Annotated in this window: 53 protein-coding genes (1 of these 53 cut by a window edge); 37 read left to right on the top strand and 16 right to left on the bottom strand. The window is 63.5% G+C overall.

Going from position 1 to position 57169, the window contains the following annotated elements:
* From WD767_19150 to WD767_19135, 4 genes are all read right to left on the bottom strand, one after another.
* Positions 1-811: the 5' portion of a F0F1 ATP synthase subunit gamma gene (locus tag WD767_19150; GenBank protein ID MEX2618211.1), read on the bottom strand. It extends 86 nt beyond the left edge of the window; 811 of the gene's 897 nt are visible here — the first part of the coding sequence; it begins with the start codon at positions 809-811; its stop codon lies off the left edge, out of view.
* A gap of 47 nt (positions 812-858) precedes the next feature.
* The gene (atpA, locus tag WD767_19145) at positions 859-2388 is read right to left on the bottom strand and encodes a F0F1 ATP synthase subunit alpha (GenBank protein ID MEX2618210.1); all 1530 of its coding nucleotides are present in this window, start codon (positions 2386-2388) and stop codon (positions 859-861) included.
* A complete protein-coding gene (locus WD767_19140; GenBank protein MEX2618209.1) occupies positions 2388-2936 on the bottom strand; it encodes a F0F1 ATP synthase subunit delta in 549 nt (182 codons plus the stop codon). Before WD767_19140 ends, atpA begins: the two co-directional genes overlap by 1 nt.
* 193 nt (positions 2937-3129) lie before the next feature.
* Positions 3130-5343, bottom strand: a complete 2214-nt coding sequence (locus WD767_19135; GenBank protein MEX2618208.1) for a primosomal protein N' — start codon at positions 5341-5343, stop codon at positions 3130-3132.
* A 132-nt stretch (positions 5344-5475) separates the two neighbouring features.
* Here WD767_19135 and fsa point away from each other — a divergent pair, with 132 nt between their 5' ends.
* The 7 genes from fsa to phnA all read left to right on the top strand — a co-directional run bounded on the left by fsa (position 5476) and on the right by phnA (position 11656).
* The gene (gene fsa, locus WD767_19130; protein ID MEX2618207.1) at positions 5476-6132 is read left to right on the top strand and encodes a fructose-6-phosphate aldolase; all 657 of its coding nucleotides are present in this window, start codon (positions 5476-5478) and stop codon (positions 6130-6132) included.
* A gap of 30 nt (positions 6133-6162) precedes the next feature.
* On the top strand, positions 6163-6873 hold the full coding sequence (locus WD767_19125) for a DUF484 family protein (GenBank protein MEX2618206.1): 711 nt from the start codon (positions 6163-6165) through the stop codon (positions 6871-6873).
* A 26-nt stretch (positions 6874-6899) separates the two neighbouring features.
* Entirely contained in the window at positions 6900-7814 is a 915-nt protein-coding gene (locus WD767_19120) for a tyrosine recombinase XerC (protein MEX2618205.1), read from the top strand.
* Between the two features lie 19 nt (positions 7815-7833).
* Positions 7834-8169: a DUF1491 family protein gene (locus WD767_19115; GenBank protein ID MEX2618204.1), complete on the top strand. Its 336-nt coding sequence runs from the start codon at positions 7834-7836 to the stop codon at positions 8167-8169.
* Between the two features lie 108 nt (positions 8170-8277).
* Positions 8278-9204: an NAD(P)-dependent oxidoreductase gene (locus tag WD767_19110; protein MEX2618203.1), complete on the top strand. Its 927-nt coding sequence runs from the start codon at positions 8278-8280 to the stop codon at positions 9202-9204.
* 67 nt (positions 9205-9271) lie between these two features.
* Positions 9272-10402 (top strand): 2-aminoethylphosphonate--pyruvate transaminase, encoded by a 1131-nt coding sequence (locus tag WD767_19105; protein MEX2618202.1) that lies wholly within the window; start codon positions 9272-9274, stop codon positions 10400-10402.
* A gap of 9 nt (positions 10403-10411) precedes the next feature.
* The gene (phnA, locus tag WD767_19100; GenBank protein ID MEX2618201.1) at positions 10412-11656 is read left to right on the top strand and encodes a phosphonoacetate hydrolase; all 1245 of its coding nucleotides are present in this window, start codon (positions 10412-10414) and stop codon (positions 11654-11656) included.
* 6 nt (positions 11657-11662) lie between these two features.
* Here phnA and ugpQ read toward each other — a convergent pair whose 3' ends face one another.
* Positions 11663-12394, bottom strand: coding sequence for a glycerophosphodiester phosphodiesterase (gene ugpQ / locus WD767_19095; GenBank protein MEX2618200.1), 732 nt, complete (start codon positions 12392-12394; stop codon positions 11663-11665).
* A gap of 46 nt (positions 12395-12440) precedes the next feature.
* On the bottom strand, positions 12441-13394 hold the full coding sequence (locus WD767_19090; GenBank protein MEX2618199.1) for a calcium/sodium antiporter: 954 nt from the start codon (positions 13392-13394) through the stop codon (positions 12441-12443).
* 210 nt (positions 13395-13604) lie between these two features.
* Here WD767_19090 and WD767_19085 point away from each other — a divergent pair, with 210 nt between their 5' ends.
* From WD767_19085 to WD767_19060, 6 genes are all read left to right on the top strand, one after another.
* A complete protein-coding gene (locus WD767_19085) occupies positions 13605-14123 on the top strand; it encodes a hypothetical protein (GenBank protein ID MEX2618198.1) in 519 nt (172 codons plus the stop codon).
* A 26-nt stretch (positions 14124-14149) separates the two neighbouring features.
* Entirely contained in the window at positions 14150-14665 is a 516-nt protein-coding gene (locus WD767_19080) for a hypothetical protein (GenBank protein ID MEX2618197.1), read from the top strand.
* A 90-nt stretch (positions 14666-14755) separates the two neighbouring features.
* Positions 14756-15247 (top strand): GNAT family N-acetyltransferase, encoded by a 492-nt coding sequence (locus WD767_19075; protein MEX2618196.1) that lies wholly within the window; start codon positions 14756-14758, stop codon positions 15245-15247.
* Between the two features lie 217 nt (positions 15248-15464).
* A complete protein-coding gene (locus WD767_19070; GenBank protein MEX2618195.1) occupies positions 15465-16769 on the top strand; it encodes an FAD-dependent oxidoreductase in 1305 nt (434 codons plus the stop codon).
* A gap of 21 nt (positions 16770-16790) precedes the next feature.
* A complete protein-coding gene (locus WD767_19065) occupies positions 16791-17969 on the top strand; it encodes an MFS transporter (protein MEX2618194.1) in 1179 nt (392 codons plus the stop codon).
* Between the two features lie 81 nt (positions 17970-18050).
* Positions 18051-18374, top strand: coding sequence for a hypothetical protein (locus tag WD767_19060; GenBank protein MEX2618193.1), 324 nt, complete (start codon positions 18051-18053; stop codon positions 18372-18374).
* A gap of 43 nt (positions 18375-18417) precedes the next feature.
* On the opposite strand, the gene WD767_19055 is transcribed toward WD767_19060, so the two are convergent.
* On the bottom strand, positions 18418-19287 hold the full coding sequence (locus WD767_19055) for an alpha/beta hydrolase (GenBank protein MEX2618192.1): 870 nt from the start codon (positions 19285-19287) through the stop codon (positions 18418-18420).
* Between the two features lie 240 nt (positions 19288-19527).
* Here WD767_19055 and WD767_19050 point away from each other — a divergent pair, with 240 nt between their 5' ends.
* The 6 genes from WD767_19050 (at position 19528) to WD767_19025 (ending at position 24378) form a co-directional block, all read left to right on the top strand.
* The gene (locus tag WD767_19050) at positions 19528-19812 is read left to right on the top strand and encodes a hypothetical protein (GenBank protein ID MEX2618191.1); all 285 of its coding nucleotides are present in this window, start codon (positions 19528-19530) and stop codon (positions 19810-19812) included.
* A gap of 77 nt (positions 19813-19889) precedes the next feature.
* Positions 19890-20183 carry a type II toxin-antitoxin system ParD family antitoxin gene (locus WD767_19045; GenBank protein MEX2618190.1) on the top strand — a complete coding sequence of 98 codons (294 nt, stop codon included), beginning with the start codon at positions 19890-19892 and terminating at the stop codon, positions 20181-20183.
* Between the two features lie 248 nt (positions 20184-20431).
* A complete protein-coding gene (locus tag WD767_19040; GenBank protein MEX2618189.1) occupies positions 20432-20980 on the top strand; it encodes a hypothetical protein in 549 nt (182 codons plus the stop codon).
* A gap of 125 nt (positions 20981-21105) precedes the next feature.
* Positions 21106-21789, top strand: a complete 684-nt coding sequence (locus tag WD767_19035) for a transposase (GenBank protein MEX2618188.1) — start codon at positions 21106-21108, stop codon at positions 21787-21789.
* Positions 21790-22045: 256 nt separating this feature from the next.
* Entirely contained in the window at positions 22046-23056 is a 1011-nt protein-coding gene (locus WD767_19030; GenBank protein ID MEX2618187.1) for a Fic family protein, read from the top strand.
* A gap of 11 nt (positions 23057-23067) precedes the next feature.
* The gene (locus tag WD767_19025) at positions 23068-24378 is read left to right on the top strand and encodes a mandelate racemase/muconate lactonizing enzyme family protein (protein MEX2618186.1); all 1311 of its coding nucleotides are present in this window, start codon (positions 23068-23070) and stop codon (positions 24376-24378) included.
* 12 nt (positions 24379-24390) lie between these two features.
* Here WD767_19025 and WD767_19020 read toward each other — a convergent pair whose 3' ends face one another.
* Both WD767_19020 and WD767_19015 read right to left on the bottom strand, forming a co-directional pair.
* Complete coding sequence (locus WD767_19020) at positions 24391-25083, bottom strand: GntR family transcriptional regulator (protein ID MEX2618185.1); 693 nt, start codon at positions 25081-25083, stop codon at positions 24391-24393.
* Positions 25080-28007 carry an FAD-linked oxidase C-terminal domain-containing protein gene (locus tag WD767_19015; protein ID MEX2618184.1) on the bottom strand — a complete coding sequence of 976 codons (2928 nt, stop codon included), beginning with the start codon at positions 28005-28007 and terminating at the stop codon, positions 25080-25082. The genes WD767_19020 and WD767_19015 overlap by 4 nt, the downstream gene beginning before the upstream one ends.
* An 89-nt stretch (positions 28008-28096) precedes the next feature.
* Between WD767_19015 and WD767_19010 the strand changes: the two genes are divergently transcribed.
* Positions 28097-29278 carry an aminotransferase class V-fold PLP-dependent enzyme gene (locus tag WD767_19010; GenBank protein MEX2618183.1) on the top strand — a complete coding sequence of 394 codons (1182 nt, stop codon included), beginning with the start codon at positions 28097-28099 and terminating at the stop codon, positions 29276-29278.
* A gap of 17 nt (positions 29279-29295) precedes the next feature.
* On the opposite strand, the gene WD767_19005 is transcribed toward WD767_19010, so the two are convergent.
* Entirely contained in the window at positions 29296-30465 is a 1170-nt protein-coding gene (locus WD767_19005) for an enolase C-terminal domain-like protein (protein MEX2618182.1), read from the bottom strand.
* Between the two features lie 35 nt (positions 30466-30500).
* Complete coding sequence (locus tag WD767_19000; GenBank protein MEX2618181.1) at positions 30501-31964, bottom strand: D-aminoacylase; 1464 nt, start codon at positions 31962-31964, stop codon at positions 30501-30503.
* Between the two features lie 181 nt (positions 31965-32145).
* Between WD767_19000 and WD767_18995 the strand changes: the two genes are divergently transcribed.
* Genes WD767_18995 through WD767_18985 form a run of 3 tightly spaced genes read left to right on the top strand, consistent with a single transcriptional unit; the run spans position 32146 to position 36667 of the window.
* Entirely contained in the window at positions 32146-34509 is a 2364-nt protein-coding gene (locus WD767_18995) for a type I secretion system permease/ATPase (protein ID MEX2618180.1), read from the top strand.
* A gap of 4 nt (positions 34510-34513) precedes the next feature.
* Positions 34514-35833, top strand: coding sequence for an HlyD family type I secretion periplasmic adaptor subunit (locus WD767_18990; GenBank protein ID MEX2618179.1), 1320 nt, complete (start codon positions 34514-34516; stop codon positions 35831-35833).
* Positions 35834-35860: 27 nt separating this feature from the next.
* Positions 35861-36667 (top strand): creatininase family protein, encoded by an 807-nt coding sequence (locus tag WD767_18985; GenBank protein MEX2618178.1) that lies wholly within the window; start codon positions 35861-35863, stop codon positions 36665-36667.
* On the opposite strand, the gene WD767_18980 is transcribed toward WD767_18985, so the two are convergent.
* Positions 36651-37166, bottom strand: a complete 516-nt coding sequence (locus WD767_18980) for an adenine phosphoribosyltransferase (protein ID MEX2618177.1) — start codon at positions 37164-37166, stop codon at positions 36651-36653. The two genes, WD767_18985 and WD767_18980, sit on opposite strands and share 17 nt — an antisense overlap.
* Positions 37167-37200: 34 nt before the next feature.
* Between WD767_18980 and WD767_18975 the strand changes: the two genes are divergently transcribed.
* The 13 genes from WD767_18975 to WD767_18915 all read left to right on the top strand — a co-directional run bounded on the left by WD767_18975 (position 37201) and on the right by WD767_18915 (position 52905).
* Entirely contained in the window at positions 37201-38478 is a 1278-nt protein-coding gene (locus WD767_18975) for an MlaE family lipid ABC transporter permease subunit (protein MEX2618176.1), read from the top strand.
* Positions 38479-38483: 5 nt separating this feature from the next.
* Entirely contained in the window at positions 38484-39245 is a 762-nt protein-coding gene (locus WD767_18970) for an ABC transporter ATP-binding protein (GenBank protein MEX2618175.1), read from the top strand.
* Positions 39246-39248: 3 nt separating this feature from the next.
* A complete protein-coding gene (locus tag WD767_18965; protein MEX2618174.1) occupies positions 39249-40298 on the top strand; it encodes an MlaD family protein in 1050 nt (349 codons plus the stop codon).
* A complete protein-coding gene (locus WD767_18960; GenBank protein ID MEX2618173.1) occupies positions 40295-41011 on the top strand; it encodes an ABC-type transport auxiliary lipoprotein family protein in 717 nt (238 codons plus the stop codon). Before WD767_18965 ends, WD767_18960 begins: the two co-directional genes overlap by 4 nt.
* Before the next feature lie 27 nt (positions 41012-41038).
* Complete coding sequence (locus tag WD767_18955; GenBank protein ID MEX2618172.1) at positions 41039-42370, top strand: aspartate aminotransferase family protein; 1332 nt, start codon at positions 41039-41041, stop codon at positions 42368-42370.
* Between the two features lie 324 nt (positions 42371-42694).
* Positions 42695-43666: a TAXI family TRAP transporter solute-binding subunit gene (locus WD767_18950; GenBank protein MEX2618171.1), complete on the top strand. Its 972-nt coding sequence runs from the start codon at positions 42695-42697 to the stop codon at positions 43664-43666.
* A gap of 107 nt (positions 43667-43773) precedes the next feature.
* On the top strand, positions 43774-46581 hold the full coding sequence (locus tag WD767_18945) for a TRAP transporter permease (GenBank protein MEX2618170.1): 2808 nt from the start codon (positions 43774-43776) through the stop codon (positions 46579-46581).
* A 29-nt stretch (positions 46582-46610) separates the two neighbouring features.
* On the top strand, positions 46611-47039 hold the full coding sequence (locus WD767_18940) for a universal stress protein (protein ID MEX2618169.1): 429 nt from the start codon (positions 46611-46613) through the stop codon (positions 47037-47039).
* Positions 47040-47171: 132 nt separating this feature from the next.
* A complete protein-coding gene (locus tag WD767_18935; protein ID MEX2618168.1) occupies positions 47172-47909 on the top strand; it encodes a hypothetical protein in 738 nt (245 codons plus the stop codon).
* Positions 47910-47999: 90 nt separating this feature from the next.
* Positions 48000-49679, top strand: a complete 1680-nt coding sequence (locus tag WD767_18930; protein MEX2618167.1) for an acyl-CoA dehydrogenase family protein — start codon at positions 48000-48002, stop codon at positions 49677-49679.
* 106 nt (positions 49680-49785) lie between these two features.
* On the top strand, positions 49786-51852 hold the full coding sequence (locus WD767_18925) for a M3 family metallopeptidase (protein ID MEX2618166.1): 2067 nt from the start codon (positions 49786-49788) through the stop codon (positions 51850-51852).
* A 53-nt stretch (positions 51853-51905) separates the two neighbouring features.
* Positions 51906-52319, top strand: a complete 414-nt coding sequence (locus tag WD767_18920) for a hypothetical protein (protein ID MEX2618165.1) — start codon at positions 51906-51908, stop codon at positions 52317-52319.
* Positions 52320-52485: 166 nt separating this feature from the next.
* Complete coding sequence (locus WD767_18915; protein MEX2618164.1) at positions 52486-52905, top strand: PaaI family thioesterase; 420 nt, start codon at positions 52486-52488, stop codon at positions 52903-52905.
* 3 nt (positions 52906-52908) lie between these two features.
* On the opposite strand, the gene WD767_18910 is transcribed toward WD767_18915, so the two are convergent.
* The 4 genes from WD767_18910 to WD767_18895 are packed head-to-tail and all read right to left on the bottom strand — an operon-like array spanning position 52909 to position 54637.
* Positions 52909-53316 (bottom strand): DUF2155 domain-containing protein, encoded by a 408-nt coding sequence (locus WD767_18910; protein ID MEX2618163.1) that lies wholly within the window; start codon positions 53314-53316, stop codon positions 52909-52911.
* Positions 53306-53755, bottom strand: a complete 450-nt coding sequence (gene mlaD / locus WD767_18905; protein MEX2618162.1) for an outer membrane lipid asymmetry maintenance protein MlaD — start codon at positions 53753-53755, stop codon at positions 53306-53308. The genes WD767_18910 and mlaD overlap by 11 nt, the downstream gene beginning before the upstream one ends.
* Complete coding sequence (locus WD767_18900) at positions 53752-54237, bottom strand: MlaD family protein (protein MEX2618161.1); 486 nt, start codon at positions 54235-54237, stop codon at positions 53752-53754. Before WD767_18900 ends, mlaD begins: the two co-directional genes overlap by 4 nt.
* A gap of 40 nt (positions 54238-54277) precedes the next feature.
* Entirely contained in the window at positions 54278-54637 is a 360-nt protein-coding gene (locus WD767_18895; GenBank protein ID MEX2618160.1) for an NADH:ubiquinone oxidoreductase subunit NDUFA12, read from the bottom strand.
* A 376-nt stretch (positions 54638-55013) separates the two neighbouring features.
* On the opposite strand from WD767_18895, the gene WD767_18890 reads away from it, so the two are divergent.
* A partial coding sequence (locus WD767_18890) for an adenosylcobalamin-dependent ribonucleoside-diphosphate reductase (protein ID MEX2618159.1) occupies positions 55014-57169 on the top strand: 2156 nt, incomplete at its 3' end.

Below are 57169 nucleotides of genomic sequence, written 5' to 3'. Positions count from 1 at the left end.
TTTCGATCATGTCGCCCGCATTGCGGGTCGCATTGTCCATTGCCGTCATGCGCGCCGCCTGTTCGGAGGCGAAAGATTCCAGCATCGCACGATAGACCTGGACGGAAAGGTTGCGTGGCAGCAGCGCCGCCAGGATCTCTTCTTCATCGGGCTCGAATTCGTAGCTCGCCCTGCTTTCAGGGTTCGCGTCTTCGTCGGTCTTCGCCGGCAGCGCTGCCGTCTTGAAGGGGATCAGTTGCAGCGGCGTCACTTCCTGGGTCAGCGCCGAAACGAACTTGTTGTAAATGATCGTGCAGACGTCGAATTCGCCGGCCTCGAACATGCCGGTGATTTTTTCCGATACCGTCTGGGCCTGGCTGAAGGCCGGCGCCGGCTTGGCAAGATCCTCGAATTTTTCGACGATGCGGCGGCTCATATCGCGGCGCAAAGCGGTCAGACCCTTGCGGCCGACGATAATGATCTTGACGGTTTTTCCGTCCCGTTCAAGCTGCGCGATCCGTTCGCGGGTAAAGCGGATCAGATAGGCGTTGAACCCCCCGCAAAGACCGCGATCCGATGAAATCAGCACCAGAAGATGGGTGCTGTCGTCCCGCACCGCCAGCATCGGCGGCGCGCTTTCCGGGCTGGCCGCGGCGCTGGCCGCGAGCGACGACAGCATGCGCTCCATCCGTTCCGCATAGGGACGCGCGGATTCGGCCATGTCCTGTGCGCGGCGCAGCTTGGCGGCCGCGACCATCTTCATCGCCGATGTGATGCGGCGAGTCGATGTGACGCTGCTGATCTTGTTTCGGAGGTCTTTGAGATTCGCCATCGCGGCCCGAGTCCCCTACGCCTTTACTGCCGTCTTCCCGTCGGGGCCTAGACGAACCCTTTGGTGAATGCGCCGATTATGTCCGTCAGCTTCTGTCGCGTGTCATCGCTGATTTCGCCTTCGGTTCGGATTGCCGTCAGGACGTCCACATGATCGGTGTGGAAATGTTCCAGCAGGGCGGTCTCGTACCGGTTGATGGCGCTGACAGCCAGCGTGTCGAGGAAGCCGTTCACGCCCGCGAAAATCGAAACAACCTGTTCCTCGACCGCCAGCGGGCTGTACTGGGCCTGTTTCAGCAGTTCGGTCAGTCGCGCACCGCGCGCCAGCAGGCGCTGGGTGACCGGATCGAGATCCGACGCGAACTGTGAGAAGGCTTCCATTTCACGATACTGGGCGAGCTCGAGCTTGATCGAACCGGCGACCTGCTTCATTGCCTTGATCTGGGCGGAAGAGCCGACGCGGGACACCGACAGGCCGACGTTGATCGCCGGACGGACGCCTTTATAGAAGAGTTCCGTTTCCAGGAAGATCTGGCCGTCGGTAATCGAAATCACGTTGGTCGGGATATAGGCCGACACGTCACTGGCCTGGGTCTCAATGACCGGCAGTGCGGTCAGCGAACCAAGGCCGTGGTCCTCGTTCAGCTTCGCCGCGCGCTCCAGCAGACGCGAATGCAGATAGAAGACGTCGCCGGGATAGGCTTCACGGCCCGGCGGGCGGCGCAGCAGCAGCGACATCTGGCGATAGGCGACAGCCTGTTTCGACAGATCGTCATAGATGATGACGGCATGCATGCCATTGTCCCGGAAGTATTCGCCCATGGCGCAGCCCGTATAGGGCGCCAGGAACTGAAGCGGCGCCGGGTCGGACGCCGTGGCGGCGACGACGATGGTGTATTCCAGCGCGCCTTTTTCTTCGAGAATCTTGACAACCTGGGCGACGGTCGAACGTTTCTGGCCGATTGCGACATAGACGCAATACAGCTTCTTCGATTCGTCGTCGCCGGCGTTGATCGTTTTCTGGTTGATGATGGTATCGATTGCCACGGCGGTCTTGCCGGTCTGGCGGTCGCCGATGATCAGTTCACGTTGTCCCCGACCGACGGGCACCAGCGCATCCAGCGCCTTCAGGCCGGTCTGCACGGGTTCGTGCACCGATTTGCGCGGGATGATGCCGGGGGCCTTGACCTCGACGCGGCGGCGTTCTTCGGAAACGATCGGTCCCTTGCCGTCAATCGGGTTGCCGAGACCGTCGACAACGCGCCCGAGCAGACCCTTGCCCGCGGGAACGTCGACGATGGAGCCGGTCCGTTTGACGATGTCGCCTTCACCGATATCCCGGTCACTGCCGAAAATAACGACGCCGACATTGTCGGTTTCCAGGTTCAGCGCCATGCCGCTGATGCCACCGGGAAACTCGACCATCTCACCGGCCTGGACGTTGTCAAGGCCGTAGACCCGGGCCACCCCGTCGCCGACGGAGATGACCTGGCCGACTTCGGCGACATCTGCCTCGACGCCGAATCCGGCGATCTGATCCTTGATGATTGAGGAAATTTCGGCCGCGCGGATATCCATCAGCTCGTACCCTTCATCGCAAGTTGCAATTTGTTCAGCTGCGTGCGCAGCGACGTATCTATCATCTGACTGCCGACCCTGACGATCAGGCCGCCAATCAAACCCGGATCGACCTGCGGCGCAACCGTTACCTTGCCGCCAAGCGATTTCTGCAGGGTTTCCTGCAATGCGCTGACCTGCGCGTCGCTCAACGGTCTTGCAGCAGTGACCTCCGCGGAGATTTCACCGCGGCGGCGCGCCAGTTCCGCCAGAAAACCTTCTATCATCTCGGTCAGCGCAAACAATCGGCGGTTCTTTGCGATCAGGCCGACGAATTTACGCGTCAGATCGGAAACTTCCATCTTTTCAAGGATCGCCGCAATTGCCTTGCCCTGATCGTTGCGATCCAGGACGGGGCTGCGCAGGACGCGCTGCAGGTCCGTACTTTCTTCCACGGCGGCTGTGAGCCGCGCCAGATCGCCGGCAACTGTGTCCAGCAATCCCTGATCATCCGCCAAATCAAACAGCGCGGCAGCGTACCGGCTGGCGATCTCGGAGACAGGCGTCATTGAAGCCAAATGTAAACCCCCTGAAATTCCGGGAAAATCGGGCAAAAATGCCGCAAGAAGTTAAACAGGTCGCGTCCCCGCGAAGCTGCCCCCGCGCGAAATCGAGCGGTGTGTACCATATGCCCCATGGGCTTTCAAGCGATCCACCAGTGCCATTTTGCCGCGCTTGCGAAATGAACGGGCCGGAAAGCGATTACATGAAGCTGTAAGGATCCACGTCGACCTGGATACGCACCGCGTTCGGCGCTTTGATCTGTTTCAACCAGTGGCGCAACCGGTCCTGAACCGGCACGTTTCTGGCCGCTTTCAGCAGCAGTCGCCAGCGATGCCGTCCACGCAGCAGCGCCATGGGGGCAGGGGCCGGACCCAGCATGCGAATCCCGTTCCCGCCTGGCGCCGTACGGGCGAGGTCGCGGGCGACGCGCTCCACCAACCCGGCGTCGCGGCCTGAAACGATCAGCGCCGCAAGCCGGCCGAACGGCGGCCAGCCGCCGGTTTCGCGCATATCGGCTTCCGCCGCCAGAAATCCATCCCGGTCACCGGCGGCGAGCGCCTGCAGAACCGGGCTTTCCGGATTATAGGTCTGCAGCAGCACATGCCCGGCCAATTCAGCCCGCCCGGCCCGGCCGGCGACCTGGTGCAGCATCTGGTATGTCCGTTCGGCGGCGCGCAGGTCGCCGCCGGCAAGACCGAGATCCGCGTCAACGACCCCGACCAGCGTCAGCTTCGGAAAATGATGCCCCTTGGCGACAATCTGCGTGCCTATGACGATATCCACTTCATGGTCCATCACCTGTCGGACGAACGCGTCGGCGTCGGACGGGCGATGGATCGAATCGCTCGTCACGACAATGAATCGCGCGTCCGGCAGGAAATGCATGACTTCCTCGGCAAGCCTTTCCACTCCGGGGCCGCAGGCGACAAAGCTGTCCGCCGCGCCGCAATCGCTGCATTCCCCGGGCCGGGGGCCGGAGAAACCGCAATGGTGGCATTGCAGGCGTCCCGAAAACCGGTGCTCCACCAGCCACGCGGTGCAGTTCGGGCATTCCAGCCGGTGGCCGCATTTTCGGCACAGGGTCAGCGGCGCATAGCCGCGGCGGTTCAGAAACAGAAGCGCCTGCTCCCCGGCGGCGAGGTTTTCCGCAAGGGCGCGGCGCAGGGGCTGCGAAATCCAGCTCTGGCGTTCCGGCGGGTCGCGCCGCAGATCGACAAGAGATATGGCGGGAAGTCTTGCGCCGCCATGCCGATCGGGAAGATGAAGCCGACGGTAGCGGCCGGCCTCAACATTCGTGACAGTTTCAAGCGACGGTGTTGCCGACGCCAGGATAATCGGGATGCCACCGATCTGCGCCCGGACGACCGCCATGTCGCGTGCGTGATAACAGACGCCGTCTTCCTGCTTGAACGCCGGTTCATGTTCCTCATCGACGATGATCAGCCCTAGATTGGTGAAGGGCAGAAACAGCGCCGAACGGGCGCCGACGACAACCTGCGCCTGCCCATTGGCTACGGCGCGCCAGGTTTCCCGGCGCCTTGCCTGGGTCAGGTCGGAATGCCAGCCGGTGGGCGGGGCGCCGAATCGGGTTTCGAACCGCGCAAGCCATTGCGCGCCGAGGGCGATTTCCGGCAGCAGCACCAGCGCCTGTTTTCCCTGCCGAAGCGTGTCGGCAATTGCCTCGAAATAGACTTCCGTCTTGCCGGACCCGGTCACGCCGTCCAGCAGGGTCACCGAAAATACGTTGCCCGATTCGCGCAGCGCCGATACCGCGCCCGCCTGGGCGGGCGACAGCGCCGGGCCAGGTGTTTCCGGATCCGGAGCCCGCTCGGCCGCTGTCGCGGACAATGGCACCGGTACGATCGCCCCGGCCTTGTGCAGTCCGGTGACGACGCCGGGGCTAACTCCGGTTTCATGGACGATATCGGCGCTGCTGCGCGGCGGCCCCGTTCCGAGGAGGGACAGGACCCGTTGCCGCGCCGGGGTCATGCGGAAAACCGGCGGTTTCGGCGCCGCGATAAAGGCGATTCGCGGCTTCGGTGGTTCCAGCGCCTCCGGGACGCTCATTGCCATGCGCAATACGGCGCCGCGCGGCGCGACCGTATAGCCGGCGACCCAGTCGACGAGGCGCCGGTTCTCCGCTGGCATCGGGGGGGCGTTCAGGCGCCTTGCGACATCCTTAAGGCGGCTTTCCGAGATGGCGGGATCCGCGCCCTCTTCGACAATGCTCCAGACAACGCCGATGGCGCGGCGCGCGCCGAGCGGCACTTCGACGAAATCCCCCGGAACGAGCGAGAGTTGTTCCGGTACGCCGTAATCATAGGCATCCGCCAGGGGTAATGGTAAAAGTACCTTGACCCTTGGCTTTGCCGTGGGGGATATCAGGTCGGAAGTCGGTTGGGGATTCGCCATCGTATTTCTTTAACACAATAGCGGTCCGGAGTTGTCCAGCGCATCGGACAGAAAGACCGATTTGTGATACAGAACGATTCCAGCGCACCCCGACGGTGTCGTTGCAATCGCGCCATTCGCCGGAGATGAAGTATGAAATTTTTTGTAGATACCGCCAATATCGACGAGATCCGTGAACTGGCGGATACGGGGCTGCTGGACGGCGTGACGACGAACCCTTCGCTGATCGCGAAGACCGGCCGGAATTTCCTGGATGTCGTCGCGGAAATCTGTGAGGTCGTCAAGGGGCCTGTCAGCGCCGAAGTGGCGGCGACGGATTTTGAGACGATGCTGGCGGAAGGCCGCAAGCTGGCGGGAATCGCCGAAAACATCGCGGTAAAGGTTCCCTTGACACGCGATGGCCTCAAAACCTGCAAGGTGCTCTCCGAAAGCGGCACGATGGTGAATGTGACCCTGTGCTTTTCGGCAAACCAGGCGATCCTTGCGGCAAAGGCGGGCGCGACCTTCATTTCCCCTTTCGTCGGGCGGCTGGACGATCTGGCCACGGACGGCATGGGGCTGATCGACGATATCTGCCGGATTTACGACAATTATCCGGATTTCACGACGGAGGTGCTGGTCGCGTCCGTCCGTTCGCCGATGCATATCGTCGACGCCGCCAAGATCGGCGCGCATGTCGCGACACTTCCGCCCGCCGTATTGTGGTCCCTGTTCAATCATCCGCTGACGGACAAGGGGCTTGCGGCATTTCTCGCCGATTGGGAAAAGACCGGGCAATCGATCCTCTGACACGGATTCATTCAAGATGACGCAGCCAGCATGACGCAGAAATCCACCAAATCGAAAGGCGACGGGCTGAGCGACGCTCGCGTCACGGCCTATCTCCGGGATAACCCTGACTTTCTGGCCCGTAACCCCGACGTATTGCGACTGCTGGCGGCGCCGGATCGCGAACTCGGCGACGGCATTTTCGACATGCAGACGGCGATGATCGGGCAGTTGCGCAGCGAAGTGACGCGGCTGAAGGCGCGGCAGGACGACATCGTTCTGACCACCCGCGCCAATCTCAGCACGCAGGCGCGGGTGCATGAATGTGTCCTGGCGATTCTTGCTGCGAAATCCTTCGAACAGGCGATCCAGATTATCACGACCGATTTCGCCGTGACGCTCGATCTCGACATCGTCACGCTTTGCGTCGAGACCGAAGCCGATGCGGCCGTCCCGGTGAAGACACCCGGCCTGCGCGTCCTGTCGCCCGGTACCGTTGAGGCGACGGTTGGCGAGAACCGCAAGGTCCTGCTGCATGCGGATACGACCGGTGACCCGGAAATCTTCGGCGGCGGTGCGTCGCTGGTTCAGTCCGCCGCCTTTATCCGGCTCGATATCGCCGAGTCGACGCCGCCGGCGCTGGTTGCGTTCGGCGCGCGGCGTCCCGGCAAGTTCCACGCCGAACAGGGCACGGAACTGCTCCAGTTCCTGGGCCGGGTCGTCGAGCGCAGTATCCGAATCTGGCTCGGGGTGCCCTTCTGAGCGCGGCGGAAAATACCATCATCCGCATGGCGCCGGATCTCGCCGCCGTGACGGCGGCGTGGCGGGGCTGGCTGGCCCATGAAAGACGCGTATCGCCGCATACCCAGAAGGCCTATGAAAACGACCTTGATGCGTTTTTCAGGTTCCTCGCCGGGCATCTCGGCGTGCTTCCCGGCCTGGATGACCTTCGCGACCTGCGTCCGGCCGACTTCCGCGCCTGGCTGGCGCGCCGGGCCGCCAGCGGTCTGAGCCGCACATCAACGGCGCGGGCGATGTCCGTTGTGCGGGGTTTCTTCCGATGGTGCGAACGCAATGACCGGCTGACCAATCACGCCATCCGGTCCGTCCGGTCGCCCAAGCTGCCGCATCAGGTGCCGAAGCCGCTGCGGGTCGAGGACGCGCTGGAAACCGTGCAGCGGGTCGGCGATCTGGCGACTGAATCCTGGGTCGGCCTGCGTGACGTCGCCTTGTTTACATTGCTGTATGGCTGCGGGCTGCGCATATCCGAAGCGCTCTCGCTGAGCCGGGCCGAGGCGCCGACGGGCGCGACCCTGCTGGTCACGGGCAAGGGCGGCAAGCAGCGCATGGTGCCGGTCCTGCCGGCCGTTCGCGAGGCGGTGCAGGCCTACATCGCAGCATGCCCCCATGACCTGGCGCCGGAAAGCCCGTTGATCCGCGGCGTCCGTGGCGGACGCCTGAACCCCGCTGTTGCGCAACGGACCATGCGCGCCGCGCGCGGCTGGCTCGGCCTGCCGGAGACCGCGACGCCGCATGCGCTGCGCCATTCCTTCGCCACGCATCTTCTGGCTGCCGGCGGCGACCTGCGCTCGATCCAGGAACTGCTCGGTCACGCCTCGCTGTCCTCGACCCAGCGCTACACCGAAGTCGCGGATTCGACCCTGCTGGCGGAATATCGCGCGGCGCATCCGCGCGCCGGCTGACCGGGACGGGCTGGTGGGTATGGAGCCAAGAATCAAGACGGAACACTGGGTTCACGCGCATCTGCGGCGCTGCGCGATCGAGGCGGTGCCCGCCTTTGTCATCCGGCACGGCGATAACGAACGGGGCATGGTGCTGCTCAAGATCAATACGCTGGGCGACGGGTGCAAGGTGCTGATCCAGGCGCGGGACATTTCCGGGAAACTGGGCTGGCTGGCGGCCTTGAACGGCGACCTGGTCGCGGAAGCCGATGCCGACAGCTATATCGAACGGCAGGTTCGCAACGATCCGGACCTCTGGGTGGTCGAGATCGAGGATCGCGAAGGCCGCCGCTGGTTCGATGGCGAAGAGATATGACGGCGGCGTGACCGTTTCGACGGTGCGAATTCCCTTTTGGGGATTCCCGTGCCATGCTTCGCCGCGACGTCGTCAGGACAGATCAAAAATAAAAGACAGGAGCATATAATGAAGGTCGGGTTTATCGGGCTGGGGACCATGGGGTCCAGTATCGCCCTGAACGCTATCAAGGGGCAGCATTCGCTGACCGTCTTCGATATCAACCGCAATTCCGCCGCGCCGCATGTGGAACTCGGCGCGACATGGGCCGATTCTCCCAGGCAGGTCGCGGAACAGAGCGATGTGGTTTTCTCGTCGCTGCCCGGGCCGCCGGAAGTCGAAGCCGTGACGCTTGGCGAGGGCGGATTGCTGGAAGGCATTTCCGCGGGCAAGGTCTATTTCGACCTCAGCACCAATTCGCCGACGACGATCCGCCGGATTCATGCGGAATTCGCCCGGAAGGGCGCGCATGTGCTCGACGCCCCTGTCAGCGGCGGTCCCGATGGCGCGAAGTCGGGCAAGATGGCGATCTGGGTCGGCGGCGACAAGGCGGTCTACGACGCGAATGTGCAGGTCCTGCATTCGATGAGCGACGCCCCCTTTTATGTCGGTCCGATCGGGGCGGGCGCGGTGGCGAAGCTGGTCCATAACTGCAGCGGCTATATCCTGCAGACGGCGCTGGCGGAAACATTCTCGATGGGCGTCAAGGCCGGTGTCGATCCCGAAGGGCTCTGGACCGCGTTGCGCAAGGGCGCGCTCGGCCGGCGCCGGGTCTTCGACACGATGGCCCGCCAGTTCCTGCCCGGCCGCTTCGACCCGCCCGATTTTGCGCTGAAACTGGCCCGCAAGGACGTCAACCTGGCCTGCGAGGTCGGCCGGGAATATGAAGTGCCGATGCGCCTTGCCAATATGACGCTGATGGAAATGACCGAAGCGATGAACCGCGGCTGGGAAGGCCGCGATTCGCGATGCGCCATGCTGTTGCAGACGGAGCGGGCGGGCGTTGAAATCAGCATCACGGAAGCGAAGATCAAGGAGATCATGGACAAGGACTGACCTTCCGCGCGACGCCGTCCGGCTGAAACACAGTCGGACGGCGTCGTATCAACTTGAGTAAGGCCCGATGACGAACGAAACGCCGGAACCCTATCTGCTGACGCCGGGGCCGCTGACAACCTCGCGTGAAACCAAACAGGCCATGCTGCGCGACTGGGGATCGCGGGATGCGGCCTTTCTCCGGCTCAACCGCGAGGTCCGGGACCGGGTTGCGGCAATCGCCGGGGGCGGGGACGAATTGACCTGCGTCCCGGTGCAGGGCAGCGGCACCTTTGCGGTGGAGGCGATGCTGGCGACCTTCCTGCCGCGTGACGGAAAGTTGCTGCTGGTCGTGAACGGCGCCTACGGGCATCGCATGGCGACGATCTGCGAATATCTGGGCCGCGCTCATACACTTTACGAAACAGCCGAAGACACGCCGCCCGACCCGGCGGTAATAGACGCGATGCTTTCGGACGATGGGGATATCTCCCATGTCGCCATCGTCCATTGCGAAACGACGTCCGGCATCCTCAACCCGGTTGAAGCCGTCGCCGGGGTGGTGGCCGCCAGGGGTCGCCGGTTGCTGGTCGACGCCATGAGCGCCTTCGGCGCGCTGCCGCTCGATATGGGGCAGTTAGCCTGCGACGCCGTTGCCGCATCTGCCAACAAATGCCTCGAAGGTGTGCCGGGCATGGGCTTTGTCGTCTGCCGAAAGTCGGTGCTGGCGGCGGCGAAGGGCAATGCGCATTCGCTCAGCCTCGACCTCCACGGTCAGTGGGCAGCGATGGAATCCACCGCGCAGTGGCGTTTCACGCCGCCGACGCACGTGATCGCCGCCTTTCATCAGGCCCTGAAGGAACATACGGCGGAAGGCGGCGTGGCGGGGCGCGGGGCGCGTTACCGGCGAAACTGCGACATCCTTGTCGCCGGCATGCGCCGGTTGGGGTTCCGGACGCTGCTGCCCGACGACTTGCAGGCGCCGATTATCGTGACGTTCCACATGCCGGCCGATCCAGCGTTCCGGTTCCAGGCGTTCTACGATGCCCTGGCGGCGCGCGGCTATGTCATTTATCCCGGCAAGCTGACGGTTGCGGAGAGTTTCCGGATCGGCTGTATCGGGCGGCTCGACGAATCGGTCATGCGGGGCGTCCTGGAGGCGATCCGCGACACGCTGGACGAGATGGGCGTGCGGCAACGCGGGCCGATGGCGGCCTGAGGGGCCTGTATGGCGAATCCGGAACAGATCACCGTCAACGGCCGCTGCTACAACTGGCCTGCCGCGCCGGTCGTCATCGTATGCATCGACGGGTCGGAGCCGGCCTATATGGACGATGCCGTCGCAGCCGGGCATATGCCATGGCTGGAGAGGGCCCGTTCTACTGGTTTTGACCATGTAGCCGATTGCGTGGTGCCGAGTTTCACCAATCCCAACAACCTGTCCATCGTGACCGGTGCGCCGCCATCGGTGCACGGCATTGCCGGAAATTTCTTCCTCGACCCCGATACGGGCGAGGAGGTGATGATGAACGATCCCAAATTCCTGCGCTGCGGCACGATCCTGGCCGCCTTTGCCGATGCCGGGGCGAGGGTCGTCGTGATTACCGCCAAGGACAAGCTGCGCCTGCAACTCGGCTACAGGCTGAAGGGTATCTGTTTTTCGTCGGAAAAAGCGGATGCGGTGACGCTGGCGGAAAACGGGATTGACGGGGTCTTGGCGCTGGCGGGCATGCCGGTTCCCTCCGTATATAGCCCCGAACTCTCGGAATTTGTGTTTGCTGCGGGTACCCGGATCATGGAACGGGATCGGCCCGATATCCTGTATCTGTCGACGACCGACTACATCCAGCACAAGCACGCACCGGGTACCGCGGAAGCCAATGCGTTTTATGCCATGATGGATTCGTACTGGGCGCGGCTGGATGGGATGGGGTGCACCATCGTGCTGACCGCCGATCACGGCATGAACGCGAAGCACGATACTGCGACCGGCCAGCCGAATGTGGTGTATCTGCAGGAACTGATCGACAGCCGGTTCGGCGCCGGCGCCGGGCGGGTGATCCTGCCCATTACGGACCCCTATGTGGTGCATCATGGCGCGCTGGGGTCCTATGCGACGATCTACCTGCACGATCCGGCGTCAGGATCCGCCATCCGGAGCGACCTTGCCGGTGTGGACGGGATCGCGGATGTGCTGACCAATGCGGAAGCCTGCGCCCGTTTCGAACTGCCCGCCGACCGGGTCGGCGACCTGGTCGTGCTCGGCGAAAGACACATGACGCTCGGCGCCAGCCCCGACCGGCACGACCTGTCGGGCCTGACCGAGCCGCTGCGCAGCCATGGCGGCGCGACGGAACAGCGGGTGCCGCTGATCTGCAACCGCCCGGCAAACGGGTTTTCCGGCGACCGCGGGCTGCGAAATTTCGATGCCTTTGACCTGGCGCTGAATCTGGCGGATTCGACGGCTTCCTGAATGCTTTCAAAGCATCCGGTCGGGGTGGTCGCTGATCACGGCGTCGACCCCCCAGCCGAACAGCGTTTTGGCGCGGTCCCTGTCATTGACCGTGTAGCACAGCAGCGGATAGCCGGCCCGGCGTATTTCCTGCGCGGTTGCCCTGTCCAGGTTCCGGTGATTGCAGTGCAGGGTGGCACAACCCAGCGCCTTCATCTGTTTGCCCCAGTCGCGCCCGATACGGGACAGCAGAAGGCCCCGCTGAAACATGGGGGCGACTTCCCGGATCGCGGCCAGTGAATCGGGTGTGAAGCTGGAAACGAGCGGCGCCGGCAGGTCGCCGGGCCATTCCTCCCGCAGGATTCGGCCGACCGCATGGCCTGTGGCGGCCTCACGACCCGGCGACGGTTTGATTTCAACATTGGCGCCCATGCCGAGCGACGCCAGCAGGCGGATTGTTTCGCTAAGGGTCGGGATTTTTTCGCCGGCATACTTGTCGGAAAACCAGTTGCCGGCATCCAGTCCTTTCAGCGTCCCAAGGGTGAAATTACCAACCGATCCTTCCCCGTCGGTCGTCCGTTCCAGGGTATCGTCATGAAGCAGGACCGGGATATTGTCGAGTGACAGGTGGACATCGAATTCGACCCATTTGACGCCCATATTCGACGCGGCGCGGAACCCGGCGAGGGTGTTTTCCGGCGCATGCCCGGCGGCGCCGCGATGGCCGATGACAGGCGGAAAAGAATGGAAGGCTGGCATTCACTATCCTTCTGGAGGGCCGGCAAACAGTCAGTTGGCGCGATAGTCAAAGGCGCAATGTCACGCTGCCGATATAACCGGCATAAAGGAGCAGAAGCACGACGCCTTCCATCCGATTGATCCGCCAGCCTGTGATAATAATCGGCACCAGAATTATCGCCGACACCAGCACGATCCATTGGTCAATATTCGCAATTTCCGGTGCGATGATCAAAGGCTGGAAAATCGCGCCCGTGCCGAGTACACCGAGAATATTGAAGATATTGCTGCCGACCACATTGGCAATGGCGATATCCGTATGTCGCCGCCAGGCGGCGACCGCTGTCGCGCCGAGTTCGGGCAGGGATGTGCCAAACGCCACCAGGGTCAGACCGATAATGGACTGCGGCACGCCGGCCGCTTCGGCGAGCGTGACGGCTGAATCCACGAGCAGCGATGCGCCGTAGACGAGCCCCGCAATTCCCGCGATCAGATAGCCGCCGATGATCGGCAGGCCGGATGGCGAGCGCGGCATTTCACCGACCATCTTCGAATGCAGTTCGGCCGCGGCGTCATGGGTGCGGATGTCGTGGAAGTAGGTCCAGCAGACAAAGATGAGGAGCGCAAGCACCATTGCTGCGCCTTCCCAGCGCCCGATGACGCCGATATAGCCCAGGACGCATAACAGGATCGACACAGCCACCATGAAGCCTGTATCGCGGAAAACGGCCTTTGGATCGCAGGCCAGCGGGCAAATCAATGCGCCGACGCCAAGGATCAGAAATGTATTCGCGATATTGCTGCCAACGGCGTTGCCAACGGCGATATCGAAGCTGCCTGCCAATGCCGCGCGGACCGTCACGACCAGTTCGGGCGCGGAGGTTCCGAACCCCATGACGGTCAGGCCGATGATAGCGGGCGAAACGCCCATCATACGCGAAAGTCCGACCGCACCCCGCAATGCCAGTTCACCGCCCAGGATAAGCAGTCCCAGTCCGATACAAAGAAACAGAACTTCCATTAACGCTTGGGTATCCCCGTTGAGACGGCGCAGCGCCTGACATGGAAAGACCGGTGCGGCAGTTCAAGGATCAAAAGCGAATTCGATCAGCATCGCCGGCCGGGACCGACGACACGGATGGTTGATTTTGACGGCGAGAAGGAGGCAATGTTATAGAACGCAGTGCCAACACATTCAAAATTCGGAATTCGAAACTGAGGAGACGCGAGAATGGGTTACAGCCTGAAGCAGTTTTCCACCGATTGCCATAATATCCTGGCCGCGGACCCGGGCCCGGACGGGCTGGAAAAGGTCCGTGTCGCGCTTGAACGGGCCCTGGTTGACCCCGAATTTGTCGCGGAGAATATCGGCCCCGACGAGGACTCGCCGCGCAAGCTGCTGTACCAGGATCCGGAGCTCGATTTCTGCATTTTTGCCCATGTCCGGGGCAACAAGGCGGTCAGCCCGCCGCACGATCACGGCAGGACCTGGGCGATATACGGTCAGGTCGCCGGCGTGACGGAAATGACCCTGTGGAAAAAACTGTCGGAGCCCAAGGACGGCAAGCCCGGTACGGTCGTGGCGCAGGAGGTTTACGACCTGAAGCCGGGCATGGCCCGCCTGTATGACGTCGGTGTCCTGCATTCCCCGAGTCGCGAACTGCCGACGCGCCTGATTCGCATCGAAGGCCGCAACATGGACCACGAACCCAAACGCGACCGTTATGTCGAGGTCGAGACGGCGGCCTGATCTGTTTCACGAGGGAGGAACCTGTGATGGCTCACACGCTGGAATCGTTTGCCGCGAAATGTCACGAACTGCTGAAGGCCGACCCCGGTCCCGCTGGCCGCGACAGGGTCGTGGCGGTGCTGGAGGACGCGCTGAAGGACAAGGCCTTCATCGCCGAAACCGTCGGCCCGGACTTCAGCGCCGGTCGCGAGATCCTGTATGAGGACAAGGAGCTCGGGTTCTGCATCCTGGCCCATGTCCGCAAGGCGAGCAACGCCAGCCCGCCGCATGATCACGGGCCGACCTGGGCGATTTACGGCCAGGCCTCCGGCAGCACCGAAATGACCGACTGGCGCAAGCTGAAGGCGCCGCAGGACGGCAGGCCCGGCGAGGTCGAATTCGCCGGCAGCTACAGCGTGAAGCCGGGCATGGCCAAGCTTTACAATGAAGGCATGCTGCACTCTCCCGCCTGGAATGCCGAGGCGCGGCTGATTCGCCTCGAAGGCCGGAATGTCGAGACGATCAGGCGGGACCGCTACGTCGTCGCCGAAACCGCAGCCTGATCCGCGGCCCGGTCGCCGCCTGCGCGGCGGCCTGGCGCGCCTGGCGCTGGACGTCCGGTTTGCGATATCCGCCAGAACGGAAAATGGACCATGAACGACGCGGTTGAAAATCGGGCGGATCGCGACGGCGTCACCATTCGCATCGCGACGCGGGCGGATATCCCGGGGATTGTCCGGATGCTGGCGGATGACCCGCTGGGCGCGGGGCGCGAGCAGTATGCCGACCCGCTGCCGAAAGCCTATCTCGATGCGTTCGACGCCATGCAGGCGCAAACGGGCAACGACATACTGGTCGCCGAAATCGGCGGCGCCGTCGTCGGCTGCCTGCAACTGACCCTCATCCCCGGGCTCAGCCGTCTCGGCATGACCCGCGCGCAGATCGAAGGCGTGCGCGTGGATGGCCGGTACCGCGGCCGCAAAATCGGCGAACTGCTGATGCGGGATGCGATCACCCGGTCTCGCGACGCCGGCGCGGGACTGGTGCAGCTGACGACCGATATCTCCCGTCCCGATGCCCACCGTTTCTACGAGGCGCTCGGATTCGTGAACAGCCATGCGGGCATGAAGCTGCCGCTCGGCTGAGCCTGCCCATTGACCGGCGCGAGGCTTGAGGATAGCAGATAAAGCAAATCGTGATTAATCGGAATCGCCTGCGGCGAATCCGATTAACACGTGAATTTGCTTTAATTCTATTTTTGTAAAGCAGATTCACGCCTTTAATCAGGCGCAAGGATTGCGTCAGATTAATGGCGATCTGCTTTATCGTGGCGCGGGCAATTTCGCGGTGGGGAGACCGGTCATGGATGCCAGTTATGATGCTATCGTCATCGGTGCGGGGATCGTCGGCAGCTGCGTCGGTTTCGAACTGGCCAAACGCGGCTTCCGGACCCTGAACATCGACCGCCTGCCGGCGGCGGGATACGGCTCCACCAGTGGGTCCTGCGCGATCGTCCGCTTCCATTATTCGACCCTCGACGGCTGCGCGCTGGCCTATGAGGGGGTGTTCATCTGGCGCAACTGGGCGGCGCACCTTGGCGTCGCGGATGAACGGGGCCTCGCCGAATTCCGCAATGCCGGCTGCATGGTGCTGCGCACCGAGGCGAACGACTACCTGCATCCGATGTGCGAACGGATGGATGAAATCGGCATTCCCTGGGAAGACTGGGACCGGGCGCAAATCCTGCGGAAACTGCCCTTCCACGACCTGCGCCGCTTCGCACCGGCGAAGCGCATGGACGATGCCGGCTTTGGCGAACCGACCGGCCCGGCGCTGGACGGCGCGGTGTATTTCCCCGATGCGGGCTATGTCAACGATCCGCAGCTTGCGGCGCATAACGTGCAGCGCGCGGCCGAAGCCCGGGGTGCTGCGTTCCGTTTCAACGCGGATATCGTGGCGATACGCCGGCAGGGCGGCCGCGTCGCCGGCGTGACGCTGGCGGACGGCGCGCGCATCGATGCGCCGGTCGTGGTCAATGTCGCCGGGCCGCATTCGGGCAAGGTCAACGCGATGGCCGGCGTCCAGGACGGCATGAATATCCGGACCCGCGCCCTGCGGCAGGAGGTGGCGCATGTGCCGTCGCCGCCCGGCTTCGATTTCGAGCATGACGGCTGCATCCTGACCGACAGCGATGTCGGCGCCTATGCCCGCCCCGATTCCGGCAATCACCTGCTGATCGGCAGCGAGAACCCGGCCTGCGACCCGCTGGACTGGGTCGATCCGGACAATTTCGACCGCAATTTCACCGACCAGTACACGGTGCAGCTGTATCGCGCCGCGCAGCGCATGCCGACCCTGCCGGTGACCGGTCCGACGCGGGGGACGGTGGAGCTCTACGATGTCTCCGACGACTGGATCCCGATCTACGACCGCACCGACCTGGACGGTTTCTACGTGGCCATCGGCACCAGCGGCAACCAGTTCAAGAACGCGCCGACCGCCGGCCGCCTGATGGCGCATCTGATCGCCGAATGCGAAAACGGGCATGACCACGATGCGGCGCCGCTGCGCTTCCGCCTGCCCAATATCGGCCGGGATATCGACCTCGGCCATTACGCGCGCCGGCGCGAGATCAACCGGAACAGCAGTTTCTCGGTGCTGGGGTAGGGCGCCATGCGGGACATCCACATGCCCGTATGGCTGGGCAGCGCCAGCCTGTCGCGCGCGGTCGTCTTTTCGGCCCTGTTCTTCATCGAGGCGTTCGCGCGGACCGTTCTGCTGGCGGTGATCCCGCTGCAGGCGCTGCGCCTGCTGGGCGGCGCGCAGGAGGTCAGCATCGCGTATTTCGTCTCCGGGCTGATCGGCGTGCTGGGCAGCCTGATGGTTCCCTGGGTGGTGCGCCGGATCCGGCGGCGCACGGTGCTGACTTACAGCATCCTGTCGATGATCGCCTCAACCGTCCTGTTCGCCCTGCAGACGCCGCCGGCGCTGGTGGCCGGCCTCGCCCTGCAGGCCTTCGCCACGACCAGCCTCGCCATCACCATGAACCTCTATGTGATGGACCACATCGCCCGGCGCGAAATGAACCGGTTCGAGCCGCTCCGCATGTTCCTGTCGGCCAGCGCCTGGGCGGTCGGGCCCTGGCTCGGCGTCTGGCTCTCGGTCCATGCCAGCATCCATGCGGCGTTCATCGTCTCGGCCGTCGCGTCGCTGGCGATGCTCGCCTTCTTCTGGTACCTCCAGCTCACCGACAACCCGGCGGTCGCCTTGAGAAGTCCGTTGCGGTCGCCGAACCCGCTGCGCTACCTGCCGCGCTTCTTCGCCCAGCCGCGGCTCAGCCTGTCCTGGTTCCTCGCCTTCGGCCGCTCCGCCTGGTGGCAGCTGTTCTTCGTCTATGCGCCGATCTACGCGGTCACCAACGGCTTCGACGAGGTGACCGGCGGCGCGATCGTTTCCATCGGCAGCGCCACGCTGTACCTGGTGCCGCTCTGGGGCTGGTTCGGGCGGCGCTACGGGATGCGGCTGCTGCTGATCCTCGGCTATGCCAGCGCCGGCATCCTGACCATGGCGATCGCGGCGACGACCGGGCTGCCCTGGGTCGGCGCGGCCCTGATCGTCGGCGCGGCGCTGGGCGCCAGTCTGGTCGACGGCGGCGGCAACGTGCCCTTCCTGCGCGCCGTCCGGCCGTTCGAGCGGGCCGAAATGACGACCGTCTTCATGACCTACCGCAACGCCTCGCAGTTCGGCCCGCCGGGCGTCTACAGCTTCCTGCTGCAGGCCTTCGAACTGCCGGCGGTGTTCCTGGCGGGCGGCTTCATGACCCTGTCCATGGCCGCCCTGTCCGGCTACATCCACCGCCGCATGTGACGCCCGCCCACGGGGTTCACGGGGGCTCGATTCCGTGGCACAATACCGCCGACATACTCCGAGCAACGGCGGACGAGGCCCATGAACTCCCGGACAGCCAGAATCCTGCACGCGGCGATGTGGATCGGCGTCATCGCGGTCGCCTTCGTCTTCCAGGTCATTCCCCTGCTGCTGGTCCTCACCCTGCTGGGCATGGCGCTGGGGTTCCCGTCCCCCGTCGCGATCGTCGCCCTGCCGCTGGCCCTGTTCGGCGCGGTTGTCTTGCTCTGCGTCCGGGCGGAAAAACGGCGCGGCGCGCGCCGCCCGATGCCGTTCCGCTCCGATGAGCAGCGCCTCCCGCTCCTGCCGATGGAGCACGATAACGGGCTGCGCCTGACCGAAATGCGGCGGCGCTGGCTGTACTGAGCCGCCGGAACGCCGCCCCGAACCCGGTGCCGCCTGCTCCGTCCTATTCCGCCAGGAATTCCCGGACCGTCTTCAGGAACAGGTCGAGCTGATCGTGATGCACCCAGTGCCCGGCATTCTCGAAATCCACGCAGCGCGCGTTCGCGAAATGCGCCAGCCGCCCGTCCTCCGCCGGATCGCTGGCCCAGCTGTCCAGCCCGCGCACCAGCAGGGTCGGGCAGGCGATGTTCCGCCACAGCGCCTCGCCATCCTCCTTGCCGATGCCGAAGGGCTGGTTGGCGCGCACGTAATTGTCGAATTTCCAGCTATAGGTGCCGTCCTCGTTCTGGCTGACGCCGTGCACGGTCAGGTGCCGGGCTTGTACCGGCGACAGATGCGGGTTTTCCTCCTGCATGCGTTTGAAGGCGTCCTCGATGCTGTCGTATTTGCGCGGGCTGCGGGCGGAAAGCTTGCGCAGCGTATCGACCCATTCGGCGATCCGGACCTGCGGCGACTTGGCGGCGCGTTCGGCCACCACCTTCGGCGGCCAGCCGAGCCCCTCGATGGCGACAAGTTTGACCACGTTTTCCGGATAGACCCCCGCATAGCGCAGGCTGATCACGCCGCCCAGCGAATGGGCGACGATGGTGACCGGCGTCAGCCCGGTCTGGTGCAGCAGTTGCGCGATGTCATAGACATAGTCCGACACCGCGTAGCTGCCGCCCAGCATCCACTGCGAATCGCCGTGCCCGCGCAGGTCCGGGGCGATGATGTGGTAGTCCTTGCACAGATCCTCCGCCACCCAGTCCCAGTTGCGGCAATGATCCCGCCCGCCATGCACCAGCAGCAGCGGCGGCGCGTCCGGATTGCCCCAGTCGACATAATGCAGCCGCAGGCGTTGCGAGATATAGGTATGGGAGGCGGGTCCGGGCATGAGTCCTATCCGAGCGTGAGGCGCGCCGGCAGCGGCGGCGCGGTTGGCGAAAAAGTCAGTATCACTATACATCGCTTAACATCGCTTAACATCGGTTAACATCCGGGGCGCGGATGGCGGGAAGACGGGCGCGCGGCGGGGTGGTTGGCGAAAAAGTCAGTATCGCTATACATCGCTTAACATCGCTTAACATCCGCCGCGCGGATGGTGGGGAGACGGGCGCGCGGCGGGGCGAAAAAAATGCGCATCGATTGGCTTTTATGGGCATTTGTCGGCTTTTATGGGCATTCGCGGGCTTCCGGGGAGCGGGGCGCATTGCGGCAACCGACCATCCTTCCGCCGCGATATGCGGCGAAAGGCGCGGCCGCCGGGTGCTGCTACGGCTGTGAGGCAAAAAAACAATCGAATTCATTGGCATTTATTGGCTTTTGTTTGCATTTGTCGGCATGCGGCGCTCCGCGTTCGTCGGATAGCGCCATTCCGGTATCAGGCGAACAATCAAAAAAGGAATTAAAGCATAATTAGTGGAAAATAGCAAGGCATCGGCGACGATCGTCAGGGTGTTTGCGATGAAGTGTGCAAAATAGTAGGATTAAGTATGATTGAATGATCATGCGGGAAACATTCTTGAGGGAGACATTTCTGTGATCCGGAAAAGTATAACGGTGACGGAACAGCAGGAAGCATGGATTCAGACGCAACTGGCGTCCGGTCATTACGCCTCTGACAGCGAAATCGTGCGGGAGGCGATCCGCGAAAAGCAGGTGCGGACCACGGAGATTGAGCGCATTCGCGCCGCACTGATCCAGGCAGAGGAAAGTGGACTTTCCCTGCTCGGCAAGGAAGATATCCGCCGTGCCGTTCACACCGAAATGAAAGAGAATGGCGAACTATAGCCTCGGTGAGGAGGTTGACTGGAACACAAAAAATGCCATCGTCACGGCGTCGGAAAATTTGGCGTATTGCGCACAAAACAAGACCTGACCCTGCTAAAATCTTGGACCAAAACCGAAATAATTTAGTGTATTTAGTAAACTGGCACGGTAATTCTATCTAACACCCAACATATAACATATATTGTGTTGCATATGCCTATTGCTTGAATGTAATAGGTGGGTAATTTTGTAATGGTTTGGTGCACTGTATGTGGTGGAAATTTGCGCTAGCAATGATGTCCGGCGCTGTACTCGCCGTTGCAATTCTCTGGACATATAAATTCTTAATTTCTGATGCTGTCCAGGATGTTCGCATTGGGTACGTTCAGTCCAGTTGGTCGTCGGACAATCAAGACTGGGATGAATTTTCCAAATGGCTGAAGCATGGCGGACGAAAACTGTTACTTAATGACGCTTTCTCAGCAGCGAAAGATGGTCTGACTGAAGACCAAATCCGCTCATTTTTCGGGCCACCAGATCTCGTCGTGGTCGGGACTGATGAATTAGAGAAGAAGCTACCGAATGCAAATATGCGCGGTCTCGGAGCGGAAGGTGCATATGCGTACAAGCTTGGTGAATTCGCTCAACCGCCAAGCCGAGACATATTTGCTGAGCAACTCATCATAGTGTTTGATCGGAATGGCAGAGTCGTTTACCGGCTCGGCCAAGGGACACACGTGACTGGCCCGGAAACTGACGTTGAGTCCGACTCGAGAAGTGATCGCCGGATCGGCTCAGCAGCGAACCGAGGTGGGTAACAATAAAAATTAGCCCTTTACTGTCCTACGTAATAGCTGAGTTGATTATTCGACAGATGACTGCTTTAATTACGTAATTACGGTGCCAGTTTACTAAACAACCGAATTATGTCAAAGATGCCGGCATGCCCCGTCTCCCCCGCCTTGTCCTGCCCGGCGTACCTTGTCACGTGACCCAGCGCGGCAACCGGCGCGCGCGGACATTCTTCGAGGATGGCGACTACGCGCTCTACCGTGACCTCGTGGCGCAAGCGGCGGCGAAGGCGGGCGCGGAAGTCTGGTGCTACTGCCTGATGCCGAACCACGTCCACATCATCGTCACGCCGTCGGACGCGGACGGGCTGCGGCGCACCTTCGCCGACGCGCACCGGCGCTACACCGGCTATATTAACGCGCGCAACCGCTGGACGGGCCATCTGTGGCAGGGGCGCTTCGGCGCGGTGGCGATGGACGAGGCGCATCTGGCGGCGGCGGTGCGCTATGTGTCGCTCAACCCGGTGCGGGCGCGGCTGGTTTCGCGGGCGGAGGACTGGCCCTGGTCCAGCGTAAGGGCGCATCTGGCCGAACGGGACGATGCGCTGGTCAGGGTCGGGCCGGTGCTGGAGCGCTATGGCAGCTTCGCCGGGTTTCTCGGCCAGGACCGGGACGACGCGGCCGCCTGGCGCGGCCTGCGCATGTCGGAAACCTCGGGCCGGCCGCTCGGCAGCGACGCCTGGCTCGACGCGCTGGAGGCGAAGACCGGACGCACCCTGAAACCGCAGAAGCGCGGCCCGAAGCCGAAAGGTGTATTTAGTAAACTGGCACCGTAATTCCGCGCTGGAGGCGAAGACCGGACGCACCCTGAAACCGCAAAAGCGCGGACCGAAGCCGAAAGGTGTATTTAGTAAACTGGCACCGTAATTCGGTATTTAGTAAACTGGCACCGTAATTCGATCTGCGTTTTGGATATGCGACGTCGGGTCGAGGATGAGTATGACGCTCCGTCCTGAGCGGAATGTGCCTGATTTTGGTATTCGGCTACTTTTCGGCTATTATTCGGCTATGGAATGGAAGCCGAACTATACCGTGACAAACAGGCTTCTCGTCACGATGCGCCGGATTGGCGAGGCGATTGGCGAAATCAGGGCGCTTGGCCTGAACAGGCGCACGCTGGCGCGGCTCGAGCGGGAAGCGCGCGAACTGGCGACACATGCCTCGACCAGTATCGAAGGCAATCCGCTGCCGCTGACGGATGTGAAGCGGCTGCTCAAGGCCGCGCCGATCCATATGCGCGATACGGAGCGCGAGATACTGAATTACAACAGGGCGCTCCAGGAAATTCATGCGGCGGTAAAATCGGGCCGGTTCCGGCTCGATATCCCGACGATGGAAAGGATACAGGGCATCGTTGTCGATGGCCTGCTGCCCAATCCGGGTCACATTGGCGCCCTGCGGAAAGAACCCGTCCTTATCCGCGATCCCCGACGGCCTGACGCGGTGGTTTTCATCCCGCCGGATCACGGGGACGTGCCCGAACTGACCCGGGAACTGGCCGGGTTTGTCGCCAGGAACGACGCTGAAACAGACCCGATCATTCTGGCCGGTCTGTTTCATCGCCAGTTTGTCATTGTCCACCCTTTCATGGATGGCAACGGACGGACGGCGCGGTTGCTGACAACCGCGATACTGGGCCTGGGGGGGCTCGACATCTTCGAGATTTTCGCCTTTGAGAATTACTACAACCGCAACGTCAGCAGGTATTTCCAGACGGTGGGGCTGCAAGGCGACTATTACGAGCTTGCGAAGGACATCGATTTTACGGCCTGGCTGGAATATTTCGCCGACGGTATCCTGGATGAACTGCGCCGCGTTCGCGGCGCCATACCGCAGGGGTCTCCGGTCAGGCTGGAAGAACACCACCGGCGGTTGCTCGATTACATCGATGCGCATGGCAGCATCAGCCAGCGCGAATACGGCCGGATATCCAACCGCTCCCTGGCGGCCCGGAAGCAGGATTTCCAGAAGCTTCTGGATGAGGGGCTGATCCAGCGCGAAGGCGGCGGGCGCAGCATTTATTACGTGCGCGCCGAAGATTGACGGCACGGCAATTGACGCAAGCCGGAGTCGAACCGGCCCGCGCCTCGTGCTACCGTGCCGCGCCGCCGGGCGTTGTCAGGGAACAGAGTGGACCGACCGTCATGAAGATTACCGCGCTTGAGACCATCCAGGTTGCCGAATTCAGCAACCTTGTCTGGCTGCATCTGCACACGGATGCCGGCATCGTCGGGCTGGGGGAGACGTTCCGCAATTCGGCGGCGGTCGTCGCCTACCTGCACGAGACCGTGGCGCCCTACCTGATCGGCAGGGACCCGCGCCAGGTGGAGCGCCACGCGGACGCGCTGACCCACCGGGTCGGCAATCATTTCTTCGGCTACCCGTCGCGCTCGATCGAGTATCGCGGCAACAGCGCGGCGGACCTGGCGCTGTGGGACATCAAGGCGAAGGCGCTGGGCGTGCCGCTGCACGAACTGCTGGGCGGGACCTGCCATGACCGGCTGCGCGTCTACAACACCTGCGCCTCGGACGGCTACAACAAACAGGCGCGGGCGGATATCAACAGTGCGCAGATCGGGCCGGGCGACGCGCCGGCGCCCGCGGGCGCGCTGGACGACCTGGCGGCGCAGCACGCGGATCCGGGCGCGCTGGCGGAATCGCTGCTGGCGGACGGCATCACGGCGATGAAGGTCTGGCCGTTCGACGCATACGCCACGGAATCGCGCGGCCATCATATTTCGCCGGAGGGGCTGGAAACCGGCGTGGCGAAGCTGCGCGCGATCCGCGACGCGGTGGGCAGCCGCATGGATATCATGCTGGAACTGCATTCGCTGTGGCACCTGCCGGCGGCATTGCAAATCGCCCGGGCGGTGGACGGTCTCGGGTTGTACTGGCTGGAGGATCCCATCGACACGGCGAATTTCGACGACCTGGCGCGCTATCGCGACGCGGTCGGATCGCGGGTCACCGCCTCGGAAAACCTCGGCTCCGTCCGCTGGTGCCGCGAGGCCCTGCAGCGCGGCGCGGTGGATGTGGTGAGTTCGGACCTGGTGTGGCTGGGCGGGGTGACGGCGGGGCGGCGGATCGCGGCGCTGGCGGAAGCCTTCGACCGGCCCGTCGCCTTCCATGACTGCGCCGGGCCGGTCGGGTTCTGGACCAACCTGCACCTGCTGTTCGCTTCGCCGAACGCGCTGGTCATGGAATCGGTGCGCGCCTATACGCGGGGCTTCTACCGCGACATCCTGGTGGACCTGCCGCGCATCGAAAACGGCCATGCCTTCGCGGATTCCGGGCCCGGGCTGGGCGCCGAACTGAAGCCGGAACTGCTCGCCCGGCCCGACACGGCCGTCCGCCGCACGGGGTAGGCCGGCGGGGCCTTACCGTTTGTCCGCGCCGTCCCGGCCCGCCGCATCCGCCAGCGCTTCCTTCACCGTGACGCATTTGTTGTGCAGGTGGCGCTTCATGATTGCCGACAGGCGCGGGCCGTCGCGGTCTTCCAGCGCGGCCAGCATTTCCGCGTGCTCCGCCATCGCCTGCGCCCAGCGCGCCGGCGACATTCTGGCGGCGAAGCGCGCGCCGCGAATGCGGCCGGCGAGGTTGCGGTAGGCGGCGCTCAGGGTCGGGTTGCGGGCGGCGTCGAGGATCCGTTCGTGGATTTCCCGGTTGCTCCTGAACCAGGGCGTGAGCTCGCCGCGCCTGTGGTGCAGCGCCATCCGGCAGTGCAGGGCGCGGATTTCGGCGATTTCCGCCTCCGTGATCCGGCTGGCCGCCAGTTCGCCGGCCAGCGCCTCCAGCGCCCCCATGACCGGGAACAGCTCGTCCACGTCCGCCGCCGTCAGCCCGACGACCCGCGCGCCCCGGTTCGGCGCGATCTCCAGCAGCCCTTCGGTGGCCAGCACCTTCATCGCCTCGCGCAGCGGCGTGCGGGATATGGCGAGCCGCTCGCACAGGATCCGCTCGGGCAGCCGCGCGCCGGGCGGGAAGGCGCCCTCGGCGATCATCTCGCGGATCCGGTCGGTCACGACCTCATGCAGCGAATGGCGGGCGATGGGTTCGGCGATGCCGGTCATGCGCGCCCCGCCGCCAGCGCGGATTCCAGGACCCGCGCCAGATGGACGGCCTCGCGCCCGGCGCCGTCGCGGATCTGGTGCCGGCAGCTCGTGCCGTCGGCGACGAGGATCGTATCCGGCCCCGCCTTGCGGATGGCAGGCAGCAGGGAGGCTTCGGCCATTTGCATGGAAACTTCCTGGTTTTCCGGCCGGTACCCGAACGACCCGGCCATGCCGCAACAGCTTGAGGCGACGGTTTCCACCTCGAGTTCGGGCACCAGCCGCAGCACGGATTCGACCGCGCCCATCGCGGCGAAGGCCTTCTGGTGGCAATGCCCGTGCAACAGGGCGCGGCTGAACCTTGTCGGCGCCAGCGACAGGGTCAGGCGCCCGGCGTCGTTTTCACGCGCGAGGAATTCCTCGAACAGCAGGGCGGATTTGGCAAGCCGGTTCGCGGCCGCGCCGGGCAGCAATGCCAGCGCCTCGTCGCGGAAGGTGAACAGGCAGGACGGTTCCAGCCCGATCACCGGCATGCCCTGCTCCAGGAACGGGGCGAGCGCTTCCATGGTGCGCGCGAGTTCTGCCTTCGCCTGATCGACCAGGCCGGCGGCGAGGAAGGTCCGGCCGCAGCACAACGGCCGCGTGCCCTGCGGCGGGGCGGGCAGGTGGACCCGGTAGCCCGCCGCCATCAGGACGGTCACGGCGGCGCGGGCGTTTTCCGGTTCGAACCAGCGGTTGAAGGTGTCGGCCAGGAAGACGACGGGCGCGCCGTCGACGGGGCCGACGGCATCCGCCCCGCCCCGGAAACTGTCCTGCCGCCAGGCGGGGAGGGGCCGGGCGGCGCTGAACCCGGCCCGTTTCTCCGAGAGTTTCGCCAGCGCCGGCATCCTGTTGCGCAGGTTCAGCAGCCCGCCGATTTTCGCCGCGAAGGGGGCGTAGCGGGGCAGGTAGGCGACCAGCCGGTCGTGCAGGCTGAGTCCGTGCTTCTTCGTATAGTGATACAGGAATTCGCTCTTCATCCTGGCCATGTCGACGCCGGTCGGGCATTCCCGCTTGCAGCCCTTGCAGCCGACGCAGAGCGCCATGGTGTCGTGCATGTCTTCCGACGTCAGCGCATCGGGACCGAGCTGGCCGGACAGCGCGAGCCGCAGCGAATTGGCGCGGCCGCGGGTCAGGTCCTTTTCCTGCCCCGTGGCGCGGAAGGACGGGCACATCACGGCGGCGTCGAATTTGCGGCAGGCGCCGTTGTTGTTGCACATTTCCACGGCGCCGCTCAGCCCGCCCCAGTCGGACCAGTCGAAGGCGGTTTCCAGCGGCAGCGGCGCGTAGCCGGGCTTGAAGCGGAACAGGGAGCGGTCGTCCATCTTCGACGGGTTGACGATCTTGCCCGGATTGAAGCGGTCCCGCGGGTCGAAGCGCTGTTTCACCTCGGCGAAGTTGTCGATCATCCGCTTGCCGAACATGGCTTCGTGGAATTCGGAACGGACCAGCCCGTCGCCATGCTCGCCGGAATGGGAGCCCTTGTATTCGCGCACGATCTCGAAGCATTCCTCGGCGATGCCGCGCATCATTTTCGCGCCGGCTTCCTGTTTCAGGTTCACCACGGGCCGGACATGCAGCGTGCCGACCGAGGCATGGGCGTACCAGGTGCCGGTGGTGCCGTATTTCGTGAAGATGGCGGTCAGCCGGTCGGTGTAATCGGCCAGGTCCTCCAGCCGCACGGCGCAGTCCTCGATGAAGGAGATCGGCTTTCCGTCGCCCTTCATCGACATCATGATGTTCAGGCCCGATTTGCGCACCTCCCAGATATCCCTCTGGAAGGCGGGGTCCATGGCTTCGACGACGCCGCCGGGGTAGCCCAGGTCGGCCATCAGCGTGACCAGGTCGCGCAGCCGCCGCAGCAGGTCGTCGCGGTCCTCGCCGGCGAATTCGACCAGCAGCACGGCGTCGGGTTCGCCCTGCACGAAGCGGTCGACGATGCGGCGGAAGATCGGAATGTCGCGGGCCAGTTCGATCATCGTGCGGTCGACCAGTTCCACCGCGGCGGGGCCCAGCGTGACGATATGCCGGGTCGCCGCCATGCCGTCGTAAAAGCGCGGGAAGTGGCAGACGCCCAGCACCTTGTGCGTCGGAATCTTCCGCAGGTCCAGGGTGATTTTGGTGGAGAAGGCGAGGGTGCCTTCCGACCCGACCAGCAGATGGGCCAGGTTTACGGGCGCATTGCGCCCCTCGGCGACCAGCGCGTCGATATTGTACCCGCCGACGCGGCGCATCAGGTCCGGGAAGCGGGCGGCGATTTCGACCTTCTCCCGCGCGCCCAGCGCCAGCAGGTCGCGGGCCAGCGCGGAATCCGGCACGCCGGCGGGCAGTTCGCCGAAATGCATTTTCGAGCCGTCGGCGAGGATCGCATCGATGGCGTTCACATTGTCGCGCATGGTGCCGTGCACGATGGAGCGCGCGCCGCAGCTGTTATTGCCGGTCATGCCGCCGATGGTCGCCTGGGCGGCGGTGGACACGTCGACCGGGAACATCAGCCCGTGCGGCGAAAGGAAGCGGTTCAACTGGTCCAGCACCATGCCGGGTTCGACAACGATCCGTCTTGCGTCGGCGTCAAAGTCCACAACCCGGTTCAGATGGCGGCTTACATCGACGACGATGGCCTCGCCGATGGTCTGTCCGCATTGCGACGTGCCGCCGCCGCGCGGCAGCACCGGCAGGCCCTCGTCGTCGGCAATCTGAATTACACGGTGGATATCCGCGTCGTTTTTCGGTACGACGACGCCTATCGGTTCGATCTGGTAATGCGAGGCATCGGTGCTGTAGCGACCCCGGCTGAAGGAATCGAACAGGACCGTACCCTCGACTTCGCGTTTCAGCTTGTCAGCCAGCGCACTGTCGCCGATGCGGCCCCTGTTTGCAGATAACGCAGTTCCGGTGGGCGCCATGGGCTTTTCCTCGCAGGGTCTGGACAGGATCGCAGGCAGTGTACAAAGTTGTATACAATATACAAATAAATCCAGCAAAGGAGCGATCTATGTCGCGTCAGAGTGGACGTCATTTTCTGCAAATTCCGGGGCCGACGAACGTGCCCGACCGTATTCTCCGGGCGATCGACGGCCCGACCATCGATCACCGGGGTCCGGAATTCGCAGCGCTTGGCAAGGGCGTCCTGCAGGATATCCGCAGCATTTTCAAGACCGAGAGCAAGGTGGTCATTTACAGTGGCTCCGGTACGGGCGCCTGGGAAGCGGCGCTGGTGAACACGATGGCGCCCGGCGACCAGGTGCTGATGTACGAAACCGGGCAGTTTGCGACATTGTGGCGCAACCTGGCGCAAAAGCTCGGTCTCGAGCCGATCTATATCGAAGGCGACTGGCGGCACGGCATCGATGCGGCCGCCATGGAAGCGCGTCTGGTCGAGGACAAGCAGCACCGGATCAAGGCGGTCTGCGTCGTCCATAACGACACGGCCACCGGTATAACGTCGAGTGTCGAAGCGGTCCGCAAGGCGATGGACGCAGCGAATCATCCGGCGCTGCTGATGGCGGATACGGTGTCGTCGCTCGGCGCCATCGATTTCCGGCATGACGAATGGGGCGTGGATGTCACCATCGGCGGGTCGCAGAAGGGGCTGATGCTGCCGCCGGGACTCGGCTTCAACGCGGTCAGCGAAAAGGCGCTGGCGGTGTCGAAGGCGACGGGCGGGCTGCCGCGTTCCTACTGGGACTGGAACGACATGCTGACGGCGAATGCGGGCGGCATGTTCCCCTACACGCCGGGCACCAACCTGCTGTACGGGCTGCGCGAAGCCATCGACATGCTGAATGAAGAAGGGCTGGACAACGTCTTCGCCCGCCATGCCCGGCTTGGTGAAGCGACCCGGCGCGCGGTGGCGGCCTGGGGGCTTGAACTGCAGCCGGTCGTCCCGGCGGAGTATTCCAATGCGGTCACCACGATCCGCATGCCCGATGGCAACAGCGCCGATTCCTTCCGCAAGGTGGTGCTGGACAATTTCAACATGTCCCTGGGCAGCGGCCTCGGCAAGGTTGCCGACAAGGTGTTCCGGATCGGGCATCTGGGCGATTTCAACGACCTGATGCTGGCGGGCGCATTATGCGGCGTCGAAATGGGTCTCGGCCTCGCGGGCGTGCCGCACAAGACAGGCGGCGTCACCGCCGCGATGGATTACCTGTCCGGCAGGAAGCAAAGCAGGTAGCAATCCGGAAATCGCCTTCAATCCGCCGTCATCGCCTGCAACTCGCGATAGACGGCGGATTTGAGTTCCATGCCGATCCCCGGCGTGTCATGCGGGCGGGCATAGCCGTCGACGATATCGACATTATCGGCGAAGCCGCCCCAGGGCTGGAAGACCAGCGGGTATGATTCCGACCCGCCGAGTTGCATGCCGGCGGCCATGTTGAGGCCCAGCTGGTGGCCGCCATGCGGCACCTGCCGCCGCCGGTTCCATCCGGCGTCCGTCAGCATTGCGTCGATGCGCAGGTATTCGCTCAGCCCGTAGCACAGCGCCGGGTCGAACTGCATCCAGTCGATATCCCGGCGCATCCCGCCATAGAGGACGAGGTTTTTCGCATCCTGTAGCGAGAACAGGTTTTCCGCCGTCGCCAGCGAGCCGGAATAATGCCGCGACAGTTCCGCGTGCAAGGCGAAATCGAGCGGGTCGCCCGGTTCCTCGATCCAGAACAGGCCGAGCGATTCGACGGCCTTGCCGAAGGCGATGGCTTCTTCCAGGGTGAAGCGGCCATTGGCGTCGACCGCCAGGTTTTCGCCCTTGCCGACGATTTCCAGTACCGCGTCGATGCGGCGCAGGTCGGTGTCGAGGTCGGCGCCCGCGACCTTCATCTTCACGACCCGGTAGCCCTTGTCGAGATAGCCGCGCATTTCATCCTGCAGCGGCTCCAGCCCCTTGCCGGGGTAGTAATAGCCGCCGCCGGGATAGACCAGCACCCGCTCGTCGGCGGCGCCGCCGTTGAAGCGGTCCGAAAGAACCCGCCACAGCGGTTTTTCCTCGATCTTGGCGACGGCGTCCCACATCGCCATGTCGATCACGGCGGCGGCGTAGGCCCGCTCGCCATGACCGCCCGGCTTTTCGTTGCGCATCATGACGCCCAATACGCGTTGCGGATCGAAATTGCCGCCGCTGGCGTCCAGCAGTTCGGCCGGGTCCGCTTCGAGGATGCGCGGGATCAGCCGTTCGCGCAGCACGCCGCCCTGCGCATAGCGTCCATTGGAGGCGAAGCCGTAGCCGATGACCGGCCTGCCGTCGCGGATCACATCGGTGACGACGGCGGCGACGCTGGTGGTCATTTTGCTGAAATCGATGGATGCGTTGCGCATCGCGGAAGCGAGCGGCACGGTCCGTTCGCGGATATCGACGATTCTCATGAAAATTCCCCGCTTAATTCATTATTTCGCATCATTCATTTCGCGGCGGCCTGCAGCGCCTGCCGCCGCAGCGCCATGCCGGGGCGTTCGCCGGTCGCGGCGCCGTTGCGCCAGACCGGACGGCCATTCACAAAGACTGTTTCGATACCGGCGGCCGGTTCCGTCGGATGCTGGAAATCGGCCCGGTCGATGACGGTGTCGGCGTCGAAGATCGTGATATCCGCATGATTGCCGACCGCCAGGACGCCGCGACCGGTCAGGCCGAACTCGGCGGCGGGCAGCCCGCTCATCCGGTATACCGCGTCCTCCAGACTCATCAGGCCCAGATCCCGGCTGTAATGGCCCAGCACGCGCGGGAAGGTGCCCCAGAGTCGCGGATGGGGGAAAACGTCATGCGGCAACCCGTCGGACGCGACGATGGCGTGGGGATATTTCAGCACCCGCTGCACGTCTTCTTCATCCATCATGAAATAGATCGCGCCGGCCGGCAGCAGCGATGCCGCCGCCTCCTCGATGCCGCAGCCCATTTCCGCGGCGATTTCGTCCAGAAACCGGCCGGCGATGTCCGGCCGCGGGACCGACCAGGTGACGATGACCCGCCTGGACGCGGCCAGCCGGTCGACCGTCAGCACCGTCGAGGAGGCGTCATAGGGGTAGACGTCCAGCGTGACCGGCTGATGTTTGCGGGTTTCCTCCACCAGCGCCAGGGATTCCCGCGTCGCGCCGAAATTGTCCGATCCGGAAGCCTTGTGATGCGACAGCACCACCTTGACCCCGGCGGCGCGGCCGATGGTGAACGCTTCCCGCATCGATTCCTGCAGATGCGCGCCCTCGTCGCGAAGGTGGGTCGTGTACAGCGCGCGGGCCGGGCCCAGCAGTTCCGCCAGGCGGATAATCTCCTCGGTCGGCGCCGCCCGCGCCGGTTCGTAATACAGGCCGGTCGACATGCCGATGGCGCCGGCGTCCAGCGCCTCGGTCAGTTTCTCGCGCATCGCATCGATTTCGGCATCGGTCGCGGCGCGGTCGAGGTTGTCCATCGCGCCGACCCGCAATGTGCTGTGCCCGCACAGCAGCGCCGCGTTCAGGGCCGGGGGCGTCGCGTCCAGCGCGGCGAACAGGTCGGCCATTTTCGGGAACCGGTAGCCGTCGCCGAGCAGGTCGAGGGGCGGCGGCGGCCGGTCGCCCGCGAAGACCAGCGGGGCGAGGCTGATGCCGCAATTGCCGGCCACCACGGTGGCCACGCCCTGGCTCGCCTTGTAGGCCATGTCCGGTTTCGACAGCAGCGCATGATCGTCATGGGTATGCACGTCGATGAAGCCGGGGGCGACGATCCGGCCGGTCGCATCGACGGTATTCGCCGCGCCGCCGAGAGTCCCCGGTTCGCCGAGCGCGGCAATCCGGCCGTTCGCGATGCCGATATCCGCCGCGCGGCGCGGCGCGCCGGCGCCGTCGATCAGGGTGCCGCCAAGAATGACGGTATCGAATGGGTTGTCCTGCACAATATCCTCCCGCCGCTGCGTTTCGCCGCCCAGCATAGACAGGTCGGGGGAACGGCAAAATACCCGCTTTCGGAAACGACCGGTCGCGAATGGGGCGCGGCCGGTGTCGCAAATTTTAACGAATCCTTGTAAGTAGTCGGGACAGAGTCATGCCGAAATCATTTGCCGGGCCGGAGATTTGATGGCGTTACAGGACAGACCCGAGGACGAGCCGGAAACGGGCGATTCGAGACCCGATGACCACAACGCGCCGGGGCTGCCCGGCGGCGCCGGCACGGCTGACCCGTTTGCCGGTCGGGGTGCGCGCGATTTCCCGAATGCCGAAAATGCAAGGGATGACGATTTCGACCTGGATGAGTTTCTCGAACAGGCGGAACCCGACAAGAAGCGCGGGCGCCTGGAATGGCTGGTAAGGCCGACTCCGGGGGCGGTTGACGATCCGCTGTCGGGCTGCCTGTCGATCCTGGCGACGCTGCTGGACCGGCCGATGTCGGTGGAGGCCTTGACGGCGGGCCTGCCGATGGCGGGGGAGGGGATGACGCCGGACCTGTTCGTGCGGGCGGCGGCGCGGGCCGGCATTTCGGCGCGGCTGGCGCGCCGCCCGCTGGCCCGGCTGAACCGGATGGCGCTGCCCTGCGTGCTGCTGCTGCGGAATCGGCGGGCCTGCGTCCTGACAGCCATTTCCGATGACGGGGTGGCGCATATCATTCTGCCCGAAATGGGGGTCGGCGCGCGCAAGGCGCCGGTAAAGGAACTCGAAACCGCCTATGACGGCTATACGCTCTTCGCGCAGCCGGAATTCCGCTTTGACGAACGGTCCGATGAAATCGCCGTGGCGAATCCCCGGGGCTGGTTCTGGGGCACGCTGCTGGGGTCGTGGCGCATCTATATCGAGGTCGTGGTCGCGGCGCTGCTGATCAATGCCTTCGCCCTGGCGGGGCCGTTGTTCGTGATGAACGTATACGACCGCGTCGTGCCCAATTTCGCCGAGGAAACCCTGTGGGTCCTCGCGACCGGGCTGCTTATCGTCTACGCATTCGACTTCGTGCTGAAAATGCTGCGCGGCTATTTTGTCGACGCGGCGGGAAGGTCGGCGGATACCCGCATCGCCGGGCGGCTGTTCCGGCAGGTGCTGGGCATGAAAATGGCGGACCGGCCGGGGTCGACCGGGGCGCTGGCCAGCAGCATGCGGGAATATGAAACCCTGCGGGCGTTTTTCACTTCCTCGTCGCTGGTCGCCATCGTCGACCTGCCGTTCATTTTCCTCTTTATTTTTATCGTCTATATCGTCGGCGGCCCGCTCGCCATCGTCCCGCTGGTGGCGGCGCCCGTCGTCATGATTGTCGGCCTTCTGCTGCAGATACCGTTGCGGCGCATCACGCAGCGATCCTTCCGCGAGGCCCAGCAGCGCCATGCCCTGCTGGTCGAGGCAATCGGCGGAATCGAAACGGTGAAGAGCACCGGCGCCGAAGGGCGGATGCAGCGTAACTGGGAAAGCTGCGTGGAGACGACGGCGCGTTCCTCGGTCAGGGCGCATACGATCTCGGCGCTGGCGATGAATTTTTCCACGGCGGCGGCCAGCCTGGTTTCGGTCGGGGTTATTATTTACGGCGTCTATATGATCGATGCAGGCCTGCTGTCGGTCGGCGCGCTGGTCGCCGCGACAATTCTGGCCGGCCGGGCCATGGCGCTGCTGGGACAGGTCGCGGGTATCCTGTCGCACTACCATCAGGCGCGGGCCTCCCTGCGGGCGCTGGATCAACTGATGCGGACGCCGGTGGAGCGGCCGTTCGGGCGCAGCTTCGTCCAGCGGCCCGACATTCGCGGCGAGATCGAGTTCCGCAATGTGACCTTCCGCTATCCGGGCCAGGATATTCCGGCGCTGGACAATGTTTCCTTCAGGATAGAGGCGGGGGAAAAGGTCGGCCTGATCGGCCGCATCGGTTCCGGCAAGAGCACCATCCAGCGCCTTGCGATGGCGCTGTACGAACCCTCGGAAGGGCTTGTGCTGGTGGACGGCACGGATGTCCGGCAGATCGATCCGGCCGACCTTCGGCGCAGTATCGGCAGCGTGCCGCAGGACGTGTATCTGTTCTTCGGGTCGATCCGGGACAATATCGCCATCGGGGCGCCCGATACGGACGACGAAACCATCCGCCGCGCCGCGCGGATCGCCGGGGTGGACGAATTCGCCAGCCGCCATCCGTCGGGATACGACATGCCGGTCGGCGAACGCGGGCAGTTCGTTTCGGCCGGTCAGCGGCAGTCCGTGGCGATAGCGCGGGCGCTGTTGCGCGATCCGCCGATCCTGCTGTTCGACGAGCCGACCAGCAATATGGACCACACATCCGAAGGGCGGTTCAGGGCGCGTCTGGCGAATATCATCGACGACAGGACCCTGCTGCTGGTGACGCATCGCGAGTCGATGCTATCGCTGGTCGACCGGCTGATCGTGGTCGATGGCGGGCGGGTCGTCGCGGACGGACCGAAGCAGGATGTGCTGGATGCCCTCCCGGGCGACCGGATTCAGACGGCGTGGGGCTGACGCCGTGACCGTACAGACACATTGGGATTTGGGGCGGGGAGATCCGGGGCGGGACAACGCCGGCGGGCAGGGGGCCGGGCCGTTCGCCCATATCCTGCTGTTTGTCGTCGTGGCGTTCTTCGCCAGTTTCCTGTGGTGGTCGCATGGCGCGGTCCTGGACGAGGTGACGCGCGGCGAGGGGCGGGTTATTCCGACCGGTCAGGTGCAGGTCGTCCAGAATCTCGAAGGCGGTATTCTGGCCGAAATAGACGTGCGGGAGGGGGCCGTCGCGGCGAAGGGGCAGGTTCTGCTTCGGATCGACAATGTCGCGGCCGCCGCCAGCCTCCGGGAAATGCGCGCCAGATACCTGTCGCTTCAGGCCGAGGCGACACGGCTGCACGCCGAAGCAGGCGGCGAAACCGAACTCACCTTTCCGCCGGAAATCCTCGCCGAAGCGCCCGTGACGGCGGAAAACGAAAGAGCGCTCTTCGACGCCAGAAGGGCGCAACTGGATCAGCAGATACAGATCCTGCGCGAACAGGTGGTGCAGAAGCGGCAGGAAATCGCGGAACTGAACGCCAGGCTGGAACAGGGCCGCCGGGCCGCCGAACTGGCGACGCAGGAACTGGATATCCTGAAGCCGCTGGTCGACAGGGGTATTTCGCCGAAGCTGGAATATCTTCGCGTGCAGCAGAAGGTGCAGGAACTGGCGACCCAGGCCGAAAGCGTCAGGCTGGCAATTCCCCGGACGCGGTCATCGCTGGACGAGGCGCGGCGGCGCATCGACGAACGGCGGGCGGATTTTCGGGCGGAAGCGCAGCGCGAACTGAACGGGCTTCAGCCGGAACTCGACTCGCTGCGGGAGAATATCGCCACGGGCGCCGACCGCGTGACCCGGACCGAGGTGCGGTCGCCGGTGCGGGGCACCGTCAGCAAGCTGTTCAGCACGACCATCGGGGGCGTCATTCAGCCCGGACAGAACCTTGTGGAAATCGTGCCGCTGGAGGATACCCTGCTGATCGAGGCCAGGATCCGTCCCGCCGACCGGGCCCAACTCTTTCCCGGACAGAAGGCGGTGGTGAAGGTATCGGCCTATGATTTCACCAGGCACGGCGGCGTTGACGCGGTGCTGACCGATATCAGCGCCGATCCCATACCGGACGAAATGGGGGACAGCTATTATCGTATCCGGTTGCGGACCGAAACCGATAACCTTGGGCCGGACAAACCGATCATCCCCGGCATGACCGCGACGGCGGAAATCCTGACGGGCCGAAAGACGGTGCTGGATTATCTTTTGAAGCCGATCGTCAAGGCGCAGGGTTCTGCGCTGCGGGAACGGTAAGTCGCAGCCAATGCGGGAACGAAACCGATGAGCCAATCCTCCGGACGCCTGTGGGCCGAACTCGGCGCCGACGCATTCGATGCGCTGGACAAGGCCCGCGCCGTCGCCATCCTGCCGGTCGCGGCTGTCGAACAGCACGGGCCGCACCTGCCGCTGTCGGTCGACGCCTGCATCAACGAAGGGGTGCTGAACGCCGCCCTGGCGCTGCTGGCGGCCGACGATCCGGTGCTTGTCCTGCCGCCGCAGGTCATCGGCAAGAGCGAGGAACACCTTCGCTTTGCCGGTACCCTGAGCGCGCCGGCGGAGTCGCTGATCCGGCAATGGAACGAAATCGGCGACGGCGTGGCGCGCGCCGGCATCCGCAAGCTGCTGTTCTTCAACAGCCACGGCGGCAACCCGCCGGTCATGGAGATCGTGTCGCGCGACCTGCGGGGCCGCCACGACATGCTGGCGGTAACGGCCAACTGGTACGATCTCGCGCCGCTCGGCGACTGGTTTGCCGCCGGTGAACTGAAACACGGCATCCATGGCGGCGAGGTCGAAACCTCGGTCATGCTGCATTTGCGGCCGGACCTGGTGAATATGGCGAAGGCGTCCGATTTCGTTTCGTCGTCGGTCGCCTGCGAACGGGAATTCGACCGGCTGTCGCCGCTCGGCCCGACGTCCTACGCCTGGGAGACGCAGGACCTGAACCCGTCGGGGGCGGTGGGCAATGCCGCGGCGGCGGATGCGGGGCGGGGCGAACAGGCGGTCAACGCGGCGGCGGCGGAGCTGGCGGCGCTGCTGCGGGACATGCTGCGCGCCGATCCGGACAGGCTTATTCGTCGTAGGTAATCAGCGCGGAAAACGGGGCGTCGAGCTTTTCGCGGCCGTTCAGGAAACCCAGTTCGATGATGCAGGCGGTGGCGCGGACATCGGCGCCGACCTTGCGGGCAAGGTCGATGGACGCGGCCATCGTGCCCCCGGTCGCGAGCAGGTCGTCGAGAATCGCAACCCGCTGACCCGGCTGAACGGCGTCCGCCTGGATTTCGATCGTATCGGTGCCGTATTCGAGATCGTATTCGAGGGCGATTGTCGATCCGGGGAGCTTGCCCTGCTTGCGAATCATGGCGAACCCGCAGCCCAGCGCCAGCGCCAGGGGGGCTGCTGTCAGAAACCCCCGCGACTCGATACCCAGCAGCAGGTCGGGCTTCTGTGGCGCAATCAGTGACGCTAGTTCCCCGATACAATGCTGCCAGGCCGCCGGATGGGCCAGCATGGTCGAAATATCGTAAAAAAGGATGCCGGGCTTCGGGAAGTCCGGAACCGACCGGATATGATTTTTCAAATTCATGCGGAAAGTCTATCGACGGCGCGGTGGTCCTGCAATGAACATTCAGCGTGACAGCGGACAGGCGCCGCCGAACAGGCTGCCGGTAACCCGATGCGATTCCTTCGCTTTGCCGGTGTTCCGGATTTATGTTATGCGGCTACCGGGCATCGATCCGGATTCGCCCCAGGGGAAGGCCATGGCCGGTTCGGCTGGTTGGATAAAGAGCGCGACGGAAGACGACAGGCTGGTCCTGTCCGCGGGCGGTGACTGGACAGTCAATGGCGTCGGCGCGCTCGACCGGCAGATTCGCGCCCTGGCGATGAACGGCGCCGGCAGCGCCCGTATCGATACGTCGGAAATCGACGCGCTGGATACCGCCGGCGCCTGGCTGCTGTACCGGACCCGGCGCGACCTTGCCGCCGGCGGCGCATCCGTACAGGTCGACGGGCTGGACCCGCGCCATGCGGCGCTGGTCGATCTGGTCGAAAAAGCGGATTCGCTTCATGCGGAAACCGAACGGGCCAGGCCGAACGTCCTGTTGATGCTGGTCAACCGGGTCGGACGCAGTGTCTGCGCCGCGGCGAACGAACTGGCGCAACTGCTGAATTTTTTCGGCCTCGTTATTATCACGCTGGGCCGCTGCCTGAAGTCGCCGCGCCGGCTGCGCATCGTGTCGCTGGTGAATCAGATGGAGCAGACGGGGCTCAACGCTCTGGGCATCGTCGGGATGCTGCTGTTCATGATCGGGGTCGTGCTGGCCTTCCAGAGCGCGGAGCAGCTGCGCCGCTTCGCCGCGGAAATTTTCACCGCCGACGGGCTGGCCGTGCTGGTGCTGCGCGAAATCGGTGTGCTGATCGCCGCGATCCTGATCGCCGGCCGGTCCGGATCCGCGTTCACCGCAGAAATCGGCATGATGAAAGTCAACGAGGAGGTCGATGCGATGAGCACCATCGGTCTCAATCCGATTGAAGTGCTCGTCCTGCCCCGTATCAACGCCCTGCTGATCACGCTGCCGCTGCTGACATTCTTCGCCAATGTGGCGGCGCTGACCGGCGGGACGATCATGGCGGTGGCGACGCTGGACGTTACCTATACCCAGTTCATCCGCCAGCTGGCCGATGCGCTGACCCTGAAGAACCTGCTGGTGGGGATGGTCAAGGCGCCGGTCTTCGCGTTCCTGATCGGGATGGTTGGCTGCTACGAGGGGCTCAAGGTCAGCGGCAGCGCCGAAAGCATCGGCCGCCTGACCACCCAGTCGGTTGTCGAATCCATCGTTCTCGTGATCCTCGCCGACGCCCTGTTTTCCATCGTCTTTTCAACGCTGGGGATCTAGCCGCCATGGCGGAAGATGATGCGGTCATCACGGTTTCCGGTTTGCGGACCCAGTTCGGGACGGCGGTGATCCACGATAACCTCGATCTGTCCGTAATACGGGGCGAAGTGCTGGGGGTGGTCGGCGGGTCGGGGACGGGAAAATCGGTATTGCTGCGGACGATAGTCGGCCTCAACAGGCCGCGCGCCGGCAGGATCGAGATGCTGGGCCAGGATACGCGTGAAATGACGAGCCTGGTGCAGCGGCGCTGCGGTGTGCTGTTTCAGAGCGGCGCGCTGTTCTCGTCCCTGACGGTGGCGGAGAATATCGCAGTGCCGATGCGTGAACACCTGCGCCTGCCACGCCAGCTGATGGAAGAGCTGGCCGCGCTGAAGATCGCCATGGTCGGCCTGCCGCGCGATGCGGGGCCGAAATATCCCTCCGAACTTTCCGGCGGGATGAAGAAGCGCGCGGGGCTCGCCCGGGCGCTGGCGCTCGATCCCGCCATCCTGTTCCTCGACGAACCGACCGCGGGGCTGGACCCGATCGGCGCCGCGGCATTCGACAACCTGATCCGTGAACTGCAGCAGAGCCTGGGCCTGACGGTTTTCATGGTGACGCACGATCTCGACAGCCTGTCGGCAATCTGCGACCGGGTCGCGGTTCTGGTGGACAAACGCGTTCGTCTCGGCACAATGGCGGAACACATGCGGGACCCGCATCCCTGGATACAGGAATATTTCCACGGCCCGCGCGCGCGGGCGGCGTTTAACGGTAGCGGGAAGTAGGGAATGGAAACGAAAGCCAGCTATCTGATCGTCGGGACGTTCACACTGGCTCTGTTGATCGGTTTGGTCAGCGCCGTGCTTTGGCTCGCCGGCGTCGAACTGGACGAGGAGTTCGCCTATTACGACATGTATTTCGAGGGGTCGGTCACCGGCCTCAAGGTAGGCAACCCGGTCCGCTATCGCGGCGTTCCGGTCGGCGTCGTGACCGATATGAAGATCGATCCGGAAAATGTCGAGCGGGTAAAGGTCACCATCGAGGTGCCGAACGAGACGCCGGTCAAGGAGGATGCCGTCGCGGCGCTGGAGCTCCAGGGAATTACCGGCGTGGCGTTCGTCCAGATCACCGGCGGCACGCAGGAATCCCCCGATCTGAAGCGCGTTCCCGGCCAGGGCAACCCGGTAATCCAGTCGAAACCGTCGCAATTGCAGGAAGTGATCGATGCGGCGCCGGAACTGATCAACCGGTTCATCGCGCTGATCGGCAGCGCGAGCGAACTACTGAACGCCGAAAACCAGGAAAATTTCGGCACCGCCATGGCCAATATCAAGACGATCACCGGATCTGTCGCGGAAGGGTCGCAGGATATCCAGACGGTGCTGACCGAGGGCGCTACCGCGATCAGGGAACTGCGCGCCACCGCCGTGGATGCGCGAAAGCTGGTCGGGACCGTGCAGACGACCCTGGACGCGCTTACCGCGGAGACGACCAGCACGCTGGGAGAGGCGAGAACCGCTATCGGCTCCATCCGCGGGCTGTCGGATAGCCTTTCCGGTGAGTTTACGGGGATCGGGCCGGAGGCGCGTGAAATGCTGGCGGCATTGAAACAGGCTGCCGACGCTCTAGGTAAGTCGCAGCAGGAACTGACGGTACTGATCGGTGAGAACCGCGAGCCGATTCTCAATTTCACCAGTGCCGGACTTTACGAATTTACGCAGCTCGTCGCTGAAGCAAGGGTGCTCGTCAACGGGCTGGCGCGGGTGACGGGACAGTTCGAGCGGGATCCGGCGCGCTTTCTGTTCGGTGATTCCCAGCAGGGCGTAGGAGTACGATGATGCGGAAACGATTGCGCGGCGCGGTTCTCGGGCGGGTGTTGCGGTCCATGCTGGTTCTGACGCTGGCCGCGGCGGCCGGGGCATGTTCCATCGAACTGCCGGGCAGAGGCGATCCGCCGCGCATGTATGTCCTGACGCCGAAAAGCACCTTCGCGGAATCGATGCCGTCGGTTGACTGGCAATTGCTGATCGAGGTGCCGGCATCGCCGGCCGGTATCAACACGGCGCGCATCTCGCTGAGCGACAGCCCCATTGAAATGCGCTATTTCGCCAATGCGAACTGGACCGACCTGGCGCCGAAAATGGTCCAGACCCTGCTGGTGGAATCGTTCGAGAACTCGAACCGTATCGTCGCTGTCGGGCGCGAGGCGATCGGCCTGCGCGCCGACTATATCCTCAAGACGGAACTGCGGGAATTCCAGGCGGAGTATCCGTCGCCCCTGCCGCGCGAAGCCGCGGAAACCGAAGGGACCACGGTTCCGCCGGTCATTCGGGTGCGCATCAACGCGAAGCTGATCCAGCTGCCGCGCCGCGACATCGTGGCGTCGGATACCTTCGAGCATACCGTTGCGGCGGAAGCCAATTCCATGGTCGCCATAATCGGCGCGTTCGACGAAGCGCTGGGCAAGTCGATGAAACGGCTGGTCGAGTGGACGCTGAATAACGGCGAGGAACACTATGTGCCGCCGCGCGAGTTCCCGACCCGGCGCTGATTGCGGCATTCAGGGGGAGAGGCCGACATGACGCATGTATTCCACCGCAGTACACTCGCGGCTCCACCGGTGGCGGTGCAGGGCGACGGCATTCATGTCATCGATTCCACGGGCAAGCGCTATCTGGACGCCAGCGGCGGGGCCGCTGTTTCCTGTCTCGGGCACAGCCATCCCAGGGTTATTCAGGCGGTAAAGGACCAGGTCGACCGGCTGGCCTTCGCCCATACCGGCTTCTACACCAACCAGCCGATGGAAGACCTCGCGGACAGGCTGATCGCGAAAGCGCCCGGCGATCTTGACATGGTCTATTTCGTATCCGGGGGTTCCGAAGGGGTCGAGGCGGCTCTCAAGATGGCGCGGCAGTATTTCGTCGAAACCGGCGCGCCGGACCGCCGGCATATCATAACGCGGCGGCAGAGCTATCACGGCAATACGCTGGGCGCGCTGGCGGCGGGCGGTAATATGTGGCGCCGGACGATGTTTGAACCGGTCCTGACGGAAACGCATCACCTGTCGCCCTGCTATGCGTACCGGGATCGCCGCGACGACGAAAGCGAGGCGGCATACGGGCTGCGGGTGGCCAACGAACTGGAGGAAAAAATCCTCGAACTCGGGCCGGAAACAGTGATGTGCTTCATCGCCGAGCCGGTGGTCGGGGCCACCATGGGCGCGGTGCCTGCGGTGCCGGGCTATTTCAAACGGATCCGGGAAATCTGCGACGCGTATGGCGTCCTGCTGATTTTCGATGAGGTCATGTGCGGGATGGGCCGGACGGGGAGCCAATTCGCCTGCGAACAGGAAGGCGTCACGCCGGACATCCTGGTCTGCGCCAAGGGGCTCGGGGCGGGCTATCAGCCGATTGGGGCGACCATCGTTACGGACCGGGTGTATGCCGCCTTCCGCGACGGATCCGGTTTCTTCCAGCACGGCCATACCTATATGGGCCATCCGGTGGCCTGTGCGGCTGCGCTGGCGGTTCAGACGGCGATCGAGGAAGAGGACCTGCTGGTCAATGTCCGGGCGATGGGGGCGGTACTGAACGATGCCCTGCATGACCGGTTCGGCAATCATCGTCATGTCGGCGATATTCGCGGACGCGGCCTGTTCATGGGTTTGGAACTCGTTGCCGACCGGACCGATAAATCGACCTTCGATCCCTTGCTGGGACTTCATGCGCGGGTCAAGAAAGAGGCGATGACGCGCGGGCTGATGTGCTATCCGATGGGCGGCACGATTGACGGAAAATACGGCGATCATGTCCTTCTGGCGCCGCCCTTTATCGTGAATTACCGGGACGTGCTGAATATTGTCGACCGTCTCGGTTCCGCCATCGATGCGGCAATCGCCACGACAGGTTAAAGGCGATCTGTACAGGCTGCACGGGTGGCAAACAGTATAGATACGTAGTATTACTTATCTGTTTGTAACCCTTGGTTCGGTACAGCGTGTAATCCGGGGATGATAGCGATCCCAGACCAACTGGCAGGAATGTTTCGGGGATTCCGATGCTGATACACAGGTATCGCTGGATTGCGCCGGCTGCCCATCAGGTAGCCGCCCGTTTTACGAGTCCAAATTTCGCCAGTAAGGGTTATTATATGCTTTCCGGCATACGGTCGGAGGGCCATTTGTTACCTGGGGACAAGGAAGTACGGAAACTGTCATAAAATCAAGGAGGTGAAAATGTTCATCAGAAATACATTGCTCGCATCCGGGGCACTTATCGCATCAGCGCTGACCGCCATGCCCGTGGCGGCGGAAAAATTTATCACGATCGGGACCGGTGGTCAGACTGGCGTTTATTATCAGGTCGGGGGCGCGATTTGCCGCCTGGTCAATCGCGGCACTTCGACCCATGACATCAAGTGCACCCACACGACCGGCGGTTCGACCAAGAATATCAACGGTATTCGCGCGGGTGACCTGGACATGGGCGTGGCCCAGTCCGACTGGCAGTACCACGCCTATCACGGCACGGCGCCCCAGCAGTTTCCCGATGGCGCCTTCGAGGAACTGCGCGCCGTGTTTTCCGTCCATGCGGAGCCGTTCACGGTAGTGGCGCGGGCCGATTCCGGTATCGAGTCGTTCGATGACCTGAAGGGCAAGCGCGTGAATGTCGGCGACCCGGGGTCGGGCCAGCGCGGCACGATGGAGGTCGTGATGGAAAAGATGGGCTGGCAGATGAGCGATTTTGCGCTCGCCTCCGAACTCAAGTCTTCCGAACAGTCCGCGGCGCTCTGCGATAACAAGATCGACGCCATGGTCTTCACGGTGGGCCATCCGAACGGTTCGATCCAGGAAGCCGCGACGTCCTGCGACACGAAAATCGTCCCGGTTGACAATCCGGTGATCCGCAAGCTGGTCGAAGATAATGCCTACTACGCCTTTGCGACCATCCCGGGCGGGATGTACAAGGGTACGGATGAAGACGTGACGACTTTCGGGGTCGGCGCAACCTTCGTATCCTCCACCAAGACCGATACGGATACCGTCTATCAGATCGTCAAGGCGGTTTTCGACAATATCGACCGGTTCAAGAAGATGCACCCGGCGTTCGAGAATCTGGAACCCTCGAAGATGATCGTCAACAACCTGTCGGCGCCGCTGCATGACGGCGCGCAGAAATACTACAAGGAAAAAGGCTGGATGAATTAGATCAGCCATCGGGCGGGAGGCGTATCTCCCGCCCTTTCTCTTTAGGGCGGAGGTTTCGCAACCTGCAAGGCCCGTGCAACCGGGGGCAGGTTGGCTGGAGGGGCGCGATGAGCAATACGGACAGGACCAACCCGCAACCGGGTTCCGACGAACTGAGCGATCTGGTCGCTTCGACGGATACGGGGGGCCGCATACCGGACAACCGTATTGTCGTGCAACTCATGGCCGGGCTGGCGCTTGCGTGGGCTGTCTGGCAGGTCTGGATCGCGTCGCCGCTTCCCTATATTTTCAACTGGGGCGTGTTTCCCAGCCGGGAGGCCCGTTCATTCCACCTTGCCTTCGCGCTGATCCTGGCCTTCATGGCGTATCCGGCGACGAAGCGGTCACCGCGTCACGTCATCCCTGCGCTGGACTGGATTCTTGGGATCACGGGCGTTTGCTGTGCGCTGTATATTTTCGCCTCCGATACGGCGCTGGCCCAGATGATTACCGGTTCGCGGTTGTCCGACAGGCCGGGCAATCCGAATACAATCGATATCGCGGTCGCCTGCGTCGGCATCCTCGTGCTGCTGGAAGCAACGCGCCGGGCGCTCGGTCCGCCCCTCATGGTCGTCGCCGTCTTCTTCCTGTTCTATACCTTCCTCGGCCCCTATGCACCCGGCTTCCTGGCCTGGAAGGGCGCCAGTTTCGGCGCCGTCGCCGACCACCAGTGGCTGTCCACCGAAGGGGTGTTCGGGATTGCCCTGGGGGTATCCACCGACCTCGTCTTCCTGTTCGTCCTGTTCGGCGCGCTGCTCGACAAGGCCGGCGCCGGCAACTATTTCATCAAGGTCGCCTTTTCACTGATGGGGCATATGCGCGGCGGTCCCGCCAAGGCGGCGGTCGTCGCATCGGGCATGACCGGGCTGATTTCCGGCTCCTCCATCGCCAATGTGGTCACGACCGGCACATTCACCATTCCGATGATGAAGCGCGTCGGGTTTTCCGCCGAAAAAGCGGGCGCCGTCGAAGTCGCGTCATCGGTCAACGGACAGATCATGCCGCCGGTCATGGGGGCGGCCGCCTTCCTGATGGTGGAGTATGTCGGCATCTCGTACTTCGAGGTCGTGAAGCATGCGTTCCTGCCGGCGATCATTTCCTATATCGCGCTGGTCTATATCGTTCACCTGGAAGCGCTGAAGACGGATATGCTGGGCCTGCCGCGTGCGGTCGAGGCAAAGCCGCTGTTCACCGCGCTGACATCCTTCGGCATTACCGCCGCCAGCATCCTGATCCTGGCGGGCGGCGTGTATTACCTGTCGGAAGCATGGTCGATGCTGGAAACGACGCTGAACCGGTTCATTGCCGTTCTGGTCGTGGTCGGGTTGCAGGCGGCTATCCTGTCGGCGGTCAGGCGCAGCGCCAGCCCGGGCGGCATGGCGATGACGTTCTCGATGGGCGCGTTCGTTCTGGGCAACGGCGTCATCGGAAGCTTCGGCATTTTCTTCCTGGTCGGGCTGCTCGGCGAATACACCGGCGACGCGCTGCCCTGGGTGGTCGGGGCGCTGATCGTCGCCGTCTATGTCTGGCTGGTGTCGGTCTGCGCCCGTTATCCGAACCTCGTGATGGACGACCCGAACGCGCCGGTGACGAGCCTGCCGGAACCGGGTCCGACGATCATGGCCGGGCTGCACTTCCTCCTGCCGGTCGGCCTGCTGATCTGGTGCCTGATGGTGGAGCGGCTGTCGCCCTCGCTGTCGGCATTCTGGGCGGTGGCGCTGATGATTTTCATCCTGCTGACCCAGCGCAGCCTGTTCTCGTTCTTCCGCAAGGAAAATCTTTCGGGGCGGTTCCGCCAGGGATTCGGCGAACTGGTCGACGGCCTCATCGCCGGTTCCCGCAACATGATCGGCATCGGCATCGCCACGGCGGCGGCCGGCATCATCGTGGGGACGGTGTCGCAGACCGGCGTCGGGCTGGTGATGGCGGAACTGGTCGAGTTCCTGTCCCAGGGCCAGATCCTGCTGATCCTGATCTTCACGGCCGTCCTCAGCCTGATCCTGGGCATGGGGCTGCCGACAACGGCGAACTATATCGTTGTCTCGTCGCTGCTGGCGCCGGTTATCGTCACCCTGGGGCAGCAGAACGGGCTGATCGTGCCGCTGATCGCGGTGCATCTGTTCGTGTTCTACTTCGGCATCATGGCCGATGTGACGCCGCCGGTCGGCCTCGCCTCCTTCGCGGCCGCGGCGGTGTCGGGCGGCGATCCGATCCGCACCGGATTCGTGGCGTTTTTCTATTCGCTGCGGACGGCGCTGCTGCCCTTCCTGTTCATCTTCAACACCGACCTGCTGCTGATGGACGTCACCTATCTGGAAGGGGCGTTCGTTTTCGTCATAGCGACGGCGGCGATGCTGCTGTTTACGGCGGGCACGCAGGGATTCTTCTTTGTGCGCTCCCGGATTTGGGAATCCGCGGCGCTGATCCTCGTGGCGTTTACCCTGTTCAGGCCCGGTTTCTGGATGGATATCGTCTCGCCGCCCTATGAAACGGCGGCGCCCACGGCGATCGTCGAAGCCATGGGCACGGCGACGCCCGGTTCCGAAATACGGCTGATCGTCGAGGGGCTGGACGATGTCGGCGACAAGATGACGTTTACGGCGGTCATGCCGGTGGGGTCCGAGGCGACCGGCGAGGAGCGGCTGGAAGCGTTCGGCCTGCAACTGCTCTTCGAGGGCGATACGGTGATTATCGACAATGCCGTATACGACAGCCCGGCGCAGAAGGCCGGCCTCGATTTCGATCAGAAGATCATGACGGTCCTGATTCCTGCCGATCAACCGACCAGGTTCCTGATGTTCATTCCGGCGCTGTTGCTGCTGGCCCTGGTCATCCTGCTGCAACGGCGTCGTGCCGCCAGCGGCGCCATGGCCTGATCCGGCCGCCGGGAAAAAGGGGAAGAACGATGTACAAGAACATTCTTCTGACGGTTGACCTTGGGGATCCGCGATCCTGGAAAGAATCGCTGCCGACCGCCGTGGAATATGCCCGGACCTTCGGTTCGACCCTTCGGGTCATGACGGTGGTGCCCGATTTCGGAATGAGCATCGTCGGATCGTTCTTCCCGAAGGAACATGAAAAGACCGTCATCGAAAGCGTGCGCCAGAAGCTGCATGAGTTCGTTGCCGAGCATGTTCCCAGGGGAATAAAGGTTCAGCATGTCGTCGGCCATGGGTCAGTGTATGAAGAAGTGCTGCGGGTCGCCGCGGAAGTCGAGGCGGACCTGATTATTCTCGGCGCAAGCCGGCACCGGGCCGGGACGTTCCTGCTGGGTCCGAACGCCGCCCGTGTCTCGCGTTACGCGGAATGCTCCGTGCTCGTGGTGAGAAACTGAGTGCCCCCATCAAGAATGCGCGAGATGTCTTCAATCAGGTGATCGGCGTTGGCATATTGCGAGCGTTGAAGTAGCTGCCACGCGGTACGCCTGACGGGCGATACGGGGGTGTCCGGAACCGGAATCCGAGGAATGGTTGAGTTTGACATAAAAAAGCTTCTTTTGGCGCAAACGCTGGAGCGGCTCCGGGATATGCGGGACGCCGCGGACCAGGTGCTGGAATGCCACCGGATCCTGAATGTCACCGACGACAATATCGTCGGCGAACTGATCAAGAATGAGGAAATTTTTTACGAATGGAGTCACTACCCGGAAGGCGATGTCTATGACGCCGTCTCCCACTCGCAGTATTACTACCACGCGCATCCGGCCGACGAGCGCGCGAACGAACACGGCCATTTCCATGTCTTCATGCGGCCGAAGGGCATGCCGGAAGGGATCCGGCCCGCGCCGATCCCGGAATATGAGGCGCCGGACGATCCGGACGACAATCTCAGCCATCTGGCGGCGATCTCCATGGACAGCGCCGGGCTGCCGATCCGGCTGTTCGCGACGAACCGCTGGGTAACGGGCGAGGTCTGGTATGCGGGCGAGGATGTCTGCCGGATGCTGGACCGTTTCATCATCGATCACGCGCAGCCGTCCTGGCCGGTCAACCTGTGGATTTCCGGCATGGTCCGGCTGTTCGATCCGCAGATCCGCATGCTGATTGCCGCCCGGGACGCCGCGATACAGGCAAGGCGCCGGTCGCACCCGGACGTGAACATCTTCGAAGACCGCGATTTCGAGGTCATCGCCGAATGCGCCATCGATATCAGGACCCAGCTGGCGGCGGTCGAGGCGGAACTGAACCGGCGCGGCGCCGGCTGACTGCGGGCAACAAGACCGCTGGCGGGAGACACCGCGACGGCGCATTGTTATACAGTGTGAAAATACCAATCGACCCCTGGAGTTCCTGACATGCCGGATACCGCCACACCCGGTTCAGCGCCGCTGATCCCCGATGACCTGCTGAATATCTGCGCGCAAGGGCTGGAAGCCGTCGAAGCGGTCGTCGAAACGGCGCGCCGCGGCGTCGGCCGGCGTGTTTCGGTCGACGACCGCATCAGCGGCGCGCGCCTGAACGAGGAACAGTTCGCCGCGCACGGGCTTGCCTGGATGGCGACCTACGCGACGGGCCTGCGCGAATTGCTGCGCTGGGCAGAACGGCTGGACCGGGAGGGAACGCTGGGGGAGCTGGAACGGCTGATACTGCAGGCGGGATTCGGCGAATACATCAACCAGCTCGCCTCCGGTATCGCCATCAGCCAGGGCGAAATCGTCCGGCCGGCCGATCTGGGGCTGGACCGGTCCGACGTCGCGCCGCTGGCCGACGGGGCGGCGGGCCGGCTCGCGGAAACGGGAAACACGAACCGGGTCCGGATGCGGATCGCCGAACTGATCGAGCATGGCGAATACGGCGCCTACGGCTATGGCGACGAGACGCTGGAGATGATCGCCGGCCAGTTCCGCCGCTTCGCCAATGAGCAGGTGATTCCCCATGCCCATGAATGGCACCGCAAGGATCAGCTGATCCCGATGGACGTTATCGACCGGATGTCGGAAATGGGCGTGTTCGGCCTGACGGTCCCAGAGGAATTCGGCGGGCATGGCCTGGGCAAGGTGGCGATGTGCGTCGTCACCGAGGAACTGTCGCGCGGCTATATCGGCGTCGGGTCGCTCGGCACAAGGCCGGAAATCGCCTGCGAACTGATCCGGCTGGGCGGCACCGAGGCGCAGAAGGCGGAATGGCTGCCGAAACTGGCCTCCGGCGAAATCCTGCCGACGGCGGTGTTTACGGAGCCGGGCACGGGTTCGGACCTGGGCAGCCTGAAGACGCGGGCGATCCGCGACGGCGACAGTTACCGCATCCATGGCAACAAGACGTGGATCACCCATGCGGCGCGCACCGACATGATGACCCTGCTGGCGCGCACCGATGCGAACGAGCCCGGCTACAAGGGTCTTTCGATGTTCATCGCGCCGAAGCCGCGCGGGACGGTCGACGACCCGTTCCCGGCGGCGGGCATGTCCGGCGGCGAGATAGAGGTGCTCGGCTATCGCGGGATGAAGGAATACGAGATCGGCTTCGACGGGTTCGAGGTGGATGCGAAGCATCTGCTGGGCGGGCAGGAAGGGCAGGGCTTCAAGCAGCTCATGGCCACCTTCGAATCGGCCCGGATACAGACCGCCGCGCGCGCCGTCGGCGTCGCCCAGCGGGCCATGGAACTGGCCCGCGAATATGCCGTGGACCGGCAGCAGTTCGGCAGGTCGATCTACGGATTTCCGCGGGTTTCGGGCAAGATCGCCTGGATGGCGGTGGAGACGATGATGGCGCGCCAGCTGTCCTATTTCGCGGCGCGGGAGAAGGATTCCGACCGGCGCTGCGATATCGAGGCGGGCATGGCGAAGCTGCTGGCGGCGCGGGTGGCGTGGTCGAACGCGGATAACGGCGTTCAGGTGCATGGCGGCAACGGCTATGCCGCGGAATATGAAATGAGCCGGATCCTCTGCGATGCGCGGATCCTGAATATTTTCGAGGGAGCGGCGGAAATCCAGGCCCATGTCATCGTGCGCGGGTTGCTGGAGCGGCGGAACTGACCGCATGTAAATTCTTTACGGTTGCATGCTTTTAATTCAACCTCGGCGGACTACATCCAGCAGCAATTCCGGACATTCTTCAAAGGATGGATCAATGCCTACTGATATGGCGGCGGTATCTGGCGTCAACCCGGCAATCGCGACCTGGAGCGGCCCGCTCGGCCTGCCGGAGTTCGCGCGGATCGACGACAGGGATTTCGAGGCGGCGTTCGCCGCGGCGCTTCCGGCGCATCTGGCGGAGATCGAGGCGATTGCGGGGAACCCCGATACCCCGACTTTCGAGAACACGATTGTCGCGCTGGAGCGCGCCGGCGAACTGCTGACCCGGGCGTCGGGTATTTTCTGGAACCTGTCGGGCGCGAATACCAACGACACGCTGCAGGCGCTGGAACGCAGGCTGTCGCCGGAATTCTCGCGCCATTACTCCGCCATTACGATGAACCGCGCGCTTTTCGAACGCATTGAGACGCTGTACCGGGATATCGACGCGCTGGGCCTTGATGCCGAAGGGCGCAGGGTGCTGGAACTGACCCGGAAATCGTTCGTGCGGTCCGGCGCGCAATTGAACGAGGCGGACCAGAGCCGTCTCTCCGCCATCAACGAACGCCTCGCGACCCTGGGAACGACGTTTTCGCAGAATGTCCTCGCCGATGAACGCGAATACGCGCTGATCCTGGAAAAAGCCGACGATCTGGCCGGACTGCCGGATTTCCTGATTGCCAGCATGGCGGCCGCGGCGGAGGAACGCGGCCACAAGGGCAAGCACGCCGTGACGCTCTCGCGGTCGATTATCGAGCCCTTCCTGACTTTTTCGGCACGGCGCGACCTGCGCGAAACCGCGTTCCGGGCCTGGGTGGCCCGGGGCGAGAATCCCGGCGAACACGACAATCGCCCGATTGTCGCGGAAATGGTCAGGCTCCGCGCCGAAAAGGCGGCGCTGCTGGGCTATGGCAGTTTCGCCCATTTCAAGCTGGACGACACCATGGCCAAGACGCCGGAGAATGTCCGCGGCTTGCTGGAAACGGTCTGGGGCAAGGCCTGCACGCGCGCGCATGAGGAAGCCGCCGAACTGGCCAAGCTGATCGCGGCGGAAGGGCATAATCACGCCGTCGCCCCGTGGGACTGGCGGCACTATTCCGAAAAGGTACGCGCCGCGCGGTATGCGTTCAACGAGGCGGAAATCAAGCCGTACCTGCAACTCGAAAAAATGATCGAAGCCGCGTTCCATACCGCCGGGCGGCTGTTCGGACTCACCTTCCGCAAGCATGAAGGCGTGACCGCCTACCATCCCGACGTGCGGGTGTTCGAGGTGCTGAACGCGCAAGGCAAGCGGATCGCGATATTCCTGGGCGATTATTTCGCGCGGCCGTCCAAACGCTCCGGCGCCTGGATGAGCGCGCTGCAGGGCCAGCACAGGCTGGGCGCGGATGGCGCGGAACAGACGCCCATCGTCCTCAACGTGATGAATTTCGCCAGGGCGCCGGCCGGCGAGCCGGTCCTGATCGACATGGACAACGCGAAGACGCTGTTCCATGAATTCGGCCACGCGCTGCACGGCATGCTGTCGGACGTGACCTACCCGTCCATCGCCGGAACCTCGGTCAGCCGCGATTTCGTCGAACTGCCCTCGCAGCTTTACGAACACTGGCTGACCGTGCCGGAGGTGCTGCAGCAGTTCGCGGTGCATTACCGGACCGGCGAGGCGATGCCGCAGGCGCTGCTCGACAAGCTGCGCGCCGCCGGGAAGTTCAACAAGGGTTTCGCCAATGTGGAGTTCACCTCATCGGCGCTGGTCGATATGGCATTCCACGCGCTGAACCCGGACCAGGCCGCCAGGGTCGATCCCATGGCCTTTCAGTCCGGCGTCCTGTCGGAACTGAAGATGCCGCAGGAAATCGTCATGCGCCACGCGACGCCGAATTTCACGCATGTCTTCGCGGGGGATGGATATTCCGCCGGCTATTATTCGTATATGTGGTCCGGCGTGCTGGACTCCGACGCGTTCCAGGCCTTCCAGGAGGCGGGCGATTCCTTCGACCCGGCCACCGCCGCGAAGCTGAAGCAGTTTATCTATTCGTCGGGCGGGTCAATGGATCCCGAGGATGCGTATATCGCGTTTCGCGGCAAGCTGCCGACCCCGGACGCCCTGCTCGAAAAGGAAGGCCTCAATTAGACGGGCCGGATCCCGGAGAGGTGATTTGAATCAGCCCGTTTTCAACCTTGACCATGCCGGCGTCGCCGTGCGCGATCTGGCAGCCGCATCTGCTGGACCATCCCAATGGCGCGGTCGCGCTGGCGGAGGTCGGGTTCTGCGTCGCCGATGTCGCCGCGACCGGCGAAAAGCTGGGCCGGCTGCTGGACCTGGATTGGAAGGAAGTCATGCCCGGCGTGGCGCGGTTCACCCTGCCGCGCGGCACGATCTACGTCATGAACGCCGCCGCGATGGCGAAATGGACGCCCGGCGTCACGCCGCCCTGCATTCCCTGTGTCGCGACGGTCGGTTTTGCCGTGCGCGACCTTGATGCAACCCGCGGATTGTTGCGGGAAAACGGCGTCGCCTACACCGACCATCCGTATCCGGCCCTGTGGATTGTACCTGACTATACCTGCGGTCCCGTCATATCGTTTATACAGGCGTGACAGAAAAACAAAGCAGCAGACGGAAACCAGATCAGATCATGGCTGGTTCGAATCGCCTGTGACGATCCAATAGTCATGTGAGTCCGATCTATCTTGTTGCAGACATGGCACCTTCACAGGTTTAAATGGAGGCGGCTACGGTTCCATTTAAACCTGATGTGCTATAATGAGCGATTATCTAAGTCAGCACGACGTTCAGAAGATGCTGGACGCGTCTCCCTATCTCGCCTTCATGGGCATCCTGGTCGATACGATCGATTCCGGAAACGATACGCTCGTTCTGCGCCTGCCGATGCGCCCGGAATTCGAGCGCCGGCCGGATTCAGGCCAGTATCATGGCGGCGTGATCGCCTCGCTGATCGATACGGCCGGCGATTATGCGCTGGCGATGCGGATCGGCAATGTCGTGCCGACGGTCAATTTCCGGACCGATTTTCTGCGCCCGGCAAGCCATACCGAGCTTACGGCGACGGCCCGCGTGCGGCGCATCGGCAGAACGATCGCGGTGGTCGATATCGATGTGCATGACGCGGATCACAGGCTGATCGCGATCGGCCGCGGCACCTATATCCCCCAGGCGGGATGAGGCCTATCTCGTGGGTTCGGGTTCCGGCGGCGGCGCGGTCTTTTTGCATTCCAGCACCCAGACATCATAGACGGGATGCTCCAGCGCCGAAATCGCCGGGCTGGAAGCGAACATCCAGCCGTGGAACAGCGATACGGGCTGTTCGCCCTTGCGGACCTCGAAAATATCCAGGAAGGCGGTCGATTCCGGCGGTTCTTCCGGCGGCGTCCGCTCGCAACTGCGCAGGGTAATGGAAAGCGTGCCGAACTGCACGGGTACGTCGAGCGGGGCCTCGAAGGTGGATACGCGCGCGGTGACCTTGTCCAGCCCCTGCAGGACGGCCAGATCGCCCGAAAAAGCAATTGCCGGCGATGCCGTAATCAGGGGCGCCAGCAGTGCCGGCCATGGCCGCCACCGCCGGTCAGCCGCCATCGGTAACCAGAAAGATGACCTTGCCCAGCAGTTCCTCAAGGCCGACCACGTCCTTGGTTCTGGACAGATCGCCGCCGGCGGCGACCATCGTGGTGCTCTTGCCGGGCTCCAGGCGAACATATTTACCACCCAGTAATCCGTCGCTGGAGATCGTAACCAGGGTGTCGTCGGGCAGTTTGATCCTGTCTTCGATATTCATGGATACAACGGCCCGATAAATGCTCTGGTCCACGGTCATTGCGGTCACCGCGCCGACCTTGACGCCGCCGACCCGGACATCGCTGCCGACGGTCAACCCGTCGATGGCGTTGAAATTCGCCCTGACCGTATAACCGAGATTGGGCCGGATATCGGCGGAACTATAGGCAAACGCAAAGAAAACGCCGGCCACCAGCAAAACGACCGCGCCCAGCACCGTTTCGATAATACTGCGCTTCATTTGATTTCGGCGCCTCCTTCTTTGGCTTTATCCCGCCGTTCCTCGGCCCACAGGATGACCTTTTCCAGCAGCGCCTCGACGATGACTGAATCCTGGACATAGTTGAACGACTCGCCGGGCGCCAGCATCTCTTCCGCGCCGCCGACGTCCAGCTTGATGTGTTTCCCGCCAAGCATCCCGTCGCTGGCAATCAGCGCCGCGGTGTCCCGCGGCAGCCGGATATGCTCGTGTATGGTGAAGGTCAACACCGCCTGCAGTTCTTCAGCATCGAATTCCAGGCGCGTCACCTTGCCGACCGGAACGCCCGCCAGCAGGACGTTCGTGCCGATTGAAACGCCGTCGACCTGATTGTATCGCGCTGTCAGATTGTATCCTTCGGTCGACTCCGTACGCGCATCGCCGCTGAAAAACAGGTAGCCGAGAACGGGCGCAGCCAGGATCAGAACCGCGCCGACAAGGATATGAAGCGTTTCACGATTCATCGTAACGGTAGTGTATCGACGATTGCGGCGGAAATGCGGACTATTCCGGTTTCCATGCGTCATAATCTCCCGTCGCCTTGGCCCGGTGGCCGCCGCGCAACGTGTGACCCGCCGGACGATAGGCATCCGGCGTACCGGTCATGTTCGGGATATGCGGTTTCTGCCAGATGTATCGGGAATTCTCGGCCTCGGAGGGGACCTCCTTCACGGTGTGGTGCAGCCAGGCGCTCCATAGCGGCGGAACGGCGCTTGCCTCATCCGTGCCCTTGTAGACGACCCAGCGTTTGCGGCGCCGGCTGTCCGCGGCATTCCGTTCCTGGAAATAACGGTTTCCAAACTGGTCGGTGCCTACGGATTCGCCTTTGAACCAGGTAATCAGTCGGGTAATTGCCGTTGTCATAGCGGTGGGGGCTCCATTGCTGCGCGGCCGTCGCCGCGGCCGGAATATCGCACTTGCGGGCCGCGCCTGTCCAGCGAACTGCGCGCCCGGGAATTTCGTCTTTCACCATGATTTTAACCTTAATTTGCGGTTCTTTCGAAAACAGGACCCCAAGATATATATGATAAAAGAGAAGAAACCGCATAATCTGGTTGCAATACTCAAGGCATTGTGGCGAAATGGTGACAGTTCCCTATATGTGGTATCATGGGGTGCGATGTCATCGTGATACCGCATTCGCAGGAACTGATGGTGGAGCGGTCATTTCCGAGGGTTTCGGTAATCGTCCGCCGTGTAGCGTCGACAAAAACAAATTCAGTGCCGGGGTCAGTATTCCATGCGTATAGAGCGTCGATTTACAGTCGAGGGACAATCCGCTTTTTCCGGAATCGATTTCCGGGAAACCGTCAGCGAAATCCGCAATCCGAACGGGTCAACCGTATTCAGGCAGGAGGGTATCGAGGTCCCGGCCGGCTGGAGTCAGGTCGCCTGCGATGTGCTGGCGCAGAAATATTTCCGCAAGGCCGGCGTTCCGGTCCGTCTGAAGCGGGTTGAGGAAGCGGACGTCCCCGCCTGGCTCTGGCGCAGCGTTCCCGATGAAGCGGCCCTGGATGGCCTTCCGGCGAAGGCCCGTTTCGGCGGGGAGGTCAGCGCCAAGCAGGTTTTCAACCGGCTTGCGGGCACCTGGACCTATTGGGCGTGGAAGGGCGGGTATTTCGACACCGAAAGCGACGCCAGGACCTATTACGATGAAATGCGTTACATGCTGGCGCGGCAGATGGCGGCGCCGAATTCGCCGCAATGGTTCAATACGGGGCTGCACTGGGCCTATGGAATCGATGGCCCGGCGCAGGGCCATCATTACGTCGACTACAGGACAGGGAAACTGACCCGGTCCGAATCCGCCTATGAACACCCGCAGCCGCATGCCTGCTTCATCCAGTCCGTCGGCGACGACCTGGTCAATGAAGGCGGCATCATGGACCTCTGGGTGCGTGAGGCGCGCCTGTTCAAATACGGGTCGGGCACCGGCAGCAATTTCTCCAGCATCCGCGGGGCCGGCGAACCGCTTTCCGGCGGCGGCAAATCCTCGGGGCTGATGAGCTTCCTGAAAATCGGCGACCGCGCCGCGGGCGCCATCAAATCCGGCGGCACGACCCGGCGCGCGGCCAAGATGGTGATCGTCGATATCGACCATCCGGATATCGAAACCTATATCGACTGGAAGATGATCGAGGAGCAGAAGGTCGCCGCCCTGGTGACCGGTTCCCGGACCAATAAAAAGCATCTCAGCGCTATCATGGCGGCCTGCCAGCATGGCGAACTGGACGATGCGGCGCGCTGCGACCCGAAGCGGAACAGGGTTCTGAAATCCGCCATCATTGCCGCCCGCAAGGCGGATATTTCGGAGAACTACATCCAGCGCGTGCTGCAATTCGCACGGCAGGGCTACGCCTCGATTGAATTCGAAACATACGATGCGGACTGGGATTCGGAAGCCTATCTGACCGTCGCGGGGCAGAACGCCAACAATACGGTCCGGGTCACCAATGACTTCATTGCCGCGGTCGACGAAGACCGTGAATGGGATCTCATCAACCGCAAGGACGGTTCGGTTGCGAAGACGGTGCGCGCGCGCGACCTGTGGGACCAGATCGCCCATGCGGCCTGGTCCTCGGCCGATCCGGGCATGCAATACGACACGACGATCAACGAATGGCACACCTGCAGCGCCTCGGGCCGCATCAACGCGTCCAATCCGTGTTCGGAATACATGTTCCTGGACGATACGGCCTGCAATCTGGCGTCGCTCAATCTCATGGCGTTCCAGAGCGGTACAAAGGGCGATGGCAAAAGCGCCCTGCGATTCGATACCGACGGGTTCGAGCACGCGGTCCGGCTCTGGACATTGACGCTCGAAATCGCGGTGCTGATGGCGCAGTTTCCGTCGAAGGAAATCGCGGAGCGTTCCTATGAATACCGGACCCTGGGCCTCGGCTACGCCAATATCGGCGGGCTGATGATGGGCGCGGGACTGGCCTATGACAGCGATGCCGGCCGCGCGTTATGCGGCGCGATTTCGGCGCTGATGACCGGCGTCGCCTATGCCACGTCGGCTGAAATGGCGCGGGAACTGGGCGCTTTCCCGCAATACGAACGCAATGCCGAACCGATGCTGCGGGTTATCCGCAATCATCGCCGGGCGGCGCGGGGCGAAACGGAGGGCTACGAGGAACTGAGCGTCGTTCCGGCGCCGCTGGATCCGTCCACCTGCCCGCAGGCGGACCTGCCGGTCGCCGCGGCGCGCACCTGGGACGAAGCCCTGCGGCTGGGCGAGGCATTCGGATTCCGCAACGCCCAGACCACTGTCATTGCGCCGACCGGCACGATCGGCCTGATCATGGATTGCGACACGACGGGGATCGAGCCGGATTTCGCCCTGGTCAAGTTCAAGAAGCTCGCCGGCGGCGGCTATTTCAAGATCATCAACCG

It is taken from the genome of Alphaproteobacteria bacterium (genome assembly GCA_040905865.1).
Classification (GTDB): Bacteria; Pseudomonadota; Alphaproteobacteria; order UBA8366.
This window is presented reverse-complemented; position numbering and strand designations above follow the sequence as displayed.

Excerpts from the sequence above, each read along its gene's own strand:
- atpA (MEX2618210.1), bottom strand. The coding sequence starts at position 2,388 with ATGGATATCCGCGCGGCCGAAATTTCCTCAATCATCAAGGATCAGATC.
- WD767_19140 (MEX2618209.1), bottom strand. The coding sequence starts at position 2,936 with ATGACGCCTGTCTCCGAGATCGCCAGCCGGTACGCTGCCGCGCTGTTT.
- WD767_19135 (MEX2618208.1), bottom strand. The coding sequence starts at position 5,343 with ATGGCGAATCCCCAACCGACTTCCGACCTGATATCCCCCACGGCAAAG.
- fsa (MEX2618207.1), top strand. The coding sequence starts at position 5,476 with ATGAAATTTTTTGTAGATACCGCCAATATCGACGAGATCCGTGAACTG.
- WD767_19125 (MEX2618206.1), top strand. The coding sequence starts at position 6,163 with ATGACGCAGAAATCCACCAAATCGAAAGGCGACGGGCTGAGCGACGCT.
- WD767_19120 (MEX2618205.1), top strand. The coding sequence starts at position 6,900 with ATGGCGCCGGATCTCGCCGCCGTGACGGCGGCGTGGCGGGGCTGGCTG.
- WD767_19115 (MEX2618204.1), top strand. The coding sequence starts at position 7,834 with ATGGAGCCAAGAATCAAGACGGAACACTGGGTTCACGCGCATCTGCGG.
- WD767_19110 (MEX2618203.1), top strand. The coding sequence starts at position 8,278 with ATGAAGGTCGGGTTTATCGGGCTGGGGACCATGGGGTCCAGTATCGCC.
- WD767_19105 (MEX2618202.1), top strand. The coding sequence starts at position 9,272 with ATGACGAACGAAACGCCGGAACCCTATCTGCTGACGCCGGGGCCGCTG.
- phnA (MEX2618201.1), top strand. The coding sequence starts at position 10,412 with ATGGCGAATCCGGAACAGATCACCGTCAACGGCCGCTGCTACAACTGG.
- ugpQ (MEX2618200.1), bottom strand. The coding sequence starts at position 12,394 with ATGCCAGCCTTCCATTCTTTTCCGCCTGTCATCGGCCATCGCGGCGCC.
- WD767_19090 (MEX2618199.1), bottom strand. The coding sequence starts at position 13,394 with ATGGAAGTTCTGTTTCTTTGTATCGGACTGGGACTGCTTATCCTGGGC.
- WD767_19085 (MEX2618198.1), top strand. The coding sequence starts at position 13,605 with ATGGGTTACAGCCTGAAGCAGTTTTCCACCGATTGCCATAATATCCTG.
- WD767_19080 (MEX2618197.1), top strand. The coding sequence starts at position 14,150 with ATGGCTCACACGCTGGAATCGTTTGCCGCGAAATGTCACGAACTGCTG.
- WD767_19075 (MEX2618196.1), top strand. The coding sequence starts at position 14,756 with ATGAACGACGCGGTTGAAAATCGGGCGGATCGCGACGGCGTCACCATT.
- WD767_19070 (MEX2618195.1), top strand. The coding sequence starts at position 15,465 with ATGGATGCCAGTTATGATGCTATCGTCATCGGTGCGGGGATCGTCGGC.
- WD767_19065 (MEX2618194.1), top strand. The coding sequence starts at position 16,791 with ATGCCCGTATGGCTGGGCAGCGCCAGCCTGTCGCGCGCGGTCGTCTTT.
- WD767_19060 (MEX2618193.1), top strand. The coding sequence starts at position 18,051 with ATGAACTCCCGGACAGCCAGAATCCTGCACGCGGCGATGTGGATCGGC.
- WD767_19055 (MEX2618192.1), bottom strand. The coding sequence starts at position 19,287 with ATGCCCGGACCCGCCTCCCATACCTATATCTCGCAACGCCTGCGGCTG.
- WD767_19050 (MEX2618191.1), top strand. The coding sequence starts at position 19,528 with ATGCGCATCGATTGGCTTTTATGGGCATTTGTCGGCTTTTATGGGCAT.
- WD767_19040 (MEX2618189.1), top strand. The coding sequence starts at position 20,432 with ATGTGGTGGAAATTTGCGCTAGCAATGATGTCCGGCGCTGTACTCGCC.
- WD767_19035 (MEX2618188.1), top strand. The coding sequence starts at position 21,106 with ATGCCCCGTCTCCCCCGCCTTGTCCTGCCCGGCGTACCTTGTCACGTG.
- WD767_19020 (MEX2618185.1), bottom strand. The coding sequence starts at position 25,083 with ATGACCGGCATCGCCGAACCCATCGCCCGCCATTCGCTGCATGAGGTC.
- WD767_19015 (MEX2618184.1), bottom strand. The coding sequence starts at position 28,007 with ATGGCGCCCACCGGAACTGCGTTATCTGCAAACAGGGGCCGCATCGGC.
- WD767_19010 (MEX2618183.1), top strand. The coding sequence starts at position 28,097 with ATGTCGCGTCAGAGTGGACGTCATTTTCTGCAAATTCCGGGGCCGACG.
- WD767_19005 (MEX2618182.1), bottom strand. The coding sequence starts at position 30,465 with ATGAGAATCGTCGATATCCGCGAACGGACCGTGCCGCTCGCTTCCGCG.
- WD767_18995 (MEX2618180.1), top strand. The coding sequence starts at position 32,146 with ATGGCGTTACAGGACAGACCCGAGGACGAGCCGGAAACGGGCGATTCG.
- WD767_18985 (MEX2618178.1), top strand. The coding sequence starts at position 35,861 with ATGAGCCAATCCTCCGGACGCCTGTGGGCCGAACTCGGCGCCGACGCA.
- WD767_18980 (MEX2618177.1), bottom strand. The coding sequence starts at position 37,166 with ATGAATTTGAAAAATCATATCCGGTCGGTTCCGGACTTCCCGAAGCCC.
- WD767_18975 (MEX2618176.1), top strand. The coding sequence starts at position 37,201 with ATGAACATTCAGCGTGACAGCGGACAGGCGCCGCCGAACAGGCTGCCG.
- WD767_18970 (MEX2618175.1), top strand. The coding sequence starts at position 38,484 with ATGGCGGAAGATGATGCGGTCATCACGGTTTCCGGTTTGCGGACCCAG.
- WD767_18965 (MEX2618174.1), top strand. The coding sequence starts at position 39,249 with ATGGAAACGAAAGCCAGCTATCTGATCGTCGGGACGTTCACACTGGCT.
- WD767_18960 (MEX2618173.1), top strand. The coding sequence starts at position 40,295 with ATGATGCGGAAACGATTGCGCGGCGCGGTTCTCGGGCGGGTGTTGCGG.
- WD767_18955 (MEX2618172.1), top strand. The coding sequence starts at position 41,039 with ATGACGCATGTATTCCACCGCAGTACACTCGCGGCTCCACCGGTGGCG.
- WD767_18950 (MEX2618171.1), top strand. The coding sequence starts at position 42,695 with ATGTTCATCAGAAATACATTGCTCGCATCCGGGGCACTTATCGCATCA.
- WD767_18945 (MEX2618170.1), top strand. The coding sequence starts at position 43,774 with ATGAGCAATACGGACAGGACCAACCCGCAACCGGGTTCCGACGAACTG.
- WD767_18940 (MEX2618169.1), top strand. The coding sequence starts at position 46,611 with ATGTACAAGAACATTCTTCTGACGGTTGACCTTGGGGATCCGCGATCC.
- WD767_18935 (MEX2618168.1), top strand. The coding sequence starts at position 47,172 with ATGGTTGAGTTTGACATAAAAAAGCTTCTTTTGGCGCAAACGCTGGAG.
- WD767_18930 (MEX2618167.1), top strand. The coding sequence starts at position 48,000 with ATGCCGGATACCGCCACACCCGGTTCAGCGCCGCTGATCCCCGATGAC.
- WD767_18925 (MEX2618166.1), top strand. The coding sequence starts at position 49,786 with ATGGCGGCGGTATCTGGCGTCAACCCGGCAATCGCGACCTGGAGCGGC.
- WD767_18920 (MEX2618165.1), top strand. The coding sequence starts at position 51,906 with ATGCCGGCGTCGCCGTGCGCGATCTGGCAGCCGCATCTGCTGGACCAT.
- WD767_18915 (MEX2618164.1), top strand. The coding sequence starts at position 52,486 with ATGAGCGATTATCTAAGTCAGCACGACGTTCAGAAGATGCTGGACGCG.
- WD767_18910 (MEX2618163.1), bottom strand. The coding sequence starts at position 53,316 with ATGGCGGCTGACCGGCGGTGGCGGCCATGGCCGGCACTGCTGGCGCCC.
- mlaD (MEX2618162.1), bottom strand. The coding sequence starts at position 53,755 with ATGAAGCGCAGTATTATCGAAACGGTGCTGGGCGCGGTCGTTTTGCTG.
- WD767_18900 (MEX2618161.1), bottom strand. The coding sequence starts at position 54,237 with ATGAATCGTGAAACGCTTCATATCCTTGTCGGCGCGGTTCTGATCCTG.
- WD767_18895 (MEX2618160.1), bottom strand. The coding sequence starts at position 54,637 with ATGACAACGGCAATTACCCGACTGATTACCTGGTTCAAAGGCGAATCC.